This is a genomic window from Streptomyces sp. 7N604 (assembly GCF_052245475.1).
In the GTDB taxonomy this organism is placed as follows: domain Bacteria; phylum Actinomycetota; class Actinomycetes; order Streptomycetales; family Streptomycetaceae; genus Streptomyces.
Window position 1 is genome coordinate 1 of record NZ_JBQQBX010000018.1, and the last position, 57,119, is coordinate 57,119.

A 57,119-nucleotide genomic window follows, 5' to 3' on the forward strand; every position below is an offset into this window, starting at 1 on the left:
CGGTCTCGTCCTCGGCCACCTTGATGGAGGAGAGCACGCCGGACGCGGGGGCCGGGATCTCGGTGTCGACCTTGTCGGTGGAGACCTCGAGCAGCGGCTCGTCGGCCTCGACCCGCTCGCCCTCGGCTTTCAGCCAGCGGGTGACGGTGCCCTCGGTCACGCTCTCACCGAGCGCCGGCAGGGTTACGGAAACCGCCATGGTTTCTGTTGCTCCTAACGATCTGTGCGGATGGGTCGCGCCCGGGGATTAGTCGTGGGAGTGCAGCGGCTTGCCGGCGAGCGCCAGGTGGGCCTCGCCGAGCGCCTCGTTCTGCGTCGGGTGCGCGTGGATGAGCTGCGCGACCTCGGCGGGCAGCGCCTCCCAGTTGTAGACCAGCTGCGCCTCGCCGACTTGCTCGCCCATACGGTCACCGACCATGTGGACGCCCACCACGGCGCCGTCCCGCACCTGGACGAGCTTGATCTCGCCCGCGGTCTTGAGGATCTTGCTCTTGCCGTTGCCCGCGAGGCTGTACTTCAGGGCGACGACCTTGTCCGCACCGTACAGCTCCTTGGCCTTGGCCTCGGTGATGCCGACGGAGGCGACCTCGGGGTGGCAGTACGTCACCCGGGGCACGCCGTCGTAGTCGATGGGCACGGTCTTCAGACCGGCGAGACGCTCCGCCACGAGGATGCCCTCGGCGAAGCCGACGTGCGCGAGCTGAAGGGTCGGCACCAGGTCACCGACGGCCGAGATGGACGGCACGTTGGTCTGCATGTACTCGTCGACGAGGACGTAGCCGCGGTCCATGGCGACCCCGGCCTCCTCGTAACCCAGGCCCTGCGACACCGGGCCGCGGCCGACGGCGACGAGCAGCAGCTCGGCCTCGAAGGTCTTGCCGTTCTCCAGCGAGACCTTCACACCGTCGGCGGTGTATTCGACACCCGAGAAGCGGGAGCCGAGGGAGAACTTGATTCCGCGCTTGCGGAAGGCGCGCTCCAGCTGCTTGGAGCTGTCCTCGTCCTCGACCGGGACGAGGTGCGGAAGCGCCTCGACGATGGTGACGTCGGCCCCGAAGGACTTCCAGGCGGAGGCGAACTCGACGCCGATGACACCGCCGCCGAGCACGATGGCGGACTGCGGCACGCGGTCGAGCACCAGCGCGTGGTTGGAGGAGATGACGCGGTTGCCGTCGATCTCCAGGCCCGGCAGCGACTTCGGCACGGAGCCGGTCGCCAGCAGGATGTGGCGGCCCTCGTAGCGCTGGCCGTTCACATCGACCGAGGTGGGCGAGGAGAGCCGGCCCTCACCGGTCACGTAGGTGATCTTGCGAGAGGCGACCAGGCCCTGCAGGCCCTTGTACAGGCCGGAGATCACGCCGTCCTTGTACTTGTGCACGCCCTCGATGTCGATGCCGTCGAACGAGGTCTTCACACCGAATTCGGCGCCCTCGCGGGCCTGGTCGGCGATCTCACCGGCGTGGAGCAGAGCCTTCGTGGGGATGCATCCGTAGTGCAGGCAGGTGCCGCCCAGCTTGTCCTTCTCGATCAGTGCGACGTCCAGGCCCAGCTGTGCCCCGCGCAGGGCAGCGGCGTAACCACCGCTACCGCCTCCGAGGATCACTAGGTCGAAAACGGTGCTGGCGTCGTTCGCCACGTCACGTCCTCCATGCATGGTGCGCCGGAGCCGGTCTACGGCGACCGGGCGGCGGCTGTTGTTCGGCCGCTTTTCTGTCGGCCCTCGGTGTGGCTCGCCGGGTAAGCGAGCCGGGGGCCCTGTCCTGCCGAGACCCCATCTTCGCACTTGTTCCGGGGAGCCGGGACGCGGGGCCACGGTCTGAGACACCGGTATGCGCCTCGGCTGCGGTTACCCGAGCGTACGCCCGTACGGATTTCGTTGAAGGCGAACGGATCTTCCGGCAGGGGTACGGGTACGGCCCCGGGCGCGGTGCCCGGGGCCGTACGAGCTGCCGGTGCGGGCCGCGGCCCGGGTCAGGCCAGGTCGCCGGCGGCCGTGCGCTCGACCAGCCGGACCAGGGTGCGGACCGCCGCGCCCGTGCCGCCCTTGGGGGTGTAGCCGTACGGCGCTCCCTCGTGGAAGGCCGGGCCCGCGATGTCCAGGTGCGCCCAGGTGATGCCGTCGCCCACGAACTCCTTGAGGAACAGGCCCGCGACCAGGCCGCCGCCCATCCGCTCGCCCATGTTGGAGATGTCGGCGACCGGCGAGTCCATGCCCTTGCGCAGCTCGGTGGGCATCGGCATCGGCCAGGACTGCTCGCCGACCTCCTCGGCGATCTCGTGGATCGCGGTGCGGAAGGCGTCGTCGTTCGCCATGATCCCGAAGGTGCGGTTGCCCAGCGCCAGGACCATCGCGCCGGTCAGGGTGGCCACGTCGACGATCGCGTCGGGCTTCTCCTCGGAGGCGCGGGTGAGCGCGTCGGCGAGGACGAGCCGGCCCTCGGCGTCGGTGTTCAGCACCTCGACGGTCTTGCCGCTGTACATGGTGAGGACATCACCGGGGCGGGTCGCCGTGCCGGACGGCATGTTCTCGGCGAGCGCCAGCCAGCCGGTGACATTGACCGGCAGGCCCAGCTTGGCCGTGGCCACGACGGCGGCGAAAACGGCGGCGGCGCCGCTCATGTCGCACTTCATCGTCTCGTTGTGGCCGGCCGGCTTGAGGGAGATGCCGCCCGAGTCGTACGTGATGCCCTTGCCGACGAGGGCGATGGACTTCTTCGCCTTGGGGTGGGTGTAGGCGAGCTTCACCAGGCGGGGCGGGTTGGCCGAGCCCTGGCCGACGCCCATCAGGCCGCCGTAGCCGCCCTTGGCGAGCGCCTTATCGTCCAGGACCTCGATCTTGAGGCCGTGCTCCTTGGCGGCGTCCTGCGCGGCGGCGGCGAACGACGTCGGGTTGAGGTCGTTGGAGGGGGTGTTGACGAGGTCGCGGGCGCGGTTGACCTCGGCGATGAGGGCGGTGGCGCGCTCCGCGGCCGCCTTGAAGGCCTTGTCACGGGGCTTGCCGCCGAGCAGCACCACCTCGGCGAGCGGCTCCTTCTTGTCGTCCTTCTTCTTGCCGTTGCCGTTGCCGTCGGCGTTGCTGTTGCCGTTGTTGCGGTAGGTGTTGAAGGCGTACGCGCCGAGCAGCGCGCCCTCGGCGATCGCCGAGGCGTCCCCGCTGTCCTGGACGGGGAGCGCGAACGCGCCCTTCTTCGAGCCCGCGAGCGCACGGGCGGCGGCACCGGCGGCGCGGCGCAGCGCCTCCGTACCGAAGCCCTCGCCCTTGGCGGGGGTGTCTCCGAGACCGACCGCCAGCACGACCGGGGCCTTGAGACCGGACGGGGCGGGGAGCTTGGTCACCTCGCCCTCGCCGCCGGAGGCGCCGAGGGTCTCGAGGACGGTGGCCAGCTTCCCGTCGAACGCCTTGTCCACGGCCTCGGCGCCGGGCGCGACGACCGGGCTCTTGTCGCCCTTGGCCACGCCGATGACGACGGCGTCCGCGCGGAGCGTCGCCGCGGAGGAGGTGCTGATAGTCAGTGCAGTCACGGGTTGGGGTTCCTCTTCCATGTGCGTTCCTCGGCCAGTCGGTGGGCCGGCCGCCGCGAGCCCACGGGGCCGTACCGTGCTGCGCACGGCCCCGGGCGCTGTGTGCATCGTATGCCGCCCGCCTCCCGCTTTCGTCGGGCGAACTCCGACATCTCGCCTGCCCACGGGCCCAGGGGCGGGGGCCCGCCCGTTGAACCCTCGGCTCGAGGCCCCCGGTACCGCGTCTGCGACGCGGTCTCTTCCTGCCCGCCCGCCCTTCAAAAGACGGGCAGGTGGGAAACCGCCCCGCAAGGCGCGGGCGGGCGCGCAGGCCGGGGTATGGGGTAGTCGGCGTCAGCCGAGGGCGAGAACCAGAAGGGCGGCCGTCGCCGCCGTTTCTGCGAGGGCGCCGAAGACGTCGCCCGTGACGCCGCCGAAGCGGCGCCGGCAGTGGCGGAGGAGGAGTTCGGCCGAGGCGACGCCGGCCAGCGCGGCCAGCGCGTGGTGCGCGGCGCCATAGGCCCCGAAGCCGCCCCCCGCGGTCCCGCAGGCCGCGACGGCGAGGACACCCGCGGCTGCCGCGGCCCGTACCGGCACGGTGCCCGCCACCGCCGCGCCGAGACCGCCGGGCCGCGCGGTCGGCACCCCCGCGCGGGAAGCGAGTGTGAGGGCCAGCCGAGCCGCCACGCCCGCGACGGCCGCCGCGACCGCACCGCGTGCGGGGCCCTCCGCGTACAGCTCGTGCAGGGCGGCGACCTGCGCCAGCAGCACCAGCACCAGCGTGATGACGCCGAAAGGACCGATGTCCGACTGCTTCATGATGCGCAGGGCGTCCTCGGCCGGCCTGCCGCTGCCCAGCCCGTCGGCGGTGTCGGCGAGACCGTCCAGGTGCAGCCCGCGGGTGAGCACCGCCGGTACGGCCGCCGCCGCCACCGCGGCGAGCAAGGGCCCGCCGCCCAGGGCCTGCAGAAGCCCGCCCGCGGCGGCCGCGCACAGCCCGACGGCCGCGCCGACGAGCGGAGCCCACAGCATCCCGGCCCGCGCCGCCGTGCGGTCCCACCGGGTGACCCGCACCCGGAAGACGGTCAGCGTGCCGAAGGCGAAGCGCAGTCCGTCAGTGGGGGAGGCGGAAGGGGCGGCGGAACCGGCCGGGCCGGGTGTCGTGTCGGTCATCGCGCGCAGGCTATCCCGCCCTCCGGCACGCATGTCCCGTACGGGTGTCCCGTACGCATCTCCCACGAACCGGGCCCCACCGCACCAGTGCGGTGAATTGCTCTAAGGACAAAAGGGGCATAAGGGTATAGCGCTGAAGAGCGGATCACATCGGAAGCGAGGAAACAGGTGCCATGGGCGGCTGGTGGGAGCGGAACATCGTCGAACCCGGCAAACTCCCCCTCTTCCTTGCCCTCTTCGCGTTCATCCTCACCTTCCTGATCACCCGCTCCATCACGCGCATGATCCGCGCCGGGAAGGGGCCCTTCCGCAACGTCAGCCCTGGCGGTACGCACATCCACCACGTCGTCCCCGGCATCGTGCTCACCGTCTTCGGCGGATTCGGGGTGATCGCCGGTTACGGGCACGGCTTCGGCAGCGGGTTCGCGGCGGTCGTCTTCGGCATGGGCGTGGGTCTGGTGCTCGACGAGTTCGCGCTCGTCCTGCACCTCCACGACGTCTACTGGACCGAGCAGGGCCGGCAGAGCGTCGAGGTCGTCGTACTCACCGCGGCTCTGGTCGGCCTCATGCTTCTCGGCTTCGTGCCCTTCGGCGTGAACGGCATGACCGAGGAGGAACAGCAGGACCGCGCCACCCTCATCGGGAACATCGCCCTCAACTTCCTCATCGCCCTGGTCGCCCTGGTGAAGGGCAAACTCAGGCTCGCCGTGATCGGGGCCTTCGTACCGTTCGTCGCACTCTTCGGCGCCGTACGTCTCGCCAGGCCCGGCTCGCCCTGGGCCAAGCGCTTCTACCGGAAGCGGCCGCGGGCCAGAGCGCGGGCGCACGTGCGCGCGTACCGGCACGACCAGCGCTGGAGCAAGCTGCGCCGCCGGTTTCAGGACTTGGTCGCCGGTGCCCCCAGCCGCTGACGGACACGGCGGTGCTCCCGCCGCCTCCGCCAGGCCGCGTATGCCGTCTGTGCGGTGCACAGCACCAGGACCGCGGCGATGGCGGCCAGGTGCTCCTTGCCCGCCAGATTGGGCTTGACGATCACCTCGACGACCATCGCGGCCACGACCAGTCCGGCCGTGAACCACGCCCGGTGGCGCCAGGACACGTACACCGCGAGGCCGACGACTGCGGCGGAGGGCCCGGTGTCGTGGACCAGGGCGTCCTCGGCGGGCAGGCCGAGAAATCCGCCGGGCCCGACGGCCGTGCCGTAGCGCGCGTACAGCGTCCCGGCGAGCGTCGCCAGATACCCGACCAGCAGGGTGCGCAGCCGCCCCAGGCAGATCTCGCAGATGCCGAAGACGACGAGGATCTGGGCGAGCGCGCCCCAGACGGGCAGGTCGAGGGCGGGGACGAAGACCGACAGGGGGGTGCGGAGGACGGCCGGCCACCAGGGCTGCGCGGCCTGTACGCAGCCGATGTCCTGGACCGGCCGGTAGCCCCACGGCTGGTTCTGCACCAACTGGAACAGCGCGGTCAGGCACACGGCGGCGACGGTCATGGGAATCGCACCGAGTACGGCGGGCCGCTTGCGTACGAGTGTGTCCCGTACGGCCTCGTACACCGCCCCCCACTCGGCGCGGGCGGCGCGCCCGAGCGTCGCGGCGGCTCCGGACTGCGCTGCGCAGTGGGGGTGCACGTGGACTTCTCCCGTGAAAGTCGATCAACTGGCCCATGAAGAGCGGCGATTCGGGAGAAGCCGGGTGGTTTACGGCACCGCGGCCCAGCAGCGGTGTCGTCGACACCGGCCCGTGGTGCGGGTCGGTCAGTCGCGCTCGGACTTCTCCGGCGGCTCGCCCTCGCCCGTCCCCGGCGCCGACCCCGTAGCCGTCCCTGTCTCCGGCTCCGGTTTTGGTTCCGGCTCCGGCTCCGGCTCAGGGCGCTCGGGCAGTTCCGCCGCCAGGGCGGCCGCCGCCTGCACCAGCGGCAGAGCGAGCAGAGCCCCCGTTCCCTCGCCCACAGTGACGCCGTGGTCGAGCAGCGGGTTGAGTGCCATCCGGTCAAGTGCCTTCGCCTGCGCGGGCTCGCCGCTCGCCTGGCCCGCCAGCCACCAGTCCGGCGCCCGGAACGCCACCCGCTGCGCCACCAGCGCACACGCGGCGGACACGACCCCGTCGAGGATCACGGGCGTACGGCGCACAGCGCACTGCAGCAGGAACCCGGTGATCGCGGCGAGGTCGGCGCCGCCGGTCGCGGCGAGCAGCTCGAGCTGGTCGCCCAGGACGGGGCGGGCGCGGCGCAGCGCGTCGCGGATCGCGGCGCACTTGCGCATCCACGCGAGGTCGTCGATACCGGCGCCGCCGCGGCCGGTGACCACGGACGCGTCGGTGCCGCAGAGCGCGGCGATCAGCGCGCCCGCGGCCGTGGTGCCGCCCACGCTCAGATCGCCGAGGACGACGAGGTCCGTGCCGGAGTCCGCCTCCTCGTCCGCCACCGCCATTCCGGCGCGGAACGCCTGCTCCGCCTCGTCGGCGGTGAGCGCGTCCTCGACGTCGATACGGCCGGAGCTGCGGCGGACGCGGTGCCGTACGACCTCCTCGGGCAGCTCGCCCGGGTCGCAGTCCACGGCCATGTCCACGACGCGTACGGGGACGCCGAAGCGGCGGGCGAGCACGGCGACGGGGCTCTCGCCGTCGAGGACGGCACGTACGAGGTCCCGGGTGGTGCCGGGACGGCGGGCGGAGACGCCGAGCCCAGCCACGCCGTGGTCACCGGCGAACAGCACGACGCGCGGGTGCTCGACCGGCTTCACCGGGACCGCGCTCTGCGCGGCGGACAGCCACTCGCCGAGTTCGTCGAGGCGCCCGAGCGCGCCGGGACGTACGACGAGGCGCTCCCGCCGCTCTTCGGCGTCGCGTCGGACGCCGCCGTCGGGACGCTCGATCAGATTGCCGAAGTCCTCGAGATTCAGGCCGCTCACGCGCGGAACCTTACCGTCGCCGCGACGGCCGCCGCCGCCCCGGGCGGCGCCCCGCGCTCACCCCTCACCCCGCCGCCAGGACGGCGCGGGCGAGGGCGGCAACTCCCCTGCGGATGTGCTGCCGTGACGTCCCGCTTGCCGTGAGGTGCTCGATCAGGTCGCTGCGTACGGCGGCCAGCAGGGCATGGGCGAGAAAGTCGGTGTCCTGCTCGCCGCGGACCTCGGCCAGGAGCGAGGCGAGTTGCGTGTGCCACAGGGCGTAGGTGTCGTTCCGGTACGGACTTCCGCTGCCCGCGCTCTCCAGGGCGAGCATCAGGGGGTGGATCTCCAGCTTCAGCCGCAGCAGTGCGTCGAGCAGGGCGAGGACGCGCTCGTCCGCCGGGGCGCCGGGGCCGAGGGGCGGTGGACCCGCGACGGCACCGGCCCTCAGCTGTTCGGTGCGCTGCTCGACGAGGGCCCTGACGAGGCCGACGCGGTCGCCGAACCGGCGGAAGAGCGTGCCCTTGCCGACCCCGGCGGCCGCGGCGATGTCGTCCATGGATACGCGGTCCGGGCTGCCGCGCTCGGCGAACAGGCGCGCCGCGGCGGCCAGTACCGCCTCCCGGTTGCGGACGGCGTCGGCTCGCTCCTTGCGTGCGGGCGGCACGGTTCCTCCTCGGGGTGGACTGGAAAAGCGCGGACCGTTGGTCCGTATAGTCGAAACCGGACCGACGGTCCGCATGCTATCGCGGACGTCATCGACCGAGGGAAAGGACCGCACCATGGCGGACACCACGCCGGCCGGCGTCTTCCGGCACGGAATGGACCTGCTGCTGGCCAAGGACATCGCGGGGTGGGTGGATCTGTGGGCCGAGGACGGCGTCATCGAGTTCCCCTTCGCCCCGCCCGGCGCCCCGCGCCGCCTGGAGGGCAGGGCCGCAGTGCAGGCGTACATGGCGCACTACCCGGACCACATCGACCTCGCCGCCCTCCCGTACCTGGAGGTGCACCGGACCGAGGACCCCGAGGTCGTCATCGTCGAGATGCGCGCGGAGGGGCGCGCGGTGGCCACCGGCAAGCCGTTCGCGTCGTCGTACATCGCGGTCGTCACCATCAAGGACGGCCTGTTCACGCACTACCGGGACTACTGGGACCCGCTGGCCGCCCTGGAGATCGCGGGCGGAACCGACGCCCCCTTCGCCGGTTCGCAGCGGTGACCGGCGACATGGCCGGGCGCGGGACGGTCCTGGTGACCGGCGGCACCGGCAAGACCGGCAGCCGGATCGCGGCCCGGCTGGCCGCCGCCGGCTTCCAGGTCCGCGCGGCCGGCAGGCGGCCCGCCCCTGCCCTCGAGGTGGAGCGGGTGCGCTTCGACTGGGACGACCCGTCAACCCACAATCCGGCGCTCGACGGCGCACGCCGCCTCTACCTCGTAGCGCCCGCCGGCGCCCACGACCCCGCCGCCCCGATGCTCCCGTTCCTGCGCCGGGCGCGGAAGGCCGGAGTCCGCCGCGTGGTCCTGCTCAGCTCGTCCGCCATCTCCGAGAGGGACGGCGGGCTCGGCGAGGTGCACCGGGCCGTCCGCGAACAGTTCCCCGAGTGGGCCGTGCTCCAGCCGTCCTGGTTCATGCAGAACTTCACCGGCGACCACCTCCACGCCCACAGCATCCGCGCCCATGACGAGATCGTGACGGCCACCGGTGACGGCCGGGTCGGCTTCGTCGACGTCGAGGACATCGCCGAGGTCGGCGTACGGGCGCTTGCGGACGAGCGCCCGCACAACACCGCCCACCTCATCACCGGTCCCGAGGCGCTCAGTTACGGCGATGTCGCCGCCACCGTCTCCCGCGTGGCCGGCAGGCCGGTCCGCCACCGCTGCGTCGAACTCGCCGCCATGCGCGACCGGTTGACCGCCGACGGTATTCCGGAGCGGTTCGCCGCACTCCTCGCGGGCATGGACCGGGCCATTGCCGGAGGGAGCGAGGACCGCACCAGTCCTGTCGTGCAACGCGTCACGGGCCGACCGCCCCGCTCCTTCGCCGACTTCGCCGCCGCCCACGCACCCGCCTGGCAGCGGTGACGGAGGGGTGGCCCGTCGCAGGGCCGCTCAGGAGCGCGGGCGGAGCGGGAGCGGCTGGCCCGCCACGACCAGGAGGACGTCTTCGCACTCGGCCGCGAACGCGGCGTTCAGACGCCCCAGTTCGTCGCGGAAGCGACGCCCCGCGGACGTCGCCGGGTGCACCCCGGACCCCACCTCGTTCGACACGGCGACGACCGTTCGCCGTGTCGCCCGTACCGCCGCCACCAGCGCATCCGTCCGGTCGTGCAGCTCCCGCCGCGCCCCGCCCGAAGCCCACCGCCCGTCGTCCCACGCCCCGGCCGAGTCCATCGCGTCCGTCAGCCACAGCGCGAGGCAGTCGATGAGCAGCGGCGGACCGTCCTCCGCCAGCAGCGGGACCAGGTCGCAGGTCTCGACCGTGCGCCAGGAGCCGGGGCGCCGCTCCCGGTGCCGGGCAACCCGGTCCGCCCAGTCGCTGTCGCCCTCCCGCGCGCCGCCCGTCGCCACGTACACCACGTCGGGGAAGGACTCCAATCGCCGCTCCGCCTCGACCGACTTCCCCGAGCGCGCCCCGCCGAGGACGAGCGTGCGCCGCGGCACGTCGGGGATCGCGTGGTACTCGCCGACCACCAGCGTCCGACCGTCCGGGACCGCCCGCGCGCCCGCCGCCGCCAGCCTGCGGTGCAACTCGGCGCCCGGGGGCACGTCGTGGTCGATGTGGACGGCCACCACGTCCGTGGTCGCCGCGACCGCGCCCGCGGCGCGCAGCTTGGCGAGTGCGTCGGGCCGCCCGGTCACGTCGAGCACCGCCATGTCGTACGGCTCGTGCCCTTCGGACAGGCCCGCGGGCGCGGCCTCCGGCGGCAGGTACAGCAGCCGGTCCCCTTCGGGGCCCGTCACCGCGTAGCCCGTCCCGGGCACGTCCACCGCGATGGCCCGCACCCGGTGGCCGCTGATCAGCGCGAGCTCGCGCCCGTCGGGCACCCGGGCCGGCGCCGGAAGCCCGGCCGGGACCTCGACGGCGGGCCCGTTGTGCGGGTGGGACAGCAGCATCTGACGTACGCCGGTCAGCGTCTGGCCCGCGCGGGCGGCGGCCAGCGCGGCGCCCGGTGTGAGGTCCAGCAGCAGCGCCCCGTCGGCGAGCAGTGCGGTCGCGGCCCGCGCCTCGTCGCCGACGGCGGTCGCGCAGGCGGCGCAGGGGCAGTCGGGGCGGGGCAGCCCGCCGGGGGTTCCGGTGCCGAGCAGAGTGATTTCCACGCCCTGATCGTCTCGCGTCGCCGCGCGACGGGCGCGCGGGGTCCACCCGGACGGCCCGTTAGGCTGCGGGACTGCGGGAAGTATCCGCTCGGAGTGGTTCAGAGGGACTCGGGAGGCGCATATGGCATGGACGTGGCGGTTCGAGAAGGCCGACGGTACGGAGACGGTGCCCGCCATCGAGCCCGAGGAGTTCAGCACCCAGGGCGACGCCGAGTCCTGGATCGGCGAGACATGGAAGGACCTGCTGGACGGGGGCGCGGACCAGGTGACGCTCTTCGAGGACGGCACCAAGGTCTACGGACCGATGAGCCTGAACGCCGACTGAAGCCGACGGCACGCCGGCTGACGCCGGCGGAGGCCGGCTGAAGGCGCCCCGTACTCAGCCGCGTACGCCGCACAGGTGCAGCAGCGCCGCCACCGCGCGATACGGGTCGGTGCGCCCGGCCCGCTCCTCCGCGGCGAGTATCCGCTCCAGCTCCTCGGTGCTCCGCGGCTGCTCGTCGTCACCGGCCGGGTCGGTGAAGACCCGTACCCCGTACCAGGCGTGCAGCGGGGCGCCGATCCCGGCGAGGGTGGCCGTGAGCGCGCTGAGCCGGTCGGCCCGCACCTCCAGGCCGATGCGGTTCGTGTAGACCGGGGAGTCGAACGCGGACAGCGCGTTCTCCCAGTCGCCCGCGAGACCGGGCCGCATCGCCAGCGCGTCGGCGTTCCGTACGAGCAGTGAGAGCAGCCCGCCCGGGGCCAGCACCCGGGCGAGGCCCGCCAGCATCGCGTCGGGCTCGGCCAGGTACATCAGCACCCCGTGGCACAGCACCACGTCGAAGCTGCCCGGCAGGAAGTGGACGCCGGTGTCGCGGCCGTCGCCCTCGATGAGGCGGACCCGTTCGCGTATGCCCTCCGGCTCCGCGGCCAGCGCGGTGCGGACCGCGGACAGCATCTGCGCGTCCGACTCCAGGCCTGTGATCATGTGGCCCGCGCGGGCCAGCCGCAGCGCCTGCGTCCCTTGGCCGAGGCCGACGTCGAGGACGCGGAGCCGCTGTCCCACCGGGAAATGGCCGGTTATCTGCTCCTCGAGCTGCCGGGCGACCAGCTCCTGGCGGACGGTATTCCGCACGCCTCCGAGCTTGCCGAGCCAGCCTGCCGCGCCCCCGGTGAAGCCACTCGGAGCGCTCAGGGCCGCTCTCCGCGCTTGACCTGCGGCTTCGGCAGCCGCAGCCGGCGCATCTGGAGGGTGCGCATCAGGGCGTACGGCACGGCCCCGCGGAGGTTCTCGTCCGGGAAGCGGGTGCGCAGCTGCTTCTTCAGGCGGAAGGAGATGCCGAACGAGTCGATCACGATCATCACGATGACGCCCAGCCACAGCAGCAGCGAGATGTTCTTGATCGCGGGCGACGGCAGCATGCTCAGCACCAGGATGAGCACCGCGAGCGGCAGGAAGAACTCCGCGACGGCGAAGCGTGAATCGACGAAGTTGCGGGCGAAGCGCCTGACCGGGCCCTTGTCGCGGGCCGGGAGGTAGCGCTCGTCGCCGCTCGCCAGCGCCTCGCGCTGCCGGGCCAGGGCCTCACGGCGGGCCTCCCGCTGGCGCTTGGCGCCGTCCTTGCGGTTGGTCGGCGTGGAGGCCAGGCTGCGGCGGCCCGACTGGGCCTCGCTGCGCTTGGGGGTGGGGCGGCCCTTGGGGGCCTGCGGGTCACGGGGCTGCGGCTGGTCCGCGGTCATCTTGGCGACCGTGGCCTGCTCGTCCTTGGAACGGCTTCGGAACACAAAGCCCAAGGGTACGGGGTCCGGGGGTGTGGACCCCAGCCCCGAGGGGAACGATCCGGCAACGGCACGTACGACCGCCGCGGCACAACAGCCACAGGACGCGACGGCACAACCGCCGCAGGACACGGCTGAACGGAGGCGGGCCCCGCCCCCCACCTACTCCTTGCGCCGGATACGGCGGTGCCGTGATCGTCCTGCAGGAGGAGCGCATCGGGGCCCGATCAGTGCGGTAATAGAGGCAGGACCCGTACTGTTGGGTCATAGAGACGGCTTTAGTCCGAGCCCGGAAGAAGGGGGCGCGCGAGGCCCATGAGCGGTGTCATGAAGCGGATGGGGATGATCTTCCGCGCGAAGGCCAACAAGGCCCTGGACCGGGCCGAGGACCCGCGCGAGACCCTCGACTACTCGTACCAGAAGCAGCTCGAGCTGCTTCAGAAAGTCCGCCGCGGCGTGGCGGACGTGGCCACCTCCCGCAAGCGGCTCGAGCTGCAGCTCGGCCAGCTGCAGGGCCAGTCGACCAAGCTCGAGGACCAGGGCCGCAAGGCCCTCGCCCTGGGCCGCGAGGACCTGGCGCGCGAGGCGCTGTCCCGGCGGGCCGCGCTGCAGCAGCAGGTCACCGACCTGGAGACGCAGCACCAGACACTGTCGGGTGAGGAGGAGAAGCTGACGCTGGCGGCGCAGCGGCTGCAGGCCAAGGTGGACGCCTTCCGTACGAAGAAGGAGACCATCAAGGCCACCTACACCGCGGCCCAGGCGCAGACCCGGATCGGCGAGGCCTTCAGCGGCATCTCCGAGGAGATGGGCGACGTCGGCATGGCGATCCAGCGGGCCGAGGACAAGACGGCGCAGCTCCAGGCACGGGCCGGCGCGATCGACGAGCTGCTCGCCTCGGGCGCGCTCGACGACCAGAGCGGCATGGCCAAGGACGACATCGCGGCTGAGCTGGACCGGCTCTCGGGCGGCACGGACGTCGAGCTCGAGCTGCAGCGGATGAAGGCCGAACTGGCGGGCGGCAGCGGTTCGCCGCAGGCTATTGAGGGAGGCCAGCAGCAGGACCAGGGCCAGCAGGAACAGGACAAGACCAGGTTCGACAAGCAGTAGCCCTCCGCCCCGCGAGCCGTGGACCCGGGCGTAGCACGTACCGGACGTATCTGGAGGTCGTCATGATCGTGCGGATCATGGGGGAAGGGCAGGTGCGGCTGGCCGACAGCCACGTCGCCGAGCTCAACAAACTGGACGACGAGCTCGCCGCCGAGATGGACAGCGGCGACGAGGCCGGCTTCCGGCGGACGCTCCACGCGCTGCTCGAGGCGGTGCGGGAGTTCGGCGAGCCGCTGCCCGACGACTCCCTGGAACCCTCCGAACTGATCCTTCCGGCGCCCGACGCGTCGCTCGAAGAGGTCCGCGAGATGCTCAGCGAAGACGGGCTCATCCCTGGCTAGCGTCAGCCGTCTCCGACCCCTGGGGTCGTGGATCACAGGGCAGGTGTGGACCACGGCTCCAGGGGTTCTCGACGTACGGCCCGTCCGCGCGGTGCTCGGCGCTCGCCGCAGCCCTTACCGTTGCTTGTCGTGACCGTGACCTCTCTCGCCGTCGGGCAGGGCCTCGCCCGTCCCCAGCGCTGGCTGCGCGCCCACCCGCTGGCGCTGGACGCCGCCGTGGCCGCGGTCGTCCTCGTGCTCATCCTCCTCGGCATGGTGACCGAGCCGCACGGTCCGAGCGGGCCGCGGTACGGGGAGCGCACGCCCGAGGCGTCGAGCGTGGTCCTCGCGGTCCTCGCTGCCGCGGTGCTCGTGCTGCGCCGCCGCAGGCCCCGCCGGGTCCTCGCCGTCACCGGCCTGCTCACCCTGGCCGAGCTGGTGACGGGTCCTGGGGATCACGGTGCGCCGATAACGATGACCACGGCCGTCGCCGTCTACACCGTGGCCTCCCGCACCGACCGGTCCACGACCTGGCGGGTCGCCCTCCTGACCGCCGTGGCCCTCACCGCCACCGCCATGCTCTTCGGCGCCCGGCCCTGGTACGGCCAGCAGAACCTCGGGATCTTCGCCTGGAACGGCATGGCCGCGGCCGTCGGCGACGCCGTACGCAGCCGCCGCGCCTTCATCGACGCCATCCGCGAGCGGGCCGAGCGCGCCGAGCGGACCCGCGAGGAGGAGGCCCGCCGCCGGGTCGCCGAGGAGCGGATGCGGATCGCCCGCGAGCTGCACGACGTCGTGGCCCATCACATCGCGCTGGTCAACGTCCAGGCCGGGGTCGCGGCGCACGTCATGGACAACCGCCCCGACCAGGCCAAGGAGGCGCTGGCGCACGTACGGGAGGCAAGCCGCTCCGCGCTGAACGAACTGCGCGCCACGGTCGGCCTGCTGCGCCAGTTCGGAGACCCCGAGGCCCCCACCGAGCCCGCCCCCGGACTCGCCCTCCTCGACCAGCTGGTCGAGGGGTTTGCACGTGCAGGGCTTCCGGTCGAGGTCGAGGTGTCCTCGACCGCGCCGAAGGGGCCGTGGCACAGCCGCCGCGCCGAGGACGCGGCCGCGGTCATCGGCGAGCTGCCGACGGGCGTCGACCTGACCGCCTACCGGGTCGTGCAGGAGGCCCTGACCAACACCCACAAGCACGCGGGCGACGAGGCGCGCGCCGTGGTCCGTATCGCCAGGGCCTGGCAGTCCCTTGAGATCACGGTCCTGGACGACGGCGTCGGGGTGCCCGTGCTCGTGGAGGCCGGGGAGCAGGGCGCGGCGGACGGCGGGGACGAGGGAGCCGTGGACGCGGGCGGCGGCCACGGCCTGCTGGGCATGCGGGAGCGCGCGGCCGTGCTGGGCGGGGAGTGCGAGGCGGGACCGCGGTACGGGGGCGGCTTCCGGGTCCACGTACGCTTGCCGCTCATGACCGCGCGGGAGACCGCGTAAGAGACCGCGCAAGAGCAGGAGACCGCGTAAGAGGGGGGCCATGTGACGATCCGGGTGCTGCTCGCCGACGACCAGGCGCTGCTGCGCAGCGCGTTCCGCATCCTCGTCGACTCCGAGCCGGACATGGAGGTGGTGGGGGAGGCGTCGGACGGCGCGGAGGCGGTCCGGCTGGTGCGCGAGCGGGGCGCCGACGTCGTTCTCATGGACATCCGGATGCCCGGTACGGACGGGCTGGCCGCCACCCGCGAGATCAGCTCGGACCCGGCGCTCGACGGCGTACGCGTGGTGATGCTGACGACCTTCGAAGTCGACGAGTACGTCGTGCAGTCGCTGCGCGCCGGCGCCTCGGGCTTCCTCGGCAAGGGCGCGGAGCCCGAGGAGATGCTGTCGGCCATCCGGGTCGCGGCGGCGGGCGAGGCGCTGCTGTCACCGGCCGCGACCAAGGGCCTCATCGCCAAGTTCCTTGCCCAGCCGGAGGGTTCGGACCTTTCGGAGGAGCGGGGCCAGGAGGCCGCCCGGCTCGCCGCGCTCACCGGCCGCGAGCGCGAGGTACTCGTCCTCGTCGCGGGCGGACTCTCCAACGACGAGATCGCCGAGCGGCTCGCGGTGAGCCCGCTGACCGTCAAGACGCATGTGAACCGGGCGATGGCGAAGCTCGGCGCGCGCGACCGCGCCCAACTGGTGGTCATCGCGTACGAGTCGGGGCTGGTACGCCCAAGGGTGTAGCGGCGGGGGAGCGGGCCGTACTGCGGCTGCGGTACGCGCAGGCCCGCGAGAACCGACCTGCGAGCGAGGAAAACCGCCTCTCGCGTGGTTGATCGTATAAGCCGGGCATAAAGCCCTCTTCCGATCGGCAACAGAAGAGAGACCTCCACCCATGTCCTGGCTGTCCAGAATCAGCCTCGTACAACGCGGTTTGATCGCCTTGATGGCGATCATCGCGATCGCCTTCGGCGCCGTCGCGATACCTCAGCTCAAGCAGCAGCTGCTGCCCACGATCGAGCTGCCCATGGTGTCGGTGCTGGCCCCGTATCAGGGTGCGTCCCCCGATGCCGTCGAAAAGCAGGTCGTCGAACCGCTCGAGGACACCATCGAGTCGGTCGACGGCATTACGGGGATCACGTCGACGGCGAGCGAGGGCTCGGCCGTGATCATGGCTCAGTTCGACTACGGGAACGGCTCGAAGCAGCTCGTCGCCGATGTCCAGCAGGCCGTGAACCGGGCCCGCGCCCAGCTGCCGGACGACGTCGACCCGCAGGTCGTCGCGGGCTCCACCGACGACATGCCGACCGTCGTCCTCGCCGTCGCTTCGCCCGGCAAGGACCAGCAGGCGCTCGCCGACCAGCTGGACCGTACGGTCGTGCCCGTCCTCAAGGACATCGAGGGCGTCGGCCAGGTCACGGTGGACGGCGTCCAGGACCGGATCGTCTCGGTCACGCCGGACGACGCGAAGCTCGCCGATGCGGGGCTCACGGCGGCCGCGCTCGGCCAGGCGCTGGAGGCGGGCGGCGCGTCCGTGCCCGCCGGTTCCTTCGCCGAGGACGGCAGGAGCAAGACGGTCCAGGTGGGCGGGGGCTTCACCTCGCTGCGGCAGATCGAGGACCTGCGGGTGTCCGCCGCGGCGGCGGCCGGGGGAGGCCAGGGCGGCGACGGCGGCCAAGGCGGGAGCGGAGACTCCGGCGCGCCCCCGGAGCCCGTACGCCTGGGCGACGTCGCCACGGTCGAGGACGAGTCCGACACCCCGGTCTCCATCACCCGCACCAACGGCGAGCCGAGCCTCGGCATCGTCATGACGATGGGTCAGGACGGCAGCGCCGTCGCCATCTCCGACGCGGTCCAGGACAAACTGCCCGAGCTGCGCAAGGACCTGGGCTCCGGCGCCGAGCTGACGGTCGTCAGCGACCAGGGCCCGGCGGTCTCCAAGTCCATCGACAGCCTGACCACGGAGGGGCTGCTCGGCCTCCTCATGGCCGTCGTGGTGATCCTGGTCTTCCTGGTGTCGCTGCGCTCCACGCTGGTGACCGCGGTGTCCATCCCGCTGTCCGTCGTGATCACCCTGATCGTGCTGTGGTCCCGCGACCTCTCGCTCAACATGCTGACCCTCGGCGCGCTGACCATCGCCATCGGCCGGGTCGTGGACGACTCGATCGTCGTGCTGGAGAACATCCAGCGGCACCTGTCCTACGGAGAGGAGCGGCAGAAGGCCATCCTCGGCGCGGTCAAGGAGGTCTCCGGCGCGATCACCTCCTCGACGCTGACGACGGTCGCCGTCTTCCTGCCGATCGGTGTCGTCGGCGGCATGATCGGCGCGCTGTTCGGCCCCTTCTCCCTGACCGTCACGGTCGCGCTGCTCGCCTCGCTGATCGTGTCCCTGACGGTCGTACCCGTCCTCTCGTACTGGTTCCTGCGCGCTCCCAAGGGCTCAGAAGGCGTGGACCCGGAGGAGCTGCGCCGCGTCTCGGAGGCGAAGGAGGCGCGCAGCGCGCTCCAGCGGCTGTACGTGCCGGTGCTGCGGTTCGCCACCCGCCGCCGCTTCACCAGCCTCGTCATCGCGGTCCTGGTGCTGGTGGCCACCTTCGGCATGGCGCCGCTGCTGAAGACCAACTTCTTCGACGCGGGCGACCAGGACACCCTCTCGATCAAGCAGGAGCTCGAGCCCGGCAGCAGCCTGGCCGCCGCGGACGCCTCCGCCAAGAAGGTCGAGGAGACGCTCGACGGGATCGAGGAGGTGAAGGACTACCAGGTCACGGTGGGCTCATCCGGCATCCTGGCGGCCTTCGGCGGCGGTACGGGCGCCAACCAGGCCTCGTACCAGGTGAAGTTGGAGGACTCCGGCGACTCCGACGCGGCCATCGACAAGATCCGCGACGGCCTGGACGGGCTCGGCGAGGGCATCGGCCAGACCACGGTCCAGGCGGGCGACGGCTTCGGCAGCCAGGACCTGAGCGTGGTGGTCAAGGCCGCGGACGCGGGTGTGCTGCGGAAGGCGTCCGAGGAGGTGCGCGCGGAGGTCGCGAAGCTCGACGACGTCACCGACGTGCAGAGCGACCTGGCGCAGAGCGTTCCGCGGATCTCGGTCACGGGGAACGAGAAGGCCGCCCGGTACGGCTTCACGGAGGCGACGCTCGGCCAGGCCGTGGCCCAGGCGGTCCGCGGGGTCCCCTCCGGCAAGGCGGTCCTCGACGACACCGAGCGCGATGTGATGCTGAAGTCCGCGAAGCCCGCCACGACGGAGGCGCAGCTCAAGGGGTTGACGCTGGCCACCCCGGCGGGCGCGGTGAAGCTCGGCGAGATCGCCGAGGTCAGGACGGTGCCGGGACCGGTCCAGATGACCCGGATCGACGGCGCGCGGGCGGCGACGATCACAGCCAAGCCGACCGGTGACAACACCGGCGCGGCGAGCGCCGAGCTCCAGTCGAAGATCGACGCGCTGGATCTCCCGGACGGCGCGACGGCGGACATCGGCGGCGTCTCGCAGGACCAGGACGAGGCGTTCTCCTCGCTGGGCCTGGCGATGCTGGCGGCGATCGCGATCGTCTTCATGCTGCTGGTCGCGACCTTCCGGTCGCTGGTGCAGCCGCTGATCCTGCTGGTCTCCATCCCGTTCGCGGCGACCGGCGCGATCGGCCTGCTGGTCGCCACGGGTACGCCGATGGGCGTCCCGGCGCTGGTCGGCATGCTGATGCTGATCGGGATCGTGGTCACCAACGCGATCGTGCTGATCGATCTGATCAACCAGTACCGGGCGCAGGGTTACGGCGTCGTCGAAGCGGTCGTCGAGGGCGGCCGCCACCGGCTGCGGCCGATCCTGATGACCGCGCTGGCGACGATCTGCGCGCTCCTGCCGATGGCGCTGGCGATCACCGGAGACGGCGGCTTCATCTCGCAGCCGCTGGCCGTGGTGGTGATCGGCGGCCTGGTCACCTCCACGCTGCTGACGCTGCTGCTCGTCCCGACGCTCTACGCGATGGTCGAACTCCGCAAGGAGCGCCGCCGCGCAAAGCGCGCCGCCCGGCGCGCGGCGAAGCCGCCGACCCCGGCGCGGCCGACCGCGCCCGACGACGACCGCACGGCAGAACCGGCGAACGTCTGACGCTCGCCCGGAGGGCGAGTGCCCGGTCGGTTCCGACCGGGCACTCGCCGGCCGAGCCCGGCGCCCGCACACTGGGCTGCTTGCCCGGAGCACCCCTTCGGGCGCGGGTTTCCCATGCACCGCCCTGAAGGGGCGGGTGGGTCGGCCTCGCGTCGCGAGGCGCGCGGCGAAGTCGGCGGCCCTCCACGTCCGGGTGCCGTCGGACGCGGGCGACGACGACCACACGGCAGAACCGCCGAGCGTCTGAGTGCTTGGTCAACTGTGAGCCCCGGTCCATCGTGGCCGCGGCTCCCGCCGGTGGTCCGCCGCGGCCGGTGTCGTCCGGTGGGGTGAGGCCAGTGGCGCGGCGGAGTCGGCGGGCGTCTGGCCCGGCCTCCGCGCGCTCCCGGACGGCCTCGCGTTGCAGGCCGTCCGGGGCGGCGCGGAGGGCCTGGCCCGTTGGGGGGCGGGGCCCCTGTCCCCGGAACCCACGAAACCCGGGGCCTGGGCCCCGGGTTTCGCGGTCGTTCGGCTGCCTACGGCAGCATCAGCATCCGCTCCAGCGCGAGCTTCGCGAACTTCTCCGTCTCCGCGTCGACCTCGATCCGGTTGACCACCTTGCCGTCCGCCAGGGACTCCAGTGCCCACACCAGATGCGGCAGATCGATCCGGTTCATCGTCGAGCAGAAGCAGACCGTCCGGTCGAGGAAGACGATCTCCTTCCCCTCGTCAGCGAAACGGTTCGCCAGCCGCCGTACGAGATTCAGCTCCGTGCCGATCGCCCACTTCGACCCGGCCGGCGCCGCCTCCAGCGCCTTGATGATGTACTCCGTCGAGCCGACGTAGTCCGCCGCCGCCACGACCTCGTGCTTGCACTCCGGGTGCACCAGCACGTTCACGCCCGGGATCCGCTCCCGCACATCCCGTACCGACTCCAGCGAGAAACGCCCGTGCACCGAGCAGTGCCCGCGCCACAGGATCATCTTCGCCGCGCGCAGTTCCTCCGCCGTCACGCCACCGCCCGGCTTGTGCGGGTTGTAGACGACGCAGTCCTCCAGCGACATCCCCATGTCGCGGACGGCCGTGTTCCGCCCCAGGTGCTGGTCCGGCAGGAAGAGGACCTTCTCGCCCTGCTCGAAGGCCCAGTCCAGCGCCCGCTTGGCGTTGGACGAGGTGCAGATCGTCCCGCCGTGCTTCCCCGTGAAGGCCTTGATGTCCGCGGAGGAGTTCATGTACGAGACCGGGACCGTGACTTCGGCGATCCCGGCTTCGGTCAGCACGTCCCAGCATTCGGCCACCTGCTCGGCCGTGGCCATGTCGGCCATCGAGCAGCCCGCCGCCAGGTCCGGCAGGACGACCTGCTGGTTGTCCGCGGTCAGGATGTCCGCGGACTCGGCCATGAAGTGCACACCGCAGAAGACGATGTACTCGGCCTCGGGCCGCGCGGCGGCGTCCCGCGCGAGCTTGAAGGAGTCACCGGTGACGTCGGCGAACTGGATGACCTCGTCACGCTGGTAGTGGTGGCCGAGCACGAAGACCTTGTCCCCGAGCCTCGCCTTGGCCGCTCGGGCCCGCTCCACCAGGTCCGGATCGGACGGGGAGGGCAGGTCGCCTGGGCACTCAACACCGCGCTCGCTCTTCGGGTCGGCCTCCCGGCCGAGCAGGAGAAGAGCGAGCGGCGTCGGCTGGACATCGAGAGTTTGGGCGGTGGTCACAGACACGCACCCTTTCTGTTTCCGCAGACACGCCTTTTCGTCTGATTGACGCTATCTATCATAACCGCTTCGTGTCAGTTTGACGATGGCGATCGCGTCGATGTGACGCATTCCCGCGGCCTCTGCCGGGCACGCCGCCCGGCGCCGCTCCCGGGCCGCGCCAGGGTGTGCGAGCATGAACGCGGAAGAGAACGTGTCAGGCTCGGAATGAATCCGCGGCCCCGTTGGTTGCAGCCGACGGCAAGCAGTCCGTACAACCCAGGAGAGAAGCAGATGTCCGTTCAGGACGAGAAGACCAGCGTGAGCGACGGCATCATTCTGTCCGACGCCGCCGCGGCGAAGGTCAAGAGCCTGCTGGAGCAGGAAGGCCGCGAGGACCTCGCGCTGCGCGTCGCCGTCCAGCCCGGTGGCTGCTCCGGCCTGCGCTACCAGCTCTTCTTCGACGAGCGCTCGCTCGACGGCGATGTCGTGAAGGATTTCGACGGTGTGAAGGTCGTCACCGACCGGATGAGCGCCCCGTACCTGGGCGGCGCCTCCATCGACTTCGTCGACACCATCGAGAAGCAGGGCTTCACGATCGACAACCCGAACGCGACCGGCTCCTGCGCCTGCGGCGACTCGTTCCACTAGGAGTCCCGGGCTGGATGCCCAGCACCACACGCACGCCGAGGGCGGCGGATCTCACGGGATCCGCCGCCCTCGGCGTATCTGCGCCCGGCTCTGTCCAGCCCGGCTCTGTCCAGCCCGGCGGTGGATCAGTTCTGCGCCGGCCCGCCCTCGCCGGTCCCCTTCTGTACGGCCTTGCCGGTCGCGGCATCGACGACCTTGCGGTCGCCCAGCGGCTTGTCCAGGGTCACCTTCTTCTCGAAAAGCTTCGCGATCTTGATGCACACCTGGCCCGGCTTCTTCTCCTTGCCCGTGACCTGGACCTTCACCGTGCCGGGCGAGGAGGTGTCCGCGGAGGCCGAGTAGTCGCTGCACACCCCGCCCCAGAACCGTACGGTCAGCGTCCCGTCGTCGGCGCTGTAGGAATCGACGTGCACCGGAGTGCCGGCGCCGGGCTTGCCGGGCTTCCCCGGTTCCGCGGGCTGGGCCGTCGGCTCGTCGCCGCCCGTCCCCGGGCCGCCCGGCGACTCCGGCGCTGCCTGGGCGATGTACTTCTCCTGCACCGCGGGGTGGGTCACCGTGTACGTGCTCTGCCCGCCCTTCGCGCTCGGCTGCTCCACCTCGAACATCCACGACGGCACCAGCGCCTGCTGCCCCGCCACGAAGTGGATCGCCAGACCGAAGACCGCGTCGCGCACCTTCAGCGGCTTCGGCTCCTGCTGCGCCTGGTCCGGGGCCGCGCACGGCAGCGTGTGCGCCTCGCCGGGTTCGCCGCCCGGCTCCCTGCCGTCGTGCGGCACGGCCGACGCGCAGCCGCCGATGCCGACCTTGCCGCCGCCGCTCGCCTTGTTGAGCAGCTTCAGCGTGTCCGCGGCCCCGAGCACCGGATAGTCGGGGCCCTTCTTCAGCTCCGTCAGGTGGCCGCTGCCGCCGACCACCTGGCCGTCCGATCCGACCTGCAACCCGGTCTGCCAGCCGTACGAGGGCAGCTCGCCGTACACCGGATTCGCATTGACGATCCGTACGGCGCCGATGGTCCGGCTCGCGTCCAGCTTCGCCTCGCTCAGCCCGATGCCGTCCAGCACCGGCTCTGCCGCCTTCTTCGCCTTCTCCTCGGAGACCGGCCCGGCGCCGTCACCGCCGCCAGAGCCGTCCGCGCCGTCCGGGCCGTCCGGGGTGGCGCAGCCGGTCGGCCTCGATGCGGACGAGCCGTCGCCCTCCCCGTTCTGTGGCGCACTCATCGGCGGCTCGGCGCACTCGGGGCCGCCGCCCTTGCCGTACCGGACGTACGTCCATGTGCCGGGGGCCTTCTTGCTGACGTCCAGCGTCGGACCCGACGCGTCGCGGGTCAGCCCGAACTTCCAGGTGTCGTCGACCAGTCGCGGCGCTCCGGACACCCCGAGGGCCTCGGCCAGCTTCTCCGCCTGCGCGCGCGTCACCCCGTCCTGCGCGCGGTATACGGGCGCCGAGTCGGGTCCGTCGGGCAGCTCGCCCGTGGCGCGGTAGCGAGCGCCGTGCGGGTCAGGCTCACCGGGCGCGATCCCGGGGCCGTCCCCGGTCTCGCCCCGCGTGTACCCGTCCAGCTCGAGCGGCGGCGGTTCGCCCTGCCCGGCGGCCGGCGTGCCGTCCCCGCCCTCCGAAGCGGTCGAAGCCCAGTACGCGCCGCCGCCACCGGCCAGCAGCACCGCGGCCGCGACGGAGACGACGACGAGCGTCGGGCGCCGCCGCCACGGGGTCCCGTGCGTGGGACGGTCCGGGTCCGGCGTGCTCTTCGGTGTGCCGTCGGTGGGGGTCGTACCCCTGCCTTCGCCGGGGGTGCCCCCACCGCCTCCGGCAGGGGGCGTCTGGTCGCTGCTCACCGCATTGCTCCTTCGGCTCCGCCCGACAGATGCTGTCGGGTCCCTCATCCGTGGGACGCGGATTGGACGGAGCGGGGGAGCGCGTGGTTCCCGTCAGTCGCCTCAGTCGCCGTACGCCTCAGTCGCCGTACTCCGACATTCCGTCCAGCAGGTGGGCGGATGCGGGCGGGACCTCGACCCCTTGGATGCGCGAAGGCGACACGTGCTCGGCGGGGGGCGGCCCGGCGGCGGCCTCCGCCCAGCGCGGCGCCATCCGTGCGCAGTCGCCGCGGAGCTCGTCCATCGACTCCGGCTCGGCGGGGACGGGCGGGGGAGGGGAATCGGCGTGCTCGGTCATAGGCACTCCCGGTCCGGGGGAGTCCGCACAGCCGCGGACCCCGACACTCGAACCGTATGTACCCACTGAGGACCAAGAAAGACCTACTATCGGGTAGTTTTGCCAGGTCGGAACGGCGGGCCCGGAGCCGGTAGCGTGGGCGTCGCTCTCCTCACCGCTTCCCACCGCTTCGCGTCCGTCCAATCATCCCTTCACTCGCCGCAGGAGCAGATCCGTCGTGCGCATTGCTGTCACCGGCTCCATCGCCACTGACCATCTGATGACCTTTCCCGGCCGTTTCGCCGACCAGCTCGTCGCGGACCAGTTGCACACGGTCTCGTTGTCCTTCCTGGTCGACACCCTCGACGTGCGCCGGGGCGGCGTCGGGCCGAACATCTGCTACGGCATGGGGCTGCTGGGCCTGAGCCCGATCCTCGTCGGGGCCGCCGGCGAGGATTTCGCCGAGTACCGTGCGTGGCTGGACCGGCACGGGGTGGACACCGCCTCGGTCCACATCTCCGAGGTGCTGCACACGGCCCGTTTCGTCTGCACCACGGACACCGACCACAACCAGATCGCGTCCTTCTACACCGGCGCGATGAGCGAGGCCCGCAACATCGAGCTCAAGCCGGTCGCGGACCGGGTCGGCGGGCTCGACCTGGTGCTCGTGGGCGCCGACGACCCGGAGGCGATGATCCGCCACACCGAGGAGTGCCGCTCGCGCCGCATCCCCTTCGCCGCGGACCCCTCCCAGCAGCTGGCCCGTATGGAAGGTGACGACATCCGCGTCCTCGTCGACGGGGCGGCCTACCTCTTCACCAACGAGTACGAGAGCGCCCTGATCGAGTCCAAGACCGGCTGGACGGGGGAGGAGATCCTCGCCAAGGTCGGGACGCGCGTGACGACCCTCGGTGCGCGGGGCGTACGGATCGAGCGGCGCGACGAGGACCCGATCGAGGTCGGCTGCCCCGAGGAGGAGGCCAAGGCGGACCCGACCGGTGTGGGCGACGCCTTCCGCGCGGGCTTCCTGGCGGGGCTGTCGTGGGAGCTCTCGCTGGAGCGGGCGGCGCAGCTGGGCTGCATGCTGGCGACGCTGGTGATCGAGACGGTGGGGACGCAGGAGTACGAGCTGCGGCGCGGCCACTTCATGGACCGCTTCACCAAGGCCTACGGCCACGAGGCCGCCGCCGAGGTCCAGGCTCACCTGGCCTGACCCACCCAGGCGCTGCACTCCTCGGACCGGTCCGGCCTCTCCTCCGCCATCGCGGGGGAGAGGCCGGACCGGTTCTGTCGAGACGGGTCGGGTCAGGTGCGGCGGCGGACCAGATAGGCCGTGCCGCGGGGGGCCGGGCGCTCGCCCACGTACTCCTGATCCCGCATCTCGCACCAGGCAGGGAAGTCCAGCCGCGCCGCCTCGTCGTCCGAGAGGACCTCGACGATCTCGCCGATCCCGACGTCCCCGATCACCCGAGCCAGCTCGATCACCGGGACCGGGCAGCGCTTCCCGAGCGAGTCGACGGTCAGCGCGGGCTGTTCGCCCCTCTGGGCCGTGTTTCCTGCGCCCCCATCGGCTGCGGCCGCCGCCGCGCCCGCCGCCGCCTCCGACGGTGCGTCCGCCGGGGCGCCCAGCCGTTCGCGCACTCCCCGCACCGCGTCCGGCAGCACCGCGAGGAACCGTTCCACGTCCTCCTCCGCTGTCCCGGGGGGCAGCGACACCCGGACGTTGCCCTCCGACAGCACCCCCATCGCCCGGAGCACATGGCTCGGCGTGAGCGTGCTCGAGGTGCACGAGGACCCCGAGTTCACCGAGAACCCCGCCCGGTCCAGCTCGTGCAGCAATGTCTCTCCATCGACATAGAGACAGGAGAAGGTGACCAGATGCGGCAGCCGCCGCACCGGATCGCCGACGACCTCGACGTCCGGCACCAGCTCGGGCACGCGCCCCCGGATCCGGTCCACAAGACTCCGCAGCCGCTCCGCCTCGTCCGCGGCCTCCTGCTGTACGGCACGGAGCGCGGCCGCCGCCGCGACGATCGCCGGGATGTTCTCGAAGCCGGGCGAGCGCCCCGACTCCCGCTCGTCCGCCGGGCCTTGGGGAGCGAACCGCACCCCCTTGCGTACGGCGAGCAGGCCGACCCCGGGCGGTCCGCCCCATTTATGGGCACTCGCGGCGAGCAGCGACCAGTCGCCCGCGACCCGCCCCCACGCCAGCGACTGCGCCGCGTCCACCAGCAGCGGCACGCCCGCCTCCGTACACAGCCGCGCGACCTCCGCCACCGGCTGCTCCGTCCCCACCTCGTGGTTGGCCGACTGCAGACAGGCGAGTGCGGTGTCCGGCCGCAGCGCCGCCCTGTACGCCTCGGGGTCCACCCGTCCCGTACGGTCCACGCCGACCTCGCCGACCGTGCCGCCGCCCGCCCGGTGCGTCTCGGCGGCGTGCAGCACCGAGGAGTGCTCGACGGCGGACACGACCAGGTGCCGGCCGGTGCGGCGACGGCCTGCCAGGGCGCCGGCGACGCCGCTGTGCACCGCGCGCGTGCCGGAGGAGGTGAAGACCAGCTCGTCGGCGCGGCAGCCGACGGCTTCGGCGGCGGCCTCACGGGCGGCGTCGAGCAGCAGGCGCGCCCGCCGCCCCTCCCGGTACAGCCGCGCCGGGTCGGCCCACCCCTCGTCGAGCGAGGCGGTCAGCGCCTGGCGGGCGACCGGGTGCAGCGGAGCGGACGACGCGGAATCGAAGTACACCACGTATGAACGCTAACGCGGCGCTCCGTACGACCGTCGGCGCGGGCGCCGAGCGCCGGCGGCGGACGCCGCTCCCGCCGCAGGCGAGGGCGTGCCGATGGCGTGCAGGGGGCACGCGACGGGCCTGTCGAAGGGCCTGTCAGAAGGCTCGCGGAGACCTGCGTTCCACCCCTTCGGGGAGCGGCACGCCGCGTTGGGCACCCTCCCCGCGCGACCCCAAATTGCGTCCAGTAGGGTTTGGTCCGCATAAACATCCAAACCCCTGCCCGCGCCTGGGCCGGCGACCGACCAGCGTGACGGCCGCGTACCCGGCCACGCGGGCCGAGACTCTCGGGAAGGCGCTACGTGAGTCCCAACGGCTCCGACCGCTCGTCGCGGCGCCCGATGCGGCGGAAGCTGCCGCAGGCGCTGGCCGCGGGCCTGGTCCTTGCGACCGCGACCGGTTGCACATACAAGGACTTCCCCCGCCTCGGAATGCCCAGCCCCGTCACGGACGAGGCGCCGCGAATCCTCTCCCTGTGGCAGGGCTCGTGGGCGGCTGCGCTCGCCACGGGCGTGCTGGTCTGGGGCCTGATCCTGTGGGCGTGCATCTACCACCGGAGGTCGAGGACCAAGGTCGAGGTACCTCCGCAGACCCGGTACAACATGCCGATCGAGGCCCTCTACACGGTGGTCCCGATCATCATCGTCTCGGTGCTCTTCTACTTCACCGCGCGCGATGAGAGCGAGCTGCTCAAGACCTCCCAGAAGCCGGACCACATCATCAACGTCGTGGGCTACCAGTGGAGCTGGGGCTTCAACTACATCGAGAACGTGGACGGCGACGCAGCCACGCCCGCCAAGCTCCCCAAGGAGCTGGAGCCCATCGCATCGAGCAAGCGCGAAGGCATCCCCGCGGACGCCGAAGGCGTCTACGACACGGGCACGCCGGGCGAGAGGACTCCGGGCAACCCCAGCCCCGGGCCCACGCTGGTACTCCCCAAGGGGGAGAAGGTCCGGTTCATCCTGACCTCACGTGACGTCATCCACTCCTTCTGGGTGCTGCCGTTCCTCTTCAAGCAGGACGTCATCCCGGGGCAGACCAACGTCTTCGAGGTGACTCCCAACAAGGAGGGCACCTTCCGGGGCAAGTGTGCCGAGCTGTGCGGCGTCGACCACGCCCGGATGCTCTTCAACGTCAAGGTGGTCTCCCCCGAGGAGTACCGGGCGCACCTGAAGGACCTGGCCCAGCAGGGCCAGACCGGCTTCGTCAACGCCGGGGTCCCAGGCCTGGGCACGGGCAACTTCCCGGGCCAGACCGGCGTCGGCGGCGACGACGAGTCGTCCGCGCACGGCGAGTCGCACGATGCGGAGAGTGACAAGTGAGTCTCCTCAACGAACCCCAGGGTGCTGCCGACACCGAGTCCTACGAGGACGAGCTGCCGGTACGCCGCAGGCAGCCCGGCAACGTCGTGGTGACGTGGCTGACGACCACCGACCACAAGACGATCGGCACGCTCTACCTCGTCACGTCGTTCGCGTTCTTCATGATCGGCGGCGTCATGGCGCTGCTCATGCGGGCCGAACTCGCCCGTCCCGGCACGCAGATGATGTCGAACGAGCAGTTCAACCAGGCCTTCACGATGCACGGCACGGTCATGCTGCTGATGTTCGCGACGCCGCTGTTCGCCGGATTCGCGAACTGGATCATGCCGCTGCAGATCGGCGCGCCCGATGTGGCCTTCCCGCGGCTGAACATGTTCGCCTACTGGCTCTACCTGTTCGGCTCGCTCATCGCGGTCGGCGGGTTCCTCACCCCGCAGGGCGCGGCCGACTTCGGCTGGTTCGCGTACTCCCCGCTGTCGGACGCGGTCCGCTCGCCGGGCGTGGGCGCAGACATGTGGATCATGGGTCTGGCGTTCTCCGGCTTCGGCACGATCCTCGGCTCGGTCAACTTCATCACCACGATCATCTGCATGCGCGCTCCGGGCATGACGATGTTCCGGATGCCGATCTTCTGCTGGAACGTGCTGCTGACCGGTGTGCTGGTGCTCATCGCCTTCCCCGTGCTGGCGGCCGCACTGCTGGCGCTGGAGGCGGACCGGAAATTCGGGGCGCACGTCTTCGACGCGGCCAACGGCGGAGCGCTGCTGTGGCAGCACCTGTTCTGGTTCTTCGGCCATCCCGAGGTCTACATCATCGCGCTGCCGTTCTTCGGCATCATCTCCGAGGTCATTCCGGTCTTCTCGCGCAAGCCGATGTTCGGATACATCGGTCTGATCGCGGCGACCATCTCGATCGCGGGACTGTCGGTGACGGTGTGGGCCCACCACATGTACGTCACAGGCGGCGTGCTCTTGCCGTTCTTCTCCTTCATGACCTTCCTGATCGCGGTGCCGACCGGGGTGAAGTTCTTCAACTGGATCGGCACCATGTGGAAGGGAAGTCTCAGTTTCGAGACCCCGATGCTGTGGTCCGTCGGATTCCTGGTCACCTTCCTCTTCGGCGGTCTGACCGGCGTCATCCTGGCCTCGCCGCCGCTGGACTTCCACGTCTCGGACTCGTACTTCGTGGTCGCCCACTTCCACTACGTCGTCTTCGGCACGGTCGTCTTCGCGATGTTCGCCGGCTTCCATTTCTGGTGGCCGAAGTGGACCGGGAAGATGCTGGACGAGCGGCTCGGCAAGATCACGTTCTGGACGCTGTTCATCGGCTTCCACGGCACGTTCCTGGTCCAGCACTGGCTGGGCGCCGAGGGCATGCCGCGGCGCTACGCGGACTACCTCGCCGCCGACGGCTTCACGACGCTGAACACGATCTCGACGATCAGCTCGTTCCTGCTCGGCCTGTCGGTCCTGCCGTTCCTCTACAACGTCTGGAAGACCGCCAAGTACGGCAAGAAGGTCCAGGTCGACGACCCGTGGGGGTACGGCCGCTCACTGGAGTGGGCGACATCCTGCCCGCCGCCGCGGCACAACTTCCTCACCCTGCCGCGGATCCGCTCCGAATCCCCGGCGTTCGACCTGCACCACCCGGAGATCGCGGCGCTCGACGAGCTCCAGTTCCACGCGGGTGAGAAGGCGCTGGCGGGCGGCAAGGAGGCCGGGAAGTGAAGATCCAGGGACGCATGTTCATCTGGCTGGCCGTCTTCATCCTGGCCATGGCCATCGTCTACGGCGTGTGGTCGAAGGAGCCGGTCGGCACCACGGCGCTGTTCCTCGCTTTCGGCCTGTCCATCATGATCGGCTACTACCTCGCCTTCACCGCCCGCCGGGTGGACACGGGGGCGCAGGACAACAAGGAGGCGGACGTCGCCGACGACGCCGGTGAGCTGGGCTTCTTCAGCCCGCACAGCTGGCAGCCGCTCTCCCTGGGCATCGGTGGCGCGCTGGCCTTCCTGGGCATCGTCTTCGGCTGGTGGCTGCTGTACTTCTCGCTGCCGGTCATCCTCATGGGCCTGTGGGGCTGGGTCTTCGAGTACTACCGCGGCGAGAGCCGCACCCAGTAGCGCTCAGCACCGCATACCGCGTACCCGCGGGTCGGGCCCGGACAACCTCTCAGGTTGCCGGGCCCGACCCATTTGCAGGCATCCGACGCGCCGATCCGTCACATTTTTCTTATTTTGTGACCATGAGTCACACTCCTCGAATCCGGACGGCAGCGAGCTGCGCTCTGCTGATAGCCCCGCTGGCGATACTCGCCGGCGCCTGCGACGACGGTCACCCGCTGTCGGCCACGCCGTACGACGCGGCCGACCAGATAGCCCTCAGCGCGGACGAGGGCGGCAAGGTGAACCCCGACAAGCCGCTCGAGATATCCGCCAAGGGCGACGACGGACGGATAACCGACGTGACCGCCACGGACGCCGCAGGACGCTACGTGCGCGGCGAACTCTCCGCCGACGGCTCCCGCTGGCGCAGCACCTCCCCGCTGGCCGCAGGCGCCCACTACACCGTCCGGGTGAGCACCGAGGACGAAGACGGTGCCCCGGGCCGCCGGACCGTCGACTTCGACACCGAACCCGCCGACAAGCTGCTACGGGTCTCGCTCGGCCCGGACAGCGGAACGTACGGCGTGGGTCAGCCCGTCACCGCGCAGCTGAGCCACCCCGTCAAGAGCCCCGAGGACCGCGCGACCGTCGAGCGCGCGCTCAGGGTCGACTCCCAGCCCCGCGTGGACGGCGGCTGGCACTGGGTCGACGACAAGACGCTGCATTACCGTCCGGCCGAGTACTGGCCCGCCCAGACGACGATCCAGGTACGCAGCTCACTCGACGGCATCAAGGTCGGGAATCGACACGGCGGTTCGGCCAAGCCCCTCAAGCTGCGGATCGGCGACCGGGTCGAGGCCCTCACCGACGCCGGGGCGCACCAGATGACCGTCAAGCGCAACGGCAAGGTCATCCGCACCATCCCGGTGACCACGGGAAGGCCCGGCTATGACACCCGCAACGGCGTCAAGGTCGTCCTCGCCAAGGAGAGCTACGTCCGTATGACCAGCGCCAGCATCGGCGCCTCGGACTTCTACGATCTGGGCGTCTACTGGGCCACCCGCGTCACGTGGAGCGGCGAGTACGTGCACGCCGCCCCCTGGTCCGTCGGGTCGCAGGGAGCGGCCAACGTCAGCCACGGATGCACCGGCATGAGCATGGAGAACGCCAAGTGGTTCTTCGACACCGTCAAGCTCGGTGACATCGTCGAAGTCCGCAACAGCGGCGGCGAGATGATGCCCGCGTTCGACGTCGGCTTCGGTGACTGGAACGTGGACTGGGCGAACTGGCGCAAGGGCAGTGCCGTGGTCCCCGCGGGAAGCCATGTCGGCAGCAACCCCGCCGACGCGGCCCGGCTGCGGCCGGAGGTCTGACCGTAGGGCCCGGCGCGGTCAGGCCTCGATGGCCAGGCGCGTGCGCAGCAGACCGGCCAGTGCCTCCGCGAACTCCACCGGGTCGATCGGGTGCGTCACCGCGGCGTCCGCCCGGCTCCAGGTCGCCAGCCAGGCGTCCTGCGGGCGGCCGATCAGCAGCAGTACGGGCGGGCAGCGGAAGATCTCGTCCTTGATCTGCCGGGAGACGCCCATGCCGCCGGCCGGTACCGCCTCGCCGTCCAGCACGCAGACGTCGATCCCGCCCGCCTCCAGGGCCGAGAGAACGGCCGGCAGGGTCGCGCACTCCACGAACTCGACCTGCGGAAGATCGGGCGCGGGGCGCCGCCCCGTCGCCAGCCGTACCTGCTCGCGGGTGCCCGCATCGTCGCTGTAGACCAGCACCGTGGCGGTCGGCTGCATCGTTCCTCCGCGTCGTCAAGGATCGGACCGTTGGGCGGAGCCTACTCCGCCAAAGGCCCTGGGGAGGAGGGGGCTGAAGCCCTGACACACCGAACGGTACCCCCCGGAGTGAGGGCGGGATAAGCGACCGACATAATGTCGGTCGTGGCGACAGCAACGACAGTAGAAACCGGGCCCGCGCACCCGTCGGTCAATCGGCCGAACCTCACCAGCGTCGGAACCATCATCTGGCTGAGTTCCGAGCTGATGTTCTTCGCGGCCCTCTTCGCGATGTACTTCACCCTGCGATCGGTGACCGGGTCCGCGCACTGGAAGGACATGGCCGACGCCCTGAACTTCCCGTTCTCGGCGACGAACACCACGATCCTGGTGCTCTCCTCCCTCACCTGCCAGCTGGGTGTGTTCGCGGCCGAGCGCGGCGACGTGAAGAAGCTGCGCGGATGGTTCGTGATCACGTTCATCATGGGCGCGGTCTTCATCGGCGGACAGATCTTCGAGTACACCGAACTGGTCAAGCACGAGGGCCTCTCGCTCTCGTCCGACCCGTACGGCTCGGTGTTCTACCTGACCACCGGCTTCCACGGCCTGCATGTGACGGGCGGTCTGATCGCCTTCCTGCTGGTCCTGGGCAGGACGTACGCGGCCAGGAGGTTCACCCACGAACAGGCCACGGCGGCCATCGTCGTGTCCTACTACTGGCACTTCGTCGATGTCGTCTGGATCGGCCTCTTCGCCACGATCTACATGATCAAGTAACGGGCCGTCCGGAGCACCGGACCCGCGTTACCGCACAGACATACCCAAAGCATCGACGCAGAAGATCCTGACACCGGGGTAATCCGTGAAAAAGCTCTCCGCACGACGGCGCCATCCGCTGGCGGCGCTCGTCGTCCTACTCTTCGCGCTGGCGGTCACCGGGGGGCTGTACGCAGCGTTCGCGCCCGCGGACGAGGCGCAGGCGCAAGACACCGCCCAGTCACTCGCCATCGAGGAGGGCAAGAGGCTCTACCAAGTCGGCTGCGCCAGTTGCCACGGCACCGGCGGTCAGGGCTCCTCCGACGGCCCGAGTCTGGTCGGCGTCGGCTCCGCCGCCGTTGACTTCCAGGTCGGCACCGGCCGCATGCCGGCCCAGCAGCCCGGCGCCCAGGTGCCGAAGAAGAGGAAGGTCTACACGCAGGCCGAGACCGACCAGCTGGCGGCGTACATCGCCTCGCTCGGCGCCGGCCCGATCGCGCCGACCGAGGAGCAGTACGACCCCAAGGGCGCGGACATCGCGAGGGGCGGAGATCTGTTCCGCACCAACTGCGCGCAGTGCCACAACTTCACCGGCAAGGGCGGCGCCCTCACCGGTGGCAAGTACGCCCCGGAGCTCGAGGGCGTCGACTCCAAGCACATCTACGAGGCCATGCAGACCGGCCCGCAGAACATGCCGTCTTTCCCGGACTCCACGATGCCGGAGCAGGACAAGAGGGACATCATCGCGTACGTCAAGGCGACGAGTGAGGACGACTCCCCGTCTCCCGGCGGCTTCGAGCTGGGCGGGCTCGGCCCCGTCAGCGAGGGCCTCTTCGGCTGGATCTTCGGCCTGGGCGTGATGATCGCCGCCGCCATCTGGGTCGCCGCGCGGACCGCAAAGGCCAAGAAGTCATGAGTGAGACTGGATCCAACAAAGACGTGTCCGAAGAACACCTGCCGAGTGAGCAGGCATCGGCCGAGGCCGGCACGCTGGTCCCCGCGGGCGAACCGTTCGCCGACCCGGGGCTGCCGCCCCACGAGCACCGCATCCAGGACATCGACGAGCGGGCCGCCAGGCGTTCCGAGCGCACCGTCGCGCTGCTCTTCACCGTGTCCATGCTGGCCACCGCCGCCTTCATCGCCGCATACGTGACCATCGGGGTCGACGAGATCCTCTACGTGTGGCCGATCGGCCACATCAGCGCGCTCAACTTCGCGCTGGGCGTCACCCTCGGCGTGGCCCTGTTCTGCATCGGCGCGGGCGCGGTCCACTGGGCCCGCACGCTGATGTCGGATGTGGAGACCGCGGACGAACGGCACCCGATCTCGGCCCCGCCCGAGGTCAAGGCCAAGGTCATGTCGGACTTCCGGCAGGGCACCAAGGAGTCCGGCTTCGGCCGCCGCAGGCTGATCCGTAACACCATGTTCGGCGCGCTCACCCTGGTGCCGCTGTCCGGTCTGGTGCTGCTGCGCGACCTCGGCCCGCTCCCGGAGGACAAGCTCCGCCACACCCTGTGGGAACAGGGCAAGCTGCTGATCAACCAGAACACCGATGAGCCGCTGAAGCCCGAGGACGTGGTGGTCGGCTCGCTGACCTTCGCCAAGCCCGAGGGCCTGGAGGAGGACGCGCACGACTTCCAGGACCAGATCGCCAAGGCGGCCCTGATGATCGTCCGGATCCAGCCGGAGAACATCAAGGACAAGCGCACCCTCGACTGGTCGCACCAGGGGATCGTCGCGTACTCGAAGATCTGCACCCACGTCGGCTGTCCGGTGAGCCTGTACGAGCAGCAGACGCACCACGTGCTCTGCCCGTGCCACCAGTCCACCTTCGACCTCGCCGACGGCGCACGGGTCATCTTCGGCCCGGCCGGTCACGCGCTGCCCCAGCTGCGGATCGGCGTGAACAAGGACGGTTACCTCGAGGCGCGCGGCGACTTCGACGAGCCGGTCGGCCCGAGCTTCTGGGAGCGCGGATGAGTACTCCAAGGGACAAGCGCCAGGCGCCCCGCGGCGAGCGGTTGGCGGACTGGACGGACGGCCGGCTGGGCATCTACGGCCTGGCGAAGACCAATATGCGCAAGATCTTCCCGGACCACTGGTCCTTCATGCTGGGTGAGGTCGCGCTCTACAGCTTCATCATCATCATCCTGACGGGTGTGTATCTGACGCTGTTCTTCCACCCGGCGATGAACGAGGTGGAGTACCACGGCAGTTATGTGCCGCTGCAGGGTGTGCGGATGTCGGAGGCGTACGCCTCGACGCTGGACATCAGCTTCGACGTCCGGGGTGGTCTGCTGATCCGGCAGATTCACCACTGGGGTGCGCTGATCTTCATCGCGGCGATGTTCGTGCACATGATGCGGGTGTTCTTCACCGGTGCGTTCCGCAAGCCGCGTGAGATCAACTGGCTGTTCGGGTTCCTGCTGCTGGTGCTGGGCATGTTCACCGGGTTCACCGGTTACTCGCTGCCGGACGACCTGCTGTCGGGTACCGGTGTGCGGTTCATGGAGGGCGCGATTCTGTCCGTGCCGATCGTGGGCACGTACCTGTCGTTCTTCCTGTTCGGTGGGGAGTTTCCGGGGACGGATTTCGTGCCGCGGTTCTTCTCGATCCATGTGCTGCTGCTGCCGGGTCTGATGATGGGTCTGCTCGTGGCGCATCTGATCCTGGTCTTCTACCACAAGCACACGCAGTTCCCCGGGCCGGGCAAGACCGAGAAGAACGTGGTGGGTATGCCGCTGCTGCCGGTCTATATGGCCAAGGCGGGGGGCTTCTTCTTCCTGGTGTTCGGTCTGACCGCGGTGATCGCCGGTATCGCGAGCATCAACCCGATCTGGTCGCTCGGGCCCTACCGGCCCGACCAGGTCTCCACCGGCGCCCAGCCCGACTGGTACATGGGCTTCTCCGAGGGCCTGATCCGTCTGATGCCGGGCTGGGAGATCAACATCGCGGGTCACACGCTCGCGCTCGGGGTCTTCATCCCGCTGATGATCTTTCCGCTGGTGCTGGTCGCGATCGCGGTATGGCCGTTCATCGAATCCTGGGTGACCGGGGACAAGCGCGAGCACCACATCCTGGACCGCCCGCGCAACGCCCCGTTCCGTACCGCCTTCGGCGTGGCCTGGCTGAGCGTGTACTTCATCCTGCTCGTCGGTGGTGGCAACGACATCTGGGCGACCCACTTCCACCTGTCGATCAACGCGATCACCTGGTTCGGCCGGATCGGCTTCTTCGTGCTGCCGGTGCTGAGCTTCGTCGTGACCAAGCGGATTTGCCTGGGTCTGCAGCGGCGGGACCGGGACAAGGTGCTGCACGGGCGGGAGAGCGGCATCATCAAGCGGCTGCCGCACGGCGAGTTCGTCGAGGTGCACGAGCCGCTCTCGCAGGAGCAGCTGTACACGCTCACCCAGCACCAGCAGCACCAGCCGCTCGAGCTCGGCCCGGAGGTCGACGAGAACGGCGTACGGCGCAAGATCAAGCCCTCGGAGAAGCTGCGGGCGCTGTTCTCGAAGGGCTTCTACGGCTCGGACAACCAGATCCCCAAGCCGACCGCCGAGGAGTACCAGGAGATCACCAGCGGCCACGGCCATCACTGATGCCCCTGCCCGGCTGATCAGCGCTCCGAGGGCCCCGTCCGGACACCGGACGGGGCCCTCGGGCATGCGCGGCACTGGATAGGCTTGCAGCGGGCCCGGAGGACGAGGGACGACGACGAGGCCCGTCCCTGCCCAGCCCATCCCTGCCCACCCACGGACCAGGAGCGGACCATGGACGTTGTGACCCCCGGCGCGGACGACACCGGCGCGGCGGCCCGCACCTGGCCGGATGTCTTCGGCTCGCTGCTGGCGGGCAACGACCTGAGCGCCGACGACACGGCTTGGGCCATGGAGCGCATCATGCGGGGCGAGGCGACGGACGCGCAGGTCGCGGGCTTCGCGGTCGCGCTGCGTGCCAAGGGTGAGACGGTGGAGGAGGTCACGGGTCTCGTACGGACCATGTACGCCCACGCCAATGTCATCGAGGTGCCGGGGCCGAGCGTGGACATCGTCGGCACCGGAGGTGACCGGGCGAAGACCGTGAACATCTCCACGATGTCGGCGATCGTCGTCGCCGGGACGGGCGCGAAGGTCGTCAAGCACGGCAACCGCGCCGCCTCGTCGGCGAGCGGGGCCTCCGACGTACTGGAGAAGCTGGGCGTCAACCTGGACCTCTCGCCGCAGCGGGTGGTCGAGGTCGCCGAGGAGGCCGGCATCACCTTCTGCTTCGCGGTGAAGTTCCACCCCGCGCTGCGGCATGCGGCACCCGCGCGGCGCGAGCTGGGGATCGCCACCACCTTCAACTTCCTCGGGCCGCTGACCAACCCGGCGAGGGTGCGGGCCCAGGCCACCGGGGTCGCCGACGCGCGCATGGCGCCCATCATGGCGGGCGTGCTGGCCGAGCGCGGCTCCTCGGCGCTGATCTTCCGGGGGGACGACGGCCTGGACGAGCTGACGACCACCGCCACCTCGCAGGTGTGGGTGGTGCGGGACGGGACCGTACGGCAGGAGGCCTTCGACCCGCGGGACGTCGGGCTCGAGCTCGTGCCGGTCGAGGCCCTGCGCGGCGCCGACGCCTCGTACAACGCGGATGTCGCACGACGGCTCCTGGCGGGCGAGACCGGGCCCGTACGGGATGCGGTGCTGCTCAACTCGGCGGCGGCTCTGGTGGCCCTCAGGCCCGCGGACGCGCCGCTGGCGGAGCAGATCGCCGCCGGCATGAAGCGAGCCGCCGAGTCGATCGACTCCGGTGCGGCCCGCCGCACGCTGGAGCGCTGGGTCGGCGCCAGCAACGGATAGACCGCTCTTCTCGGCGACGACCTGCGGGTGCGGGGACCGGCTTGGACCGGTCCCCGCACCCGCCGGTCGTTGCAGCCGTGCGTCTGTCCCGCTATGCGGACACGGAGTTGCCCGTAAGTGATCAGCTGGCATACTGCTGCCAGGTCACGAGCGACAGCGATACGGCCCCGGCCCGCTGTCCGGCAACCCTCCGTCCGTGGCGGGGTGCCCCGGGTGATGACCAGGCCGTAGGCAGCGAGGTCTGCGGCAAGCGCGGATCCCTCGCCAGGGATCCTGGTCCTCGAGGGAGTTCTTCCGTGAATCAGCGAATGCGCTAGGGCCCACGGCCCGTTTCTCACAGGCTCCGTGCGGTGACGTCCGTACGTCGAGGCACATTCCGTGCGCTCCGCACTCGGTGCGAGGCGTGATGCGTGCGTTCTTCTCAGCCATTTCGCCGTCCCTTCGGGAGATTCCGTCATGTCCGTGCGCCCTGCTGCCGCTACCACCGCCGCCCATGCCGCCCATGCCGCCCATGCCGCCGATGCCGCCGATGCCGACTGTGGCGCGCCCGGCGCGGGCGCTCCGCTGCCCGTGCTCGGGCGGGACGTCCTCGTCCCGCTGGTCACGGGCGGCGAAGTGACGTACGCCGCCCTCGACTACGCGGCGAGCGCGCCCGCCCTGCAGCGCGTCTGGGACGACGTGGCCGCATACGCGCCGTACTACGGCAGCGTCCACCGCGGTGCCGGATATCTCTCGCAGCTGTCCACCGACCTCTTCGAGAACAGCCGGGCCGCGGTCGCCGAGTTCCTCGGCTGCCGCGAGGGGGACCAGGTCGTCTTCACCCGCTCGACGACCGACTCCCTCAACCTGCTGGCCTCCGTACTCCCGAAGAACACCCGGGTGTTCGTCTTCGAGACCGAACACCACGCCTCGCTCCTGCCCTGGCAGCAGGCCCCGGGCGTCGAGGCCGACTTCCTCGACGCGCCGCGCACACCCCGCGAGGCCGTGGAGACCCTCGAGCGGACCCTCGCCGAACGCGAGCCGTACGGCCCGGCGCTGGTGTGCGTCACGGGCGCGTCCAATGTCACCGGCGAGCTGTGGCCCGTACGGGAGCTGGCCGCCGCCGCTCATGCCCACGGTGCGCGCATCGTGCTCGACGCGGCGCAGCTGGCTCCCCACCACCCCGTGGACATCGCGGAGTTGGACGTGGACTGGGTGGCCTTCTCCGGGCACAAGCTGTACGCACCCTTCGGCTCCGGTGTGCTCGCCGGGCGCGCAGACTGGCTGCAGGGCGCCGAGCCGTACCTTGCGGGCGGGGGCGCCAGCCGCAAGGTCACGCGGCGCACGGACGGCGGCGTCGACGTGGAGTGGCACACCACGGCGGCGCGGCACGAGGCCGGTTCGCCCAATGTCATCGGCGTCTATGCCATCGCCGCGGCCTGCAAGGCGCTCACGGAGGAGGGCTTCGAGGCGCTCGTCGCCCGCGAGCAGCGGCTCGTCGCCCGGGTGCGCGAGGGCCTGGCGGACGTCCCCGAGGTGAAGGTCCTGTCGCTGTTCGGCGACGAAGCGCCCCGGGTCGGCGTCATCTCCTTCGTGGTCGAGGGCTGGAACAGTTCACACTTCGCCGCCGCGCTCTCGGCCGAGTACGGCATCGGTGTGCGGGACGGGCTCTTCTGCGCCCACCCGCTCGTCAGGACTCTGCTCGGCGGCCGGTCCGACGAGCCGGGCGAGTGCGGTACCCCGGAAGCCGCGCCGGGGGAGAGGTCCCTGAACGCGATCCGGGTGAGCTTCGGCGCGGGGACCCCGGACGAGCACATCGAGCGCTTCATCCGCGCCGTGAAGGAGCTAGTCCGCGACGGCGCCCGGTGGAACTACCGTACTGAGGACGGTCGTTGCGTCCCGGACCGCGACGCGTAGCGCCTCCGGCGGTCTTCGCAGGAAGACGGTTGCGGCTGTTTCGGCACCACCGGTCCGCGTCCCGGTGGTTCCTCGCCGCTGCGGCGGGAATGAATGGCGCGCCTGCGGCGCGACCGTTCGCATGCCGCGCCGCGCGCTCGGCGCATCCGCAGGCGGCGGCGCTGGGCCCGACCACGGCGAGAAGGAACAATCCGCCGCCGCGGCGGGTGACCACCCGGGCGCGGACCGGCGGTGCCGAAACAGCGGACCGGCGGTGCCAGAACAGCCGCAACCGTCATTTCGAAGGCCGGCCGGGAGGGCGCTACGCGTCGAGGCCGATCGCGAAGGCCGCCTCCAGGTCGTGCTGGGAGTACGTACGGAAGGCCACATGCGTGTCGGTGGCCTCCACACCCGGGATCTTGCTGATCTTCCCGGGGATGACATCCGCGAGGTCGTCGTGCTGGGCCACCCGGACCATGGCCACCAGGTCGTACGTCCCCGTGACCGAGTAGACCTCGCTCACGCTCTCCAGGGCGGCGATCGTCTCGGCGATCTCGGGGATCCGGTCCACGCTGGTCTTGATGAGCACGATCGCGGTGATCACGGCTGGCTGTCTCCCTCGGTCGCCCTGGCTGCGCTGCTCACTCTAGCCCCAGGCCCCCCGGCCCCACGCCTCCAAGCCCCACGCCTCCACCGCCCACTCCGGCCGCCCCCCTCACCGCCCCGATAGCGCGCCCACGCGTAGAAGAAGCCGAGACAGAAGCCGACCAGGTGCGCCAGATAGGCCACCCCGGGCCGGGTCGCGGGGGTGCGCGCGGCGAGCCACTGGAGCACGAACCAGAAGATCAGCACCATCCATGCGGGGAAGCGCAGCGGGAGGAAGAAGAGGAACGGGAAGAGACTGGTCACTCTGGCCGTCGGCAGCACGTAGAGGAAGGCGCCCAGCACCCCCGAGATCGCGCCGGAGGCTCCGACCAGGGTCTGAACGGAGCCCGGGTGGGCCGCCGCGAACGCGACCAGTGCCAGATACCCGGTCGCGAGGTAGAAGAGCGCGAACTCGACCCTCCCCATCCGCTCCTCCGCCATCCCGCCGAAGACGAACAGGAAGAGCAGGTTGCCCAGCAGGTGCAGCCAGCTGCCGTGGACGAAGAGCGCGGTCAGCGGGGTGAGAAAAGCCCGGGGGGAGCCCGCGAGCAGATCGTCCGGGATGACGCCCCACCGCTCGAAATGGGCGGCCTGCGCCGCCAGCAGCTCGGTGCCTGTGCCGTACGCCGGACTGAGGCCGGAGGCCGGCCCCGCGGCGAAGATCAGGAAGCACAGGCCGATCAGGGTGTAGGTCACCAGCGGCCTGTACGAGGACACCCGGGACCCTCGACCTGCCCCCGTCCCCGTCCCCGTCCCCGCCTCCGTCCCTGCCCCCGGCCCTGCTCCCGCCGCCGTCCTTGGCCGCGTCCCCGGCCTTGCCCTCGCGATCACCTTACGGATCATGAACAGAGCATGGCGTAACCGGACCAACCTGCCCAGAGTGCCCCGCCGTGCCACCGTTGGCCGCCCGGCCCCGGCACCGCCTCCCTGCCAGGTCGTAGGGTTACGGAAAACACCCGGAAACCAAGAACCCACAAGGACGGCACCATGGGCGTTCCCCAGACGACGGCCGACACCCGATGGCGCTGCACCCTGTGCGGCAACCTGACGCGTTTCGACGTGACTCGTACGACCAAGGCTGTCGAGTACGTCCACCTCGACCTCGCCGGAGAGCCGAAGGTCGAGGAGCGCGACGTCGTCAGTGAGACCATCGAATCGGTGCGCTGCCGCTGGTGCAACGCGGTGGACCAGATCGAGCTGGTGGACCGCCCGGGCGCGAGCGCCTGAGAACGTCAGGGGTGACAGGTGGTGGAGCGTAGCGAAGGCCGCGCCGGAGAGGCCGCAGAGGCCGCCGGTGCCGCCGAGGTGCTCGACCACCCCCTGCCCGAGGGCGTACGGCGGAGGGTGATCGCGCTCGTCGCGGATGCCTTCGGCGGCCTCACCATGGCGGAACTCCCGCCCCAGTTGCGGCAGTACGCCCGCTTCACCCCCACCCGGCGGGCCAAGTTCGCGGGCAACGCGATGGCGGCGGCGCTGGAGAGCCACACCCTCTTCCGGCAGCGGATCGGCGAGCGGGTCCGCGAGGCGCAGCCGGAGCTCGCCGAGGCCCTGGACGCGGGTTCGCCGCCCGCCGCCGCTGATCCGCTGGACGTGGCGGCCGCGGCGTACGTGCTGCGCCCGGTCGGCTGGGTCAAGCTGGTCGCCGCCGCGGGCGAGGAGGCGCAGCGCGCGCAGGCCGAGCGGGCCGAGGAGGACGCGGCGCGCGAGTTGCAGCGGCTGCGCGCCGAGCTGACCGAGGCGCGCTCGGCGGCCCGCGGCGAGACCGAGCGGATGCGTACGGAGCTGGAGGCGGCCCGCAAGGAGGCCGACCGGCTGCACCGCAAGCTGCGCAGCGCGGAGAACGACGTTCGGCGCGGCGAGGCGGCGCTGCGGAAGGCCGCGGCCCAGCTGGACGCCGTACGGGACGCCGCCGCGGCGGAGAAGGGCGCAGCCGAGACCGAGGCGCGGCGGCTGCGGGCGCGTCTCTCCGAGACGGAGGCGGCGCTCGAGGCGAGCCGCCGGGCCGCACGGGAGGGCCGCAGCGTCGAGGACATGCGGGTGCGGCTGCTGCTGGACACGGTGCTGGACGCGGCGCAGGGGCTGCGGCGCGAGCTGGCGCTGCCGCCCGCCTCGATGCACCCCGCCGACACCGTGGACGCGGTCGAGCCGGGCCGGATGACGCCGAAGGACATCGCCAGCCGCGCACTGTCGGAGACCGACCCGGCGCTGCTCGACCAGCTGCTCGCGCTGCCCCAGGCCCATCTGGTGGTGGACGGCTACAACGTCACCAAGACCGGCTATCCGACGATGCCGCTGGAGAAGCAGCGGCTGCGGCTGCTGGGCGGGCTCGCGGTGCTCGCGGCCCAGACCGGCGCCGAGATGACGTGTGTCTTCGACGGAGCGGAACTGGCGGCGCCGGTACTGCTCGCGCCACCGCGCGGAGTTCGGGTGCTGTTCAGCAAACCGGGGCAAACCGCCGATGAGTTGATCCGCAGGCTCGTACGGGCGGAGCCGCCCGGCCGGCCGGTCGTGGTGGTCTCCACCGACCGGGAGGTGGCGGACGGGGTGGCGCGCGCGGGCGCCCGCCCGGTCGCGTCCGCTCTGCTGCTGAAGCGGCTTTCGCGCACCTGAGTAACTCCTGAGCTCATTGCCCGAATTGACCCCAGCGGTGCGTCAGGTGCTCGCTACTGCCAGTGTGATCTGTGTAAAGAATGCACTGCGTGACGGACTTTTTTCCGATGAGGATTTGAACCGATCACAGGAAGGTCACTAAGGTCTGGGCTCGACCCTCCGCGCGGTTGATCGTCCATCCGGGATGTCAGCGGAGGAACCGCCGAGTCCGGGGCCGCTCAACCCCCCAACACCACCCGGCAGGCGGCTGAGGAAGAAGGAGCTCGCCCCCGTGGCGTCCCACCGTCGACCCAAGCAGCCAAGCCGCACCCGCGTGTCCGTGCTCACCGCGACCGCCGCCGCAGCTGTCGCGCTCACCTCCCAGGCCGCGCAGGCCGACCCGAAGCCGACCAAGAGCGAGGTCAAGGCCAAGGTCGACAAGCTCTACGAGGAGGCGGAGCACGCCACCGAGAAGTTCAACGGGGCCAAGGAGAAGCAGGACCAGCTCGAGGAGCAGGTCGGCGAGCTGCAGGACAAGGTGGCCCGCGGCCAGGACGAGCTCAATGAGCTGCGCAACGGCCTGGGTTCGATGGCCACGGCGCAGTACCGCACCGGCGGCATCGACCCGTCCGTGCAACTGCTCCTGTCCTCCGACCCGGACAGCTACCTCGACAAGGCGTCCACCCTCGACCAGCTGAGCACCAAGCAGGCCGAGGCGCTTCGCAAGATCGCGGACAAGCAGCGCTCGCTCCAGCAGCAGCGCCAGGAGGCCGCCGAGAAGCTCGACGAGCTCGCCGAGACCCGTAAGGCACTCGGTGACAAGAAGAAGGAGATCCAGGGCAAGCTCTCCAAGGCCCAGTCTCTCCTCAACTCCCTGACGGCCAAGGAGCGCGCGGCTCTCGCGGCCGCGGAGGCCGAGCGCGCCAACCGCGCGAGCCAGCGCGCGGACCTCGGGAGTGACGCCTCCGCCTCGCAGCGCGCCGCCGCCGCCTTCAGTGCCGCCAAGTCCAAGATCGGCTCCCCGTACGTCTGGGGCGCCACGGGCCCGAACTCCTTCGACTGCTCCGGCCTCACCTCGTGGGCCTACTCGCAGGCCGGTGTCTCCATACCCCGGACCTCGCAGTCCCAGGCCAACATCGGCACCCGGCTCGGGCAGGGCGAGCTCTCCCCCGGCGACCTCGTGTTCTTCTACGGCGACCTGCACCACGTCGGCCTCTACGCGGGCAACGGCCAGATCCTGCACGCCCCCAAGCCCGGTGCCACCGTGCGCTACGAGTCGATCAACAACATGCCGTTCCAGTTCGGCGTCCGCGTCTGACGACCGGACACCGGGCCCCGTAAACCCCGGCATACCGCCCATCCGGGGGAATTGCGGCACCTCCCGCGCCTTCACGCCCCGCCAGTGACCTGCGTCTCCGGCGGGGCGTCACTTTTCGTACGCCCCAACCGCTTTGGACGCTCCGCGATCATGCGGATACTCTCTGCCCGCAGTCGTCGGTCCCAGTTGAAGCCCACCGGGCGGCGGGGCCCACCAGCGGAAGGGAGTGCGGCCTCCAGTGGCGTCCCATCGCCGTCCCCCACGGTCCGGCTTCGACCGGACGACCCGGGTCTCCGTCCTGTCCGCCGCCGCGGCCACGGCCGCGGCCGCGCTCTCCGCGGCATCCGCCGACGCGGACCCGCGCGACACCCCGACCGACGTGAAGTCGAAGGCGGACCGGCTGTACGAGGAGGCGGAGCGGGCCACCGAGCGGTTCAACGCGGCGAACGAGCACCACGACCTGCTGCGCGGGCAGGTCGAGCGGCTCCGTGACCGGGTGGCCCGCGGCCAGGAGCGGGTCAACCGCATGCGCGACGGACTCGCCACCCTCGCCGGAGCCCAGTACCGCTCCGGCGGCCTCGACCCCGCCCTCGCCCTGCTCCTCTCCTCCGACCCGGAGGGCTATCTCGACAAGGCGTCCACGCTCGACCGGATCGGCAACCGCCAGGCCGGGCGGCTGCGCGCCCTCCAGGAGGCTCAGCGCTCCCTGCGGCAGCAGCAGGAGGAGGCCAGGCGGACCCTCGCCGAACTCGCGCGCAGCCGCGCCGACCTCGCCCGCCGCAAGAAGACCGTGGAGCGCAGGCTCGCCGGCGCGCGAGACATGCTCAACTCCCTGACCCCCGAGCAGCGGGCGGCGTATACGAGGGCCTCGCGGTCCGGCGGGCGCGCCGACGCGGCCCTGGCCGGGCTCTGGGACGACCTGGCGCCCTCGTCCTCGCGGTCCGCGGCGGCGGTGGCGGCCGCCCGGCGCGCGGTCGGCTCCCCGTACGTCTGGGGCATGGCCGGGCCCGGCGGCTTCGACTGCTCGGGCCTGACCTACTGGTCGTACGCCCAGGCCGGGGTGGCCATCCCGCGCACCTCGCAGGGGCAGCGCCACGCCGGGAGGCAGGTGCCGCTGAGCCAGGCCCGGCCCGGGGACCTGGTCACCTACCGCTCCGACGCCAGCCATGTCGGTATGTACGTGGGCAACGGCCAGGTCGTGCACGCGCCTTACCCGGGCGCGCGGGTGCGCTACGACCCGGTGGGCATGATCCCCGGCGCCACGGTGACCCGCATCTGACCGCTCCCGGCCCCGGTGCGTATCGCGTCCGGTCCGTATGGCGTCCGGTCCGTATCGCGTCCGATCCGTATCCGGTCCTGTCTTCATTCGGTCCGGCCCGTATCCGGTCCTGCCCCGCGGGGCTCGTACGATCGACGGCGTGGCTGGGCGTGCGGGCGGGGTGAGCGGAGTGAGCGGGGCGAGGCGGCGGGCCGTGCTGTGTCTGGCGCTGGTCCTCGCTCTGCTCTGCGGTACGGCAGCCCTCGCCGGCTGTGGCCGTACCGGCGGGCCCTCCACCGGCTCCGGCACCACCGGCCTGGCCATCCAGCGGATGCTGGACCGGCGGGCGGACGCGCTCCTGGACCGCGACGCGGAGGGCTTCCTCGCCGCCGCCGACCCCCGTGCGACCGGCTACCGCGACGAGCAGCTCAGGGTCTTCCGGAACCTCGCCGACGTGCCGCTCGGCGGCTGGCAGTACCGGCTGGTCCGCACCGGCGGATTCGAGCCCGCGGCGGGCGAGGGGCGCCGGATCGCCGCCGAAGTCCGGCTGCGCTACCGCCTCGAGGGCTACGACACCACGCCCGTGGAGTCGGTCCAGCGGCTGACCGTCACTCAGCGGGACGGCCGCTGGTACGTCGCCGCCGAGGATCCGCGCTCCCCTGACGGCACCGTCGCGGCCCGCCAGCTGTGGGACCAGGGCGAGGTCGCGGTCGTCCGCGGCAGCCGCAGCCTGGTGCTCGGAACCGGCCAGGACGTGCGGCGGCTGCGGGAGATCGCACGGACCGCGGACCGGGCCGTGCCGGCCGTGGACGACGCCTGGCGGGGCCGCTGGGCCGGGCGTGTGGTGGTGTTCGTACCAGGGTCGCTCAAGGGGATGGGCGAGCTGCTGGGCGCGCCCGCGGCCGGGTACCGGGGGATCGCGGCGGTCACCACGGGGGAGGCGGGCGGAGCCGGGCGCGTGCCCGCGGACCGCGTGATCGTCAACCCCGAGGCGTACGGCGTTCTCGGTGAGACGGGGCGGCGCGTAGTGCTGACGCACGAGACGGCACACGTGGCGACGAGGGCCGCCACCTCGTCGGCCACCCCGCTGTGGCTGTCCGAGGGCTTCGCCGACTGGGCCGGATACCGCGGAACGGGCCGTACGGCTCGGGAGATCGCGTCCGAGCTGAGCCGCGAGGCGGCGGCGGGACGGCTGCCCCGGGAACTGCCGCGCGACGCGGACTTCGGCTTCGGCGGCGGCGGGAACCGGCTGGCGGTGGCGTACGAAGGGGGCTGGCTGGCCTGCCGTATGGTCGCCGATCGGTGGGGCGAGGCCCGGCTCAGGCAGCTCTACCGGGCCGCCGGCGCGCAGGAGGCGCGCGACGGCGCGGCGGATCGCGCTCTGCGCGAGGTGCTGGGCGTCGGCCTGGGCGAGTTCACGGCTCGGTGGCGTGCCTACGCCGCCGAGCAGCTGGGTTCTGTGAGCTGACGCGGTTTGTGGGCATGCGTTCCGCGCGGCGGAACGGGTGGGCACAAACCGGCCACCGGCCTGAAGCCGCGAACGAAACGGGAACTTCGCGGGCCGTGCGCCCCCGAAGTGTTCGTTCTCCCCAGCTACTGCTGGGAGGTGCCCCCAGCCCTGCGGGGACGCCCCAGCAGGGTGAGGCGCCGTCGCCGTGTGCGGGTCGGGTGTGCCCACCCGTTCCGCCCCAGCGGAACGACTGCCCACACCTTTGAGGGGCGTCAATGGGGCAGCCGCTCCGAGGACGCGCCCGGGGACGGGCGCGGGACTTCCGCCTCCGCGGCGGCTGCGGCGCGGCGCGGGGCCGTCACCGTGTCGTGCCAGAGGCGGCGGCAGGACACCAGGGTCGCGGCGGCCAGCAGCCCGTTGCGGAGCGCCAGCAGCGCGACGCCGAACGGGGTGCTCGCCACCACGTCCGCGAACCGGATGGGGAACTCCAGCAGCGTGGCCGCCGTCGCCGCGAGGACGAGTACGGCCGGAAGCACCTGTCGGCTGCCCCGCAGCGTCAGGCACACCGCTGCGAGACACAGCAGCCAGACCATGTACTGCGGGCTGAGGACCCGGCTCGTCGTCGTGAAGAGCAGCACGGCAGCGAACGCCGCGTCGCAGGGCGTGCCCGGTCCGAACTCCGCGGCCCGCACCCGCCACAGCAGCAGCCAGCCGACGGCGAGGGCGCTCAGGGCGAGCGCGACCCGGCTCACCTCGGTCACGTACGGGCCGATGAACTCCATCGAGCCGTAGTTGAGGACCACCTGGCCCTCCCAGCCGAAGTGCCGCGCCCCGTGGAAGACCAGCGCGCCCAGGGACTCGACCTCCGTCCCGCGGTCGCGCTGCGCCGTGAGGAAGGCGTGAGCGCCCGGCATCCCCGCGGCGAAGAGCGTGGCGGCGGTGGCGGCCGTGACCGCGCCGGCGGTCCAGCACGCGCGCGTGGAGCGGCCGCGCGGGGTGCCCACCAGAAGCAGAGCCGGCCAGACCTTCAGGAGCGCGCCGAAGGCCGCGAGCATCCCTGCCGCGCGCGGGCGGCGCCGCAGCACCAGCAGCGCGGCCACCGCCACCACCGCCACCATCACGTCGTAACGGGCGTACGCGGTGGGGCCCAGCAGGGGCACTCCGGCCACCCAGACCCAGGCGCCGGTGAGTTGCCGCCCCGGAGCCCGGCCGGCCCGCAGCAGCAGCACGAGGACCGCCGCGTCGGCCAGCCACGCCAGGACGTAGAAGGCCGAGGGGTAGTCGAGAAAGGGCAGCAGGCCGGGGGAGAGGACCGGCAGGGCAGCCGCGGGCGGGTACTGCCAGGCCACGTCGTCCACCGGAAAGGCGCCGGCGCTGAGCACCTCGTACCAGCCCTGGTAGATCACCGAGATGTCGCTGGTGACGTCGGGACCCGGCAGCACCAGCACCTTGAACACGCACAGCAGTAGCACCGCCCGGGTCACCGCCCAGACAGCGACCGCCAGGACGAGGGACCGCCGCGCGCCCGGAGTCACCGTCGTCCGCTCCATGGTGGCCTGGTCCATGGTGCCCTCGTCCCGTTCTGTCGCGATCTGCCGTGCTCGTGCTGCATCATGGCGTACGACCCGGGCCGCGGGCGGGCGACCCGCGGTGACCCGCTACTGTCGGCAGGCGATGGACAAGACCCTGATCGTGACGAACGACTTTCCGCCCCGGCCGGGCGGCATCCAGGCGTTCCTGCACAACATCGCGCTGCACCTCGACCCGGCGCAGATCGTCGTCTACGCCTCCACCTGGAAGCGGGACCAGGAGGGCCTCGAGGCCACCGCGCGCTTCGACGCCGAGCAGCCCTTCACGGTGGTGCGTGACCGCACGACCATGCTGCTGCCCACCCCGCGGGTGACCAGGCGCGCGACGGAGCTGCTGCGCGAGCACGGCTGCTCCGCGGTCTGGTTCGGGGCCGCGGCACCGCTCGGGCTGATGGCCCCGGCGCTGCGCAGGGCGGGCGCGCGGCGGCTGGTCGCGACCACGCACGGGCACGAGGCCGGGTGGGCGCAGCTGCCCGGCTCGCGGCAGCTGCTGCGGCGGATCGGCGAGGGCACGGACACCATCACGTATCTGGGCGAGTACACCCGCTCGCGGATCGCCGCGGCCCTCACGCCGCAGGCCGCCGGGCGGATGGTCCAACTCCCGCCCGGTGTCGACGAGAAGACCTTCCACCCCGCGTCGGGTGGCGAGGAGGTACGGGCCGGGCTCGGGCTCGCCGACCGCCCGGTCGTCGTCTGTGTCTCGCGGCTCGTGCCGCGCAAGGGGCAGGACACCCTGATCCAGGCGATGCCACGCATTCTCGCGGCGGTTCCGGACGCCGTCCTGCTCGTCGTCGGCGGCGGGCCGTACCGCCGGGACCTGGAGAAGCTGGCCGCCGCGACGGGCGTGGCCGGATCCGTACGCTTCACCGGCGCGGTCCCATGGGAGGAGTTGCCCGCGCACTTCGGTGCGGGGGACGTCTTCGCGATGCCGTGCCGTACCCGCCGCGGCGGTCTCGACGTCGAGGGCCTGGGCATCGTTTACCTGGAGGCGTCGGCGACCGGGCTGCCAGTCGTGGCCGGTGACTCGGGAGGCGCGCCGGACGCGGTGCTCGACGGCGAGACGGGGTGGGTGGTGCGGGGCGGTTCGGCCGACGACGCGGCCGAGCGGATCGTCGCGCTCCTCCAGGACCCCGGACTGCGCCGCCGCATGGGCGAGCGCGGCCGCGCGTGGGTCGAGGAGCGCTGGCGCTGGGACCTGCTCGCGGACCGGCTCGCCGTGCTCCTGTAGTCCGTACCGCTCCTTTGGACCGTACCGCCCCGCCTCTTCGGCGCGGAGATGTCCCATCCCTCCGCCCTTGAAAGGACGGAGGGATGGGACGACCTCCGGTCAGGACGCGTAGATCGCCTCGATCTCGTCCGCGTAGTCCTTCGCCACCACGTTCCGCTTGAGCTTCAGCGACGGCGTGATGTGGCCGGACTCCTCCGTGAACTGGGCGGGCAGGACACGGAACTTGCGCACCGACTCCGCCTTCGACACCGCCGCGTTGCCGTCGTCCACCGCCTGCTGCACCGCGGCCAGCAGATCCGGGTCGGTCCGCAGCTCGGCGACCGTCGCCCCGGCGGGCTTCCCGTGCTCCTCCGCCCAGCGCGGCAGGAACTCCTCGTCCAGCGTGACCAGCGCGCCCACGAACGGCCGCCCGTCGCCGACCACGATGCACTCGGCGATCAGCGCGTGCGCCCGGATCCGGTCCTCGATCACGGCCGGGGCGACGTTCTTGCCGCCCGCGGTCACGATGATCTCCTTCTTACGGCCGGTGATCGCGAGGTAGCCGTCCTCGTCGAGCGTGCCGATGTCGCCGGTGTGGAACCAGCCGTCGGACAGCGACTCGGCGGTCGCGGCGTCGTTGTTCCAGTAGCCCGTGAAGAGGTGCTCGCCGTGCAGCAGCACCTCGCCGTCGTCGGCGATCCGTACCACCGAGCCCGGCAGCGGCTGGCCCACCGTGCCGATCTTCTGCCGGTCCCACGGGTTGAAGGCGCTCGCGGCACAGGACTCGGTCAGTCCGTATCCCTCGAGCACCGTGAAGCCGATGCCCCGGTAGAAGTGGCCGAGGCGCTCGCCGAGCGGGGCACCGCCCGAGATGGCGTGCGCGGCCCGGCCGCCGAGCACCGCCCGCAGCTTGCTGTAGACCAGCCGGTCGAAGACCTTGTGCTTGAACTTCAGGCCGAGCGTTGGTCCGGCCGGGGTGTCCAGGGCGCGGCTGTACTCGATGGCGGTGTCCGCCGCCTTGTCGAAGATCTTGCCCTTGCCGTCGGCCTGCGCTTTGGCGCGGGCCGAGTTGTAGACCTTCTCGAAGACGCGCGGTACGCCGAGCACCATCGTCGGCCGGAAGGCGGCGAGTTCGTCGGTGAGGTTCTTGATGTCGGCGACGTGCCCGATCTTGATCGGCGCCAGGGCGCACGCCACCTCGACCAGCCGCCCGAAGACGTGCGCGACCGGGAGGAAGAGCAGTACGGACGAGTCGCCGGTGCGGAACAGCGGGCGCAGCCGCTCGACCACGTTGCCGCACTCGGCGAAGAAGTTGCGGTGGGTCAGCACGCAGCCCTTGGGGCGGCCTGTGGTGCCCGAGGTGTAGACGATCGTCGCGGGGGAGTCGGCGTTCGCCAGCGCGCTGCGCTCGTCGACCTCGGCGTCGGAGATGCCCGCGCCCTCGGTGCGCAGCCGCTCGACGCCACCGCTCTCGATCTGCCAGACATTCTTCAGATCGGGCAGCCGGTCGCGCACCGACTCGATCGCCGCTTCGTGGCCCGCGGTCTCGGCCAGACAGCCGACCGCGCCCGAGTCGCCGAGAATCCAGGCGATCTGCTCCGGCGAACTGGTCTCGTACACCGGCACGGTGACCGCCCCGGCGCTCCACACGGCGAAGTCCAGCAGCGTCCACTCGTAGCGGGTGCGCGACATCAGGCCCACCCGGTCGCCGGGCTGCACACCGGCCGCGATCAGGCCTCTGGCGGCCTCGCGGACCTCGGCCAGGAAGGCGGTGGCAGTCACGTCCTCCCAGCGGTCGCCTCGCTTGCGGGCGACGACCGGGACGTCGGGATGCTGCGCGGCATTGCGGCGGATCAGGTCCGTCAGGTTGCCGTCCGCGGGGACCTCATACAGGGCCGGAAGGCTGAACTCGCGCAAGACTGCTGCTCCTCTTAGCCGCCGGCGCCACGTCGTTGTGGGGTGCTGCGCCGGCTGCGGTCCATGGTGGGCAGGGGGGTGGACGGCCCGGACGTTACCCATCGGTATGTAGTTCCCGATAGGGGTTTCCGGCCAGATGTTTCATGCGTCACATACCGCGGTGGGTGGCTCGGGCAGGGTAGTCCAGGCCAATGGTGACGCGGAAGTAACCGCAGGTGGGGGCGGTCTCCCCGGCGCGTCTGCGCACGGCGTAGGGTCTGGCCATGCGAGTCCATGTGGTGAGCGACGTGCACGGGAACAGCCGTGACCTCGCCAGGGCGGGGGACGGCGCCGACGCCCTGGTCTGCCTCGGTGACCTGGTGCTCTTCCTCGACTACGCCGACCACTCGCGCGGCATCTTCCCCGCCCTCTTCGGAGTCGAGAACGCCGATCGCATCGTCGAGCTGCGCACCGCCCGGCGCTTCGAGGAGGCCCGCGAGTTCGGTGCCCGCCTGTGGGCCGGCATAGCCGCCCGTGCCTCGGGGGAGGGGGACTTCGACCGCGCGAAAGCCATCGAAACGGCGGTCCGCAAACAGTACGCAGAACTGTTCGCCGCCTTCCCGCAACCGACGTATGCCACCTACGGCAATGTCGATATCCCGCACCTATGGCCCGAGTACGCGCGCCCCGGGACCACCGTCCTCGACGGCGAGCGGGCGGAGATCGGCGGCCGCGTCTTCGGTTTCGTCGGCGGCGGGCTCCACTCGCCGATGCGCACCCCGTACGAGATCGACGACGACACGTACGCCGAGAAGATCGCCGCGCTCGGGGCGGTGGACGTCCTCTGCACGCACATCCCGCCCGATGTCCCCGAGCTCTGCTACGACACGGTGGCGCGGCGCTTCGAACGCGGCAGCTCCGCGCTGCTGGACGCGATCCGCACGACCCGGCCGCGCTACGCCCTGTTCGGGCACGTCCACCAGCCGCTGGCCCGCCGGATGCGGATCGGGTCCACCGAGTGCGTGAACGTGGGTCACTTCGCCGCGACGGGAAGGCCGTGGGCCCTCGAGTGGTGAAGGCCGTGGGCCCTCGAGTGGGAACGGCCGGAAATGGTGACGGAGGGTGTGCTCCGTGCTCCGACCTGCGCGCGGTAGCCTTCACCGGCAGGCAACCGGCAGGCAGACAGGCCGCGGACCGGACCGTAGTGGAGGAGCCCCCGCGATGGCGGAACACACGAGCTCGAGCATCACGATCGACGCGGCACCCGCCGAGGTGATGTCGGTCATCGCCGACTTCGACCGCTATCCCGAGTGGACGGGCGAGGTCAAGGAGGCCGAGGTCCTGTCCAAGGACGCGCAGGGGCGGGCTGAGCAGGTCCGGCTGCTGCTCGACGCCGGTGCGATCAAGGACGACCACACGCTGGCGTACACCTGGACCGGCGAGAACGACGTGAGCTGGTCCCTGGTCAAGTCCCAGATGCTGCGCGCCCTCGACGGCTCCTACAGCCTGGCGCCGGTGGCGGGCGGCGCCCGTACCGAGGTCACGTACCAGCTGACCGTGGACGTCAAGATCCCGATGCTGGGCATGATCAAGCGCAAGGCGGAGAAGGTCATCATCGACCGGGCGCTGGCGGGTCTGAAGAAGCGGGTCGAGAGCGAGACCCAGGCCTGAGCGTGCGGACGGTACTGGTCACCGGGGCGGGCGGTGCCGGGCGCACCACGGTCGCAGCGGCGACCGCCCTCGCCACGGCCCGCGGCGGCCGCCGCACGCTGCTGCTCACCACCGACCGCCTCGGCACGCTGGAGGCCGCCCTCGGCCTGCCCGCGCCGCGGCCGCGGCGCGGGGCCAGTGGCCGTATCCCCGCGCAGCCGCGCGACCTCGCGGACCGGCGCCCGGGTGCGGCCATACCGCCCGCGCCCTGGACCCCACCGGTCGAGGCGGCGCCGGGGCTGTGGGCCGCCCGTATCGACTCCGGTGAGCACTTCCGCACCGAACTCCTCGCGCTCCAGCAGCGCTGCTCCGCCGCACTCGACCTGCTCGGCGCCCGCCCCCTGGACCGCGATGAGCTCACCGAGCTTCCCGGCGCCCCGCAACTCGCCCTGCTGTACGCCCTGAAGACCCTCCACGAGTCCGCCGCGGGCGCACCGGCCGGGCACACCGGCGAGCCGCACGCGCGCGTGGGCGCCGAGGCCGCCCCCACGGCCTGGGATGTCGTGATCGTCGACCTGCCGCCGGTCCCGGAGGCAGTCGCCCTGCTCGCGCTGCCGGAGCAGCTGCGCCGCTACCTCCGCCGGCTGCTGCCGCCCGAGCGGCAGGCCGCCCGCGCGCTGCGCCCTGTACTCGCGCAGCTCGCCGGGCTGCCCCTGCCGGCGCAGTGGCTGTACGAGACCGCGGACCGCTGCGAGCGCGAACTCGCCGCCGCGCAGTCTCTGCTGGACTCGGACGCGACGAGCGTCCGGCTCGTCCTCGAACCCGGCCGGGCCGCGGCCGCCACGCTGCGCGCCGCCCGCGCCGGACTCGCGCTGCACGGCATGACCCCGGACGCCGTCGTCGCCAACCGGCTGCTGCCCACCGGCTCCACCGACCCCTGGCTGGCCGCCGTGTCCGGCCGCCAGCAGGGTGCGCTGAAGGCCCTGTACGAGGACGTGGCCGCCGCGACCACCTTCTGTGAGCTGCCGCACATAGGCCGGGACCCGCGCGGCCACGACGACCTGGCAGAGCTGATCGAGCGGGCCGGTTCCACCATGCTCGACGACGACCGCGGCGCCGCAGGACTGGTCGAGGGCCACGGGCTCGCCGACGAGCTCGACCGGCCCGATGGCCCCCGGCACGACCCCCGTACCGTCGAGGACCGGCTCGCGGCCGAGGGCGTGCTCGTGTGGCGGCTGCCGCTGCCCTGTGCCGAGCGGGACGAGCTCGACCTCGTACGGCGCGGCGACGAACTCGTCCTCACCGTCGGCCCGTTCCGCCGCATCATGCCGCTGCCTTCCGCGCTGCGCCGCTGTTCCGTCTCCGGCGCGGCCCTGGCGGACGGCGAGCTGCGGATCCGCTTCACGCCCGATCCCGCCCTGTGGCCCCGCACGCCGCACGGCCGGTGAACGGCGGCCCCCTGTTCGGGTAACGTCGAGATACCTCCGAAGCCACTTGCAGGAGCCCGCCATGAGCGATGCCACCGAGCGCCCCGCAGCCGATACCGCCGACGCACCCGACGCCGACGCCTGGGCGAAGGCCTGCGCCGAGGACCTCGCCGCCGAGCGGGCGCGCCGCCGCGCGCAGCACGGACCGCACCCCGGCAGCGCCGCCGAGGAGCTGCGCAAGCTGGCGGACGCGGTCGCCGACAAGCTCTCCTCGATCCAGGTCCCGCTCGCCGGGTCCAGCGCCGCGGGAGCCGTACAGCAGCTGCTCGCCCAGGCCAAGGCCGCCGTGGAGCCGGTCGTCGAGCGCAATCCGGAGGTCTTCGACCACCTCGCCGCGGCGGGGTCGGAGCTGCTCGCCGCCTACCGGGCGGCCGTCGAGGGCCAGGAGCGCCGCTGGATCCGCGGCGCGGACGGTTTCCGCGACCCGGACGACCTCGACGACCCCAAAGGCCCCAACGGTCCCAGCGGACCCGGCCGTTCCAAGGGCCCCGGCCGTTCCGACGGCCCGGACGGCCCGGACGGCCCCTCCGGCACCGAGCGCATCGATCTCGACTGATCCCGGCCATCCCGACTGATCCCGACTGGTCCCCGGCCGATCCCCGACTGATCCGTCCAGGACCGTGCACCGAGTGCCCTCCGGTACGGTTGGTCGCAGCGGGGTTCGACCGAATAACTGAGGGACACATGGGACTCACCATCGGCGTCGACATCGGCGGCACGAAGATCGCGGCCGGCGTGGTCGACGAAGAGGGCTCGATTCTCGAGACGTGCCAGGTACCGACTCCGCCCACGCCCGAAGGTGTCGTCGACGCCATCGCGGACGCGGTGCGCACGGTCAGCACCGGCCACCAGGTCGAGGCCGTCGGCATCGGCGCCGCGGGCTACGTGGACGACAAGCGCGCGACCGTGCTCTTCGCGCCCAACATCAACTGGCGTCACGAGGCGCTCAAGGACAAGGTCGAGCAGCGCGTCGGCCTCCCGGTCGTCGTCGAGAACGACGCCAACGCCGCCGCCTGGGGCGAGTACAAGTTCGGCGCCGGGCAGGGCCACGACGACGTCATCTGCATCACCCTCGGCACCGGCCTCGGCGGCGGGATCATCATCGGCAACAAGCTGCGCCGCGGACGCTTCGGCGTCGCGGGCGAGTTCGGCCACATCCGGGTCGTGCCCGACGGCCTCCTGTGCGGCTGCGGCAGCCAGGGCTGCTGGGAGCAGTACGCGTCCGGGCGGGCCCTCGTCCGGTACGCACGGCAGCGGGCCCAGGCGACCCCCGAGAACGCCACGATCCTTTTCGGCCTCGGCGACGGCACCGCCGCCGGTATCGAGGGCAAGCACGTCAGCGAGGCCGCCCGCAAGGGTGACCCGGTGGCCGTCGACTCCTTCCGCGAGCTGGCCCGCTGGGCCGGTGCGGGCCTGGCAGACCTGGCGTCCCTCTTCGACCCGTCCGCGTTCATCGTCGGCGGCGGCGTCTCCGACGAGGGCGACCTCGTCCTCGACCCGATCCGCAAGTCCTTCCGCCGCTGGCTGGTCGGCGGCCAGTACCGGCCGCACGCCCAGGTGCTCGCCGCCCAGCTCGGCGGCAAGGCCGGACTGGTGGGCGCCGCGGACCTGGCGCGCCAGGGATAGCGCGGCCGCATGGGCGCCACCGTGCTGCCGGACCTGCCGGCGTCCCGTACCGAGCCGGACGGCTCCGCGGTGGTGCGCGTGCTCAGCTACAACATCCGCTCCATGCGCGACGATCGGGCGGCGCTGGCCCGGGTGATCCGGGCCTGCGCCCCCGATCTCGTGTGCGTTCAGGAGGCGCCGCGGTTCTTCCGCTGGCGCAAGCACGCGGCCTGGCTCGCCCGCGAGTCCGGCCTCGTGTACGTCACGGGCGGGGCGACCGCGTCCGGGCCGATGATCCTGGCCTCCCTGCGCGCCCATGTGGAGCGAGCGGAGGACGTCCTGCTGCCCCGCACACCCGGGCTGCACCAGCGCGGCTTCGCGACCGCCGTCGTACGGATCGGGGGCGCCGGGCTCGGCGTCCTCAGCTGCCATCTGAGCATGCGGGCCGACGAGCGCTACGTACAGGCCGGCCTGCTGCTCGAGCGCCTCGCCGCCCTGGGCCTGCCGTACGCGATCGCGGCCGGGGACCTGAACGACCGGCCCGGCGGCCGTACGTTCCGCAGGCTCGCCGCCGAGCTGCAGGACGGGTGGGCGGTCACGCCGTGGGGCGACGAGCACACCACGCGGCCGGGTGACCCGCCGCAGCGCATCGACGCGATCTTCGCCACACCGGGCGTGGAGGTGCTGGGGTGCGGAGTGCCCAGGGGCCTGCCCGGTGTCACGGAGGCGGACCTCAGGGCCGCAACGGACCACCTGCCGGTGCTGGCCGCGGTCCGCGTTCCCGCCGCCGGTTCTCGGTGACCGTCAGAACTGCCTCGGACCGTCCCGAGATTTTCGAACCGTCCGGCCCTC

At 71.7% G+C, this 57,119-nt stretch carries 52 protein-coding genes and 1 riboswitch; of the genes, 33 read left to right on the forward strand and 19 right to left on the reverse strand.

What is annotated here, in order from left to right; genetic code table 11:
* The 4 genes from ACTWP8_RS20330 to ACTWP8_RS20345 all read right to left on the reverse strand — a co-directional run.
* A partial coding sequence (locus ACTWP8_RS20330; protein WP_443323583.1) for a biotin/lipoyl-containing protein occupies positions 1-199 on the reverse strand: 199 nt, incomplete at its 3' end.
* 48 nt (positions 200-247) lie between these two features.
* Positions 248-1,636: a dihydrolipoyl dehydrogenase gene (gene lpdA / locus ACTWP8_RS20335; RefSeq protein ID WP_443315802.1), complete on the reverse strand. Its 1,389-nt coding sequence runs from the start codon at positions 1,634-1,636 to the stop codon at positions 248-250.
* Positions 1,637-1,971: 335 nt separating this feature from the next.
* Positions 1,972-3,522 (reverse strand): leucyl aminopeptidase, encoded by a 1,551-nt coding sequence (locus ACTWP8_RS20340; RefSeq protein WP_443323584.1) that lies wholly within the window; start codon positions 3,520-3,522, stop codon positions 1,972-1,974.
* A 333-nt stretch (positions 3,523-3,855) separates the two neighbouring features.
* The gene (locus ACTWP8_RS20345; RefSeq protein WP_443323585.1) at positions 3,856-4,674 is read right to left on the reverse strand and encodes an adenosylcobinamide-GDP ribazoletransferase; all 819 of its coding nucleotides are present in this window, start codon (positions 4,672-4,674) and stop codon (positions 3,856-3,858) included.
* Positions 4,675-4,847: 173 nt separating this feature from the next.
* Here ACTWP8_RS20345 and ACTWP8_RS20350 point away from each other — a divergent pair, with 173 nt between their 5' ends.
* Entirely contained in the window at positions 4,848-5,585 is a 738-nt protein-coding gene (locus ACTWP8_RS20350; RefSeq protein WP_443323586.1) for a hypothetical protein, read from the forward strand.
* Here the strand turns inward: ACTWP8_RS20350 and ACTWP8_RS20355 are convergent.
* From ACTWP8_RS20355 to ACTWP8_RS20365, 3 genes are all read right to left on the reverse strand, one after another.
* Entirely contained in the window at positions 5,552-6,304 is a 753-nt protein-coding gene (locus tag ACTWP8_RS20355; RefSeq protein ID WP_443323587.1) for a hypothetical protein, read from the reverse strand. The genes ACTWP8_RS20350 and ACTWP8_RS20355 overlap by 34 nt on opposite strands.
* Positions 6,305-6,430: 126 nt before the next feature.
* Entirely contained in the window at positions 6,431-7,585 is a 1,155-nt protein-coding gene (gene cobT, locus ACTWP8_RS20360; protein ID WP_443323588.1) for a nicotinate-nucleotide--dimethylbenzimidazole phosphoribosyltransferase, read from the reverse strand.
* Between the two features lie 64 nt (positions 7,586-7,649).
* The gene (locus ACTWP8_RS20365; RefSeq protein WP_443323589.1) at positions 7,650-8,231 is read right to left on the reverse strand and encodes a TetR/AcrR family transcriptional regulator; all 582 of its coding nucleotides are present in this window, start codon (positions 8,229-8,231) and stop codon (positions 7,650-7,652) included.
* A gap of 115 nt (positions 8,232-8,346) precedes the next feature.
* Between ACTWP8_RS20365 and ACTWP8_RS20370 the strand changes: the two genes are divergently transcribed.
* Entirely contained in the window at positions 8,347-8,781 is a 435-nt protein-coding gene (locus ACTWP8_RS20370) for a nuclear transport factor 2 family protein (protein ID WP_443323590.1), read from the forward strand.
* A gap of 8 nt (positions 8,782-8,789) precedes the next feature.
* Entirely contained in the window at positions 8,790-9,644 is an 855-nt protein-coding gene (locus ACTWP8_RS20375; RefSeq protein ID WP_443323710.1) for an NmrA family NAD(P)-binding protein, read from the forward strand.
* 27 nt (positions 9,645-9,671) lie between these two features.
* Here the strand turns inward: ACTWP8_RS20375 and ACTWP8_RS20380 are convergent, their stop codons facing one another.
* Positions 9,672-10,880 carry a bifunctional adenosylcobinamide kinase/adenosylcobinamide-phosphate guanylyltransferase gene (locus ACTWP8_RS20380; RefSeq protein WP_443323591.1) on the reverse strand — a complete coding sequence of 403 codons (1,209 nt, stop codon included), beginning with the start codon at positions 10,878-10,880 and terminating at the stop codon, positions 9,672-9,674.
* A gap of 121 nt (positions 10,881-11,001) precedes the next feature.
* Here ACTWP8_RS20380 and ACTWP8_RS20385 point away from each other — a divergent pair, with 121 nt between their 5' ends.
* The gene (locus ACTWP8_RS20385; RefSeq protein WP_443315793.1) at positions 11,002-11,205 is read left to right on the forward strand and encodes a hypothetical protein; all 204 of its coding nucleotides are present in this window, start codon (positions 11,002-11,004) and stop codon (positions 11,203-11,205) included.
* A 54-nt stretch (positions 11,206-11,259) separates the two neighbouring features.
* Here the strand turns inward: ACTWP8_RS20385 and ACTWP8_RS20390 are convergent, their stop codons facing one another.
* Together ACTWP8_RS20390 and ACTWP8_RS20395 are read right to left on the reverse strand one after the other, a co-directional pair.
* A complete protein-coding gene (locus ACTWP8_RS20390) occupies positions 11,260-11,994 on the reverse strand; it encodes a methyltransferase domain-containing protein (protein ID WP_443323592.1) in 735 nt (244 codons plus the stop codon).
* A gap of 56 nt (positions 11,995-12,050) precedes the next feature.
* Positions 12,051-12,644: a DUF3043 domain-containing protein gene (locus ACTWP8_RS20395; protein ID WP_443323593.1), complete on the reverse strand. Its 594-nt coding sequence runs from the start codon at positions 12,642-12,644 to the stop codon at positions 12,051-12,053.
* A 309-nt stretch (positions 12,645-12,953) separates the two neighbouring features.
* Between ACTWP8_RS20395 and ACTWP8_RS20400 the strand changes: the two genes are divergently transcribed.
* The 5 genes from ACTWP8_RS20400 (at position 12,954) to ACTWP8_RS20420 (ending at position 19,646) form a co-directional block, all read left to right on the forward strand.
* Complete coding sequence (locus ACTWP8_RS20400) at positions 12,954-13,745, forward strand: PspA/IM30 family protein (RefSeq protein ID WP_443323594.1); 792 nt, start codon at positions 12,954-12,956, stop codon at positions 13,743-13,745.
* Between the two features lie 62 nt (positions 13,746-13,807).
* On the forward strand, positions 13,808-14,086 hold the full coding sequence (pspAA, locus tag ACTWP8_RS20405) for a PspA-associated protein PspAA (protein WP_443323595.1): 279 nt from the start codon (positions 13,808-13,810) through the stop codon (positions 14,084-14,086).
* 129 nt (positions 14,087-14,215) lie between these two features.
* Positions 14,216-15,553, forward strand: coding sequence for a sensor histidine kinase (locus ACTWP8_RS20410; protein WP_443323596.1), 1,338 nt, complete (start codon positions 14,216-14,218; stop codon positions 15,551-15,553).
* A gap of 42 nt (positions 15,554-15,595) precedes the next feature.
* Entirely contained in the window at positions 15,596-16,279 is a 684-nt protein-coding gene (locus ACTWP8_RS20415) for a response regulator (protein WP_443323597.1), read from the forward strand.
* 151 nt (positions 16,280-16,430) lie between these two features.
* Positions 16,431-19,646, forward strand: a complete 3,216-nt coding sequence (locus ACTWP8_RS20420; protein ID WP_443323598.1) for an efflux RND transporter permease subunit — start codon at positions 16,431-16,433, stop codon at positions 19,644-19,646.
* A gap of 515 nt (positions 19,647-20,161) precedes the next feature.
* On the opposite strand, the gene nadA is transcribed toward ACTWP8_RS20420, so the two are convergent.
* The gene (gene nadA, locus ACTWP8_RS20425; protein ID WP_443315785.1) at positions 20,162-21,340 is read right to left on the reverse strand and encodes a quinolinate synthase NadA; all 1,179 of its coding nucleotides are present in this window, start codon (positions 21,338-21,340) and stop codon (positions 20,162-20,164) included.
* Between the two features lie 273 nt (positions 21,341-21,613).
* Here nadA and ACTWP8_RS20430 point away from each other — a divergent pair, with 273 nt between their 5' ends.
* Complete coding sequence (locus ACTWP8_RS20430) at positions 21,614-21,970, forward strand: HesB/IscA family protein (protein WP_436766062.1); 357 nt, start codon at positions 21,614-21,616, stop codon at positions 21,968-21,970.
* Positions 21,971-22,095: 125 nt separating this feature from the next.
* Here ACTWP8_RS20430 and ACTWP8_RS20435 read toward each other — a convergent pair whose 3' ends face one another.
* On the reverse strand, positions 22,096-23,805 hold the full coding sequence (locus ACTWP8_RS20435; RefSeq protein WP_443323599.1) for a hypothetical protein: 1,710 nt from the start codon (positions 23,803-23,805) through the stop codon (positions 22,096-22,098).
* Positions 23,806-23,923: 118 nt separating this feature from the next.
* Entirely contained in the window at positions 23,924-24,142 is a 219-nt protein-coding gene (locus ACTWP8_RS20440) for a hypothetical protein (RefSeq protein ID WP_443323600.1), read from the reverse strand.
* A 217-nt stretch (positions 24,143-24,359) separates the two neighbouring features.
* On the opposite strand from ACTWP8_RS20440, the gene ACTWP8_RS20445 reads away from it, so the two are divergent.
* Positions 24,360-25,334, forward strand: a complete 975-nt coding sequence (locus tag ACTWP8_RS20445) for a carbohydrate kinase family protein (RefSeq protein WP_443315782.1) — start codon at positions 24,360-24,362, stop codon at positions 25,332-25,334.
* A 92-nt stretch (positions 25,335-25,426) separates the two neighbouring features.
* On the opposite strand, the gene ACTWP8_RS20450 is transcribed toward ACTWP8_RS20445, so the two are convergent.
* Positions 25,427-26,866, reverse strand: a complete 1,440-nt coding sequence (locus tag ACTWP8_RS20450; protein ID WP_443323601.1) for a cysteine desulfurase/sulfurtransferase TusA family protein — start codon at positions 26,864-26,866, stop codon at positions 25,427-25,429.
* Positions 26,867-27,208: 342 nt separating this feature from the next.
* Here ACTWP8_RS20450 and ctaC point away from each other — a divergent pair, with 342 nt between their 5' ends.
* The 4 genes from ctaC to ACTWP8_RS20470 all read left to right on the forward strand — a co-directional run bounded on the left by ctaC (position 27,209) and on the right by ACTWP8_RS20470 (position 31,705).
* Positions 27,209-28,228 (forward strand): aa3-type cytochrome oxidase subunit II, encoded by a 1,020-nt coding sequence (gene ctaC, locus ACTWP8_RS20455; protein ID WP_443323602.1) that lies wholly within the window; start codon positions 27,209-27,211, stop codon positions 28,226-28,228.
* A complete protein-coding gene (ctaD, locus tag ACTWP8_RS20460) occupies positions 28,225-29,955 on the forward strand; it encodes an aa3-type cytochrome oxidase subunit I (RefSeq protein WP_443323603.1) in 1,731 nt (576 codons plus the stop codon). Before ctaC ends, ctaD begins: the two co-directional genes overlap by 4 nt.
* Positions 29,952-30,350, forward strand: a complete 399-nt coding sequence (locus ACTWP8_RS20465; RefSeq protein WP_443315778.1) for a cytochrome c oxidase subunit 4 — start codon at positions 29,952-29,954, stop codon at positions 30,348-30,350. Before ctaD ends, ACTWP8_RS20465 begins: the two co-directional genes overlap by 4 nt.
* 122 nt (positions 30,351-30,472) lie before the next feature.
* Positions 30,473-31,705 (forward strand): Ig-like domain-containing protein, encoded by a 1,233-nt coding sequence (locus ACTWP8_RS20470; protein ID WP_443323604.1) that lies wholly within the window; start codon positions 30,473-30,475, stop codon positions 31,703-31,705.
* 18 nt (positions 31,706-31,723) lie between these two features.
* Here ACTWP8_RS20470 and ACTWP8_RS20475 read toward each other — a convergent pair whose 3' ends face one another.
* Entirely contained in the window at positions 31,724-32,125 is a 402-nt protein-coding gene (locus ACTWP8_RS20475) for a hypothetical protein (RefSeq protein ID WP_443323605.1), read from the reverse strand.
* A gap of 135 nt (positions 32,126-32,260) precedes the next feature.
* Here ACTWP8_RS20475 and ctaE point away from each other — a divergent pair, with 135 nt between their 5' ends.
* The 6 genes from ctaE to ACTWP8_RS20505 all read left to right on the forward strand — a co-directional run bounded on the left by ctaE (position 32,261) and on the right by ACTWP8_RS20505 (position 39,594).
* Positions 32,261-32,881, forward strand: coding sequence for an aa3-type cytochrome oxidase subunit III (gene ctaE / locus ACTWP8_RS20480; RefSeq protein WP_443323606.1), 621 nt, complete (start codon positions 32,261-32,263; stop codon positions 32,879-32,881).
* 85 nt (positions 32,882-32,966) lie between these two features.
* On the forward strand, positions 32,967-33,776 hold the full coding sequence (gene qcrC / locus ACTWP8_RS20485) for a cytochrome bc1 complex diheme cytochrome c subunit (protein ID WP_443315774.1): 810 nt from the start codon (positions 32,967-32,969) through the stop codon (positions 33,774-33,776).
* Positions 33,773-34,840, forward strand: a complete 1,068-nt coding sequence (gene qcrA, locus ACTWP8_RS20490; RefSeq protein WP_443323607.1) for a cytochrome bc1 complex Rieske iron-sulfur subunit — start codon at positions 33,773-33,775, stop codon at positions 34,838-34,840. The genes qcrC and qcrA overlap by 4 nt, the downstream gene beginning before the upstream one ends.
* Positions 34,837-36,459 (forward strand): cytochrome bc1 complex cytochrome b subunit, encoded by a 1,623-nt coding sequence (gene qcrB / locus ACTWP8_RS20495; protein WP_443323608.1) that lies wholly within the window; start codon positions 34,837-34,839, stop codon positions 36,457-36,459. Before qcrA ends, qcrB begins: the two co-directional genes overlap by 4 nt.
* 171 nt (positions 36,460-36,630) lie before the next feature.
* A complete protein-coding gene (gene trpD / locus ACTWP8_RS20500) occupies positions 36,631-37,698 on the forward strand; it encodes an anthranilate phosphoribosyltransferase (RefSeq protein WP_443323609.1) in 1,068 nt (355 codons plus the stop codon).
* Between the two features lie 142 nt (positions 37,699-37,840).
* A riboswitch (SAM riboswitch) is annotated at positions 37,841-37,957 on the forward strand.
* A 197-nt stretch (positions 37,958-38,154) separates the two neighbouring features.
* Complete coding sequence (locus ACTWP8_RS20505; protein WP_443323610.1) at positions 38,155-39,594, forward strand: aminotransferase class V-fold PLP-dependent enzyme; 1,440 nt, start codon at positions 38,155-38,157, stop codon at positions 39,592-39,594.
* A gap of 301 nt (positions 39,595-39,895) precedes the next feature.
* On the opposite strand, the gene ACTWP8_RS20510 is transcribed toward ACTWP8_RS20505, so the two are convergent.
* Both ACTWP8_RS20510 and ACTWP8_RS20515 read right to left on the reverse strand, forming a co-directional pair.
* Positions 39,896-40,177, reverse strand: coding sequence for an Lrp/AsnC family transcriptional regulator (locus tag ACTWP8_RS20510; protein ID WP_443323611.1), 282 nt, complete (start codon positions 40,175-40,177; stop codon positions 39,896-39,898).
* Entirely contained in the window at positions 40,174-40,914 is a 741-nt protein-coding gene (locus tag ACTWP8_RS20515; protein WP_443323612.1) for a rhomboid family intramembrane serine protease, read from the reverse strand. The genes ACTWP8_RS20510 and ACTWP8_RS20515 overlap by 4 nt, the downstream gene beginning before the upstream one ends.
* 291 nt (positions 40,915-41,205) lie before the next feature.
* On the opposite strand from ACTWP8_RS20515, the gene ACTWP8_RS20520 reads away from it, so the two are divergent.
* The 5 genes from ACTWP8_RS20520 to ACTWP8_RS20540 all read left to right on the forward strand — a co-directional run bounded on the left by ACTWP8_RS20520 (position 41,206) and on the right by ACTWP8_RS20540 (position 46,851).
* Positions 41,206-41,445: a hypothetical protein gene (locus ACTWP8_RS20520; protein WP_443323613.1), complete on the forward strand. Its 240-nt coding sequence runs from the start codon at positions 41,206-41,208 to the stop codon at positions 41,443-41,445.
* A gap of 18 nt (positions 41,446-41,463) precedes the next feature.
* Positions 41,464-42,828, forward strand: a complete 1,365-nt coding sequence (locus ACTWP8_RS20525) for an NYN domain-containing protein (protein WP_443323614.1) — start codon at positions 41,464-41,466, stop codon at positions 42,826-42,828.
* 271 nt (positions 42,829-43,099) lie between these two features.
* On the forward strand, positions 43,100-44,125 hold the full coding sequence (locus ACTWP8_RS20530) for an NlpC/P60 family protein (protein ID WP_443323615.1): 1,026 nt from the start codon (positions 43,100-43,102) through the stop codon (positions 44,123-44,125).
* Positions 44,126-44,363: 238 nt separating this feature from the next.
* Positions 44,364-45,404, forward strand: a complete 1,041-nt coding sequence (locus tag ACTWP8_RS20535) for an NlpC/P60 family protein (RefSeq protein ID WP_443323616.1) — start codon at positions 44,364-44,366, stop codon at positions 45,402-45,404.
* Between the two features lie 139 nt (positions 45,405-45,543).
* Positions 45,544-46,851, forward strand: coding sequence for a hypothetical protein (locus tag ACTWP8_RS20540; RefSeq protein WP_443323617.1), 1,308 nt, complete (start codon positions 45,544-45,546; stop codon positions 46,849-46,851).
* A 254-nt stretch (positions 46,852-47,105) separates the two neighbouring features.
* Here the strand turns inward: ACTWP8_RS20540 and ACTWP8_RS20545 are convergent, their stop codons facing one another.
* Positions 47,106-48,383 carry a glycosyltransferase 87 family protein gene (locus tag ACTWP8_RS20545; protein WP_443323711.1) on the reverse strand — a complete coding sequence of 426 codons (1,278 nt, stop codon included), beginning with the start codon at positions 48,381-48,383 and terminating at the stop codon, positions 47,106-47,108.
* Positions 48,384-48,507: 124 nt separating this feature from the next.
* Between ACTWP8_RS20545 and ACTWP8_RS20550 the strand changes: the two genes are divergently transcribed.
* On the forward strand, positions 48,508-49,650 hold the full coding sequence (locus ACTWP8_RS20550) for a glycosyltransferase family 4 protein (protein WP_443323618.1): 1,143 nt from the start codon (positions 48,508-48,510) through the stop codon (positions 49,648-49,650).
* Between the two features lie 99 nt (positions 49,651-49,749).
* Here ACTWP8_RS20550 and ACTWP8_RS20555 read toward each other — a convergent pair whose 3' ends face one another.
* On the reverse strand, positions 49,750-51,546 hold the full coding sequence (locus ACTWP8_RS20555; RefSeq protein ID WP_443323619.1) for an AMP-dependent synthetase/ligase: 1,797 nt from the start codon (positions 51,544-51,546) through the stop codon (positions 49,750-49,752).
* Between the two features lie 263 nt (positions 51,547-51,809).
* Here ACTWP8_RS20555 and ACTWP8_RS20560 point away from each other — a divergent pair, with 263 nt between their 5' ends.
* From ACTWP8_RS20560 to ACTWP8_RS20585, 6 genes are all read left to right on the forward strand, one after another.
* On the forward strand, positions 51,810-52,601 hold the full coding sequence (locus ACTWP8_RS20560; RefSeq protein WP_443323620.1) for a metallophosphoesterase family protein: 792 nt from the start codon (positions 51,810-51,812) through the stop codon (positions 52,599-52,601).
* Between the two features lie 145 nt (positions 52,602-52,746).
* Positions 52,747-53,196 (forward strand): SRPBCC family protein, encoded by a 450-nt coding sequence (locus tag ACTWP8_RS20565; protein WP_443323621.1) that lies wholly within the window; start codon positions 52,747-52,749, stop codon positions 53,194-53,196.
* Between the two features lie 2 nt (positions 53,197-53,198).
* Positions 53,199-54,623 (forward strand): ArsA family ATPase, encoded by a 1,425-nt coding sequence (locus tag ACTWP8_RS20570; protein WP_443323622.1) that lies wholly within the window; start codon positions 53,199-53,201, stop codon positions 54,621-54,623.
* Between the two features lie 61 nt (positions 54,624-54,684).
* Positions 54,685-55,218 carry a DUF5304 domain-containing protein gene (locus ACTWP8_RS20575; protein WP_443323623.1) on the forward strand — a complete coding sequence of 178 codons (534 nt, stop codon included), beginning with the start codon at positions 54,685-54,687 and terminating at the stop codon, positions 55,216-55,218.
* Positions 55,219-55,346: 128 nt separating this feature from the next.
* Positions 55,347-56,288, forward strand: a complete 942-nt coding sequence (locus ACTWP8_RS20580) for an ROK family glucokinase (protein WP_443323624.1) — start codon at positions 55,347-55,349, stop codon at positions 56,286-56,288.
* A 9-nt stretch (positions 56,289-56,297) separates the two neighbouring features.
* Entirely contained in the window at positions 56,298-57,068 is a 771-nt protein-coding gene (locus ACTWP8_RS20585) for an endonuclease/exonuclease/phosphatase family protein (protein ID WP_443323625.1), read from the forward strand.
* The last annotated feature ends 51 nt before the right edge of the window (positions 57,069-57,119 follow it).

Excerpts from the sequence above, each read along its gene's own strand:
- ACTWP8_RS20345 (WP_443323585.1), bottom strand. The coding sequence starts at position 4,674 with ATGACCGACACGACACCCGGCCCGGCCGGTTCCGCCGCCCCTTCCGCC.
- ACTWP8_RS20350 (WP_443323586.1), top strand. The coding sequence starts at position 4,848 with ATGGGCGGCTGGTGGGAGCGGAACATCGTCGAACCCGGCAAACTCCCC.
- ACTWP8_RS20370 (WP_443323590.1), top strand. The coding sequence starts at position 8,347 with ATGGCGGACACCACGCCGGCCGGCGTCTTCCGGCACGGAATGGACCTG.
- ACTWP8_RS20375 (WP_443323710.1), top strand. The coding sequence starts at position 8,790 with ATGGCCGGGCGCGGGACGGTCCTGGTGACCGGCGGCACCGGCAAGACC.
- ACTWP8_RS20385 (WP_443315793.1), top strand. The coding sequence starts at position 11,002 with ATGGCATGGACGTGGCGGTTCGAGAAGGCCGACGGTACGGAGACGGTG.
- ACTWP8_RS20400 (WP_443323594.1), top strand. The coding sequence starts at position 12,954 with ATGAGCGGTGTCATGAAGCGGATGGGGATGATCTTCCGCGCGAAGGCC.
- pspAA (WP_443323595.1), top strand. The coding sequence starts at position 13,808 with ATGATCGTGCGGATCATGGGGGAAGGGCAGGTGCGGCTGGCCGACAGC.
- ACTWP8_RS20420 (WP_443323598.1), top strand. The coding sequence starts at position 16,431 with ATGTCCTGGCTGTCCAGAATCAGCCTCGTACAACGCGGTTTGATCGCC.
- ACTWP8_RS20430 (WP_436766062.1), top strand. The coding sequence starts at position 21,614 with ATGTCCGTTCAGGACGAGAAGACCAGCGTGAGCGACGGCATCATTCTG.
- ACTWP8_RS20440 (WP_443323600.1), bottom strand. The coding sequence starts at position 24,142 with ATGACCGAGCACGCCGATTCCCCTCCCCCGCCCGTCCCCGCCGAGCCG.
- ACTWP8_RS20470 (WP_443323604.1), top strand. The coding sequence starts at position 30,473 with ATGAGTCACACTCCTCGAATCCGGACGGCAGCGAGCTGCGCTCTGCTG.
- ACTWP8_RS20475 (WP_443323605.1), bottom strand. The coding sequence starts at position 32,125 with ATGCAGCCGACCGCCACGGTGCTGGTCTACAGCGACGATGCGGGCACC.
- ctaE (WP_443323606.1), top strand. The coding sequence starts at position 32,261 with ATGTCGGTCGTGGCGACAGCAACGACAGTAGAAACCGGGCCCGCGCAC.
- qcrA (WP_443323607.1), top strand. The coding sequence starts at position 33,773 with ATGAGTGAGACTGGATCCAACAAAGACGTGTCCGAAGAACACCTGCCG.
- qcrB (WP_443323608.1), top strand. The coding sequence starts at position 34,837 with ATGAGTACTCCAAGGGACAAGCGCCAGGCGCCCCGCGGCGAGCGGTTG.
- trpD (WP_443323609.1), top strand. The coding sequence starts at position 36,631 with ATGGACGTTGTGACCCCCGGCGCGGACGACACCGGCGCGGCGGCCCGC.
- ACTWP8_RS20505 (WP_443323610.1), top strand. The coding sequence starts at position 38,155 with ATGTCCGTGCGCCCTGCTGCCGCTACCACCGCCGCCCATGCCGCCCAT.
- ACTWP8_RS20520 (WP_443323613.1), top strand. The coding sequence starts at position 41,206 with ATGGGCGTTCCCCAGACGACGGCCGACACCCGATGGCGCTGCACCCTG.
- ACTWP8_RS20545 (WP_443323711.1), bottom strand. The coding sequence starts at position 48,383 with ATGGAGCGGACGACGGTGACTCCGGGCGCGCGGCGGTCCCTCGTCCTG.
- ACTWP8_RS20550 (WP_443323618.1), top strand. The coding sequence starts at position 48,508 with ATGGACAAGACCCTGATCGTGACGAACGACTTTCCGCCCCGGCCGGGC.
- ACTWP8_RS20560 (WP_443323620.1), top strand. The coding sequence starts at position 51,810 with ATGCGAGTCCATGTGGTGAGCGACGTGCACGGGAACAGCCGTGACCTC.
- ACTWP8_RS20565 (WP_443323621.1), top strand. The coding sequence starts at position 52,747 with ATGGCGGAACACACGAGCTCGAGCATCACGATCGACGCGGCACCCGCC.
- ACTWP8_RS20575 (WP_443323623.1), top strand. The coding sequence starts at position 54,685 with ATGAGCGATGCCACCGAGCGCCCCGCAGCCGATACCGCCGACGCACCC.
- ACTWP8_RS20580 (WP_443323624.1), top strand. The coding sequence starts at position 55,347 with ATGGGACTCACCATCGGCGTCGACATCGGCGGCACGAAGATCGCGGCC.
- ACTWP8_RS20585 (WP_443323625.1), top strand. The coding sequence starts at position 56,298 with ATGGGCGCCACCGTGCTGCCGGACCTGCCGGCGTCCCGTACCGAGCCG.